Here is a 57,671-nt window from a genome sequence, read left to right as displayed (position 1 = left end):
ATACGATTATTTATCAGCTCAATAGTGATATATTCAGTACCTTTTTCTAACATTATCAAATATCCAACACAGCGTGCTGCGTTTCCACACATTTCAGCTCGACTACCGTCAGCATTGTAGATATGCATAAAGCAGTTTGCAGCATTAGACATTGTTATAATTATCACTTGATCACAACTGCCTTGATCAGCAATTTGTCTATAATTCCAGTCTAAATTATTTGCTGAACGTGAGTCTATGATAACAAAACTATTGCCAGTACCATGCATCTTTACAAACGGGATCTTGTCTGTTAGGTTACTTACCATTATAGCAAAATTATATAAGTGAAAATTTTTCTTCTAATTACAGCTGTTTTGTATTCTACAGTTTTCTGTAATGTGAGTGCTAAGTCAATACCGGAGAACAGCAAAATGCTCTTTTGGCAAACTGGAGTCAGAAAGGGAGCAAATGTTTTCAATAGAAAAGTTGATAGTGACTTAATCAAAGCAGCAAAGGAATACAAAATTGGTTTTATTCGTCTTGCTCCTGACAAATTTGAAACTACGCAACGTGACTTCCTCTTAGGCAATGCAGACAATTATCCGGGCCTGATTTCCAAAGACCTGAAAGTTCTGAAAGATGTTTTAGATGCTTTTCATCAACAAAAAATACCAGTAGTGTTAACGATGCTTAGCTTACCTGGATCTAGATGGAAGCAAAATAATAACGATAAAGATGATTTACGTTTATGGTCAGATCAAGCTTTTCAAAAACAAGCAGCAAAATTTTGGCAAGATCTTGCGAAAGAGCTTAAAGATCATCCTGCTATTGTTGGATATAATATCTTAAATGAACCACATCCAGAAAGGCTTTATAATACTGCAGACTCGGCTATTTATAAAGTAGAACAAAGCAAAGTTCAGAAGAATCTATTTGGCTTTTATAGCAGCGTGGTAAACAGTATCCGCCAAGTTGACTCAGAGACCCCAATAATACTTGATAGCAGCAGTTATGCTGACTCTAATACTTTTAACAAATTTGAACCAGTTAGTGATAAAAATGTTCTTTATTCATTTCATATATATGAGCCCTTTGCTTATACAAACTTAAAATTAAACCAAGGTAACTTCGCCTACCCTGGACATGTTCAATCTTTTGATGCAAAAAAAGTAGAGTATTGGAATAAAGATAAGTTAAAATCATATATAGAACCTGTAAAAATTTTCCAAAAGAGGTATAATATACCAGATTATAAGATCCTTGCTGGAGAGTTTGGCGGGCACCGCTGCTCAAAAGGATTAGAGCACTATTTTCGAGATCTTACTTCTATTTTTAATGAATATAATTGGCATTTTGCTGTTTATGGCTTTCGAGAAGATATATGGGATGGTATGGACTATGAACTTGGAAACGAGAAGCTTTCATGGAAAGACTGGCAAGCAATTGAAGAGGGTAGGATGAAAAAAAATTATTTGCCAAATAATTCAATTTTTAAGATATTAAGAGAAGAATGGTCAAGTCAGCTCGCTGGCCATTCGTCATAAAAGAATATTTCTTTTATTGATCTTCTTTGTTTTTCTTTGACTTCAGCACCCTCTTTTTCGTAACCAACTGCTATCACTGACATTACATTAAAATCATCAGGTATATTGAATCTCTTAACTATTTTATCTCTATCAAATCCACCCATTTGATGAGCCATTAAGTTCATAGCTGCAGCCTGCAGCATAAGTGCATAATTTGCTGCACCAGTATCATGTTTAGCCCAAAGATTTTCTCCTTTACCTTGTTTACGGAAGTTCTTAGCGCTTAGAGATATAATTAGTATTTGTGCATCTTTTGCCCACTTTTGATTAGATTCATCAAGGCAACCGAGCAATTTTTTCCATGCGCTTTGATTGTTCTGTTTGTTGCATATCACATATCGCCAAGGTTCATCACCAAAACACGAGGGTGTTAGCCTTACAGCTTCTATTAAAATATCCATTTCTTTCTGAAATATTGCTCTTGTAGGATCGTATGAACGTCCGCTGTGTCTTTCTTTCATCAACGATAATAGATCTTGTTTACTCATCATTTTTAAATAGTGCATAAATAATTCATTGTAGCGCAATATAAGCAAAATTTAAATTGCAAAACCTCTTATACACATATATTACATTTAGTAAGTTATTTTTATTGGGAAGATATGTTTATAACACAATCAAGCAGTAGGTCAACACTGGCTGAAATATTGTCTTGTGTTTTACTTTTATTCTTGATGGCTCAAATAAGCATACCATTGCAGCCTGTGCCTATCACATTGCAAACTTTAGGATTAATGCTTGTTGGGCTTAAATTTAACCGCAGAACAGCATTCTATTCTGTGCTTACATATCTATCACTTGGTGCAGCAGGATTTCCTGTTTTTGCGAATTTTTCTAGTGGTTATCACATTTTTCTTGGACCAACAGGTGGATATTTAATTGGCTGTTTAGCTGCTGTTATGGTAATGAACAAAGTAAATGAATTACTGAACTCTAAATATAAATCATTTATGTGTAATTCTTTAAGTTGTCTGGCGGGTACAGTCGTAATCTTTATTTGTGGTATTAGTTGGCTTACTATTTACGTGGGTCTGAAACAAGCAATAATGGTAGGTGTTTTACCATTCATCCTTCCTGGTTTGGTAAAAATTTTTCTACTTGTAGCAGCTTTGCAGTATTTGAAAAAGTGATAAGGTTTCGTCCTCATCATTTTATGTGCACTCTTGCATTTCAAGGGTATGGATATTCTCAGAGCTTTGTAGAAAATTACAAAAAGATAGCAAGTAAAGTAATTAGTGATCCTAATACTAAAATCGAAGTAGTTGATAATCTTGACACTATTTGTAGTGTTTGCCCAAACCAGACTAAACAAGGTAAATGTACCACACAAGCTAAAGTTTTAGAGCTAGATAGAAGGCATATGGAAATTTTAGGAATAAAAATTGGCGAGATTTTGACCTGGAGTAAAGCAGTAAAAAGAATTAGAAAGAAAATGTCTTTAGAGAAATTTGACTACGCATGTGAGGAGTGTAATTGGCAACCATATGGAATGTGTAGAAGTGCTCTTTTAACTCATTCTAAATAGTATCTGCCAATTAATAATATCTTTATTATTATATTAGATAAGTAATTTAGCATTTATGAATTTGTAATGTGTTGCGTATAGTTCAAAGAAATAAGATTTACTGGTTACGCGCTGCAGCCAATGCCACAACACTAGGATCTATGTTTGTCTGCATGTTAATTTGCGTTGTGATTTTATGGAGGTCTTCTGTTACTTATGCTAGTGAAAATTTGGAGATACAGAAGGTCTTTGATAGTGTTGTCAAGCATATAAAAGCTGATAAAAAATATAAAGATCTTGATGTTATCGAGAGAAAAAGTGACAAATTTAATATCAAAATTTCGCAGAATTCTGGCAAGAATTTTGACATATACTCTATTTTAAAAAAAGCAAAAGATTCCTTTGAGTTAGGAGATAGTGAAACAGCTACTTCTCTCCTCAATCAGATTATCGCAAAATTTCCTTATCATGAAAGTGCTTTAATTGGACTAGGGAATATCTATTACGCTAACAAAGAATTTAAAAAAGCTGTAGAGATTTACACAAGACTGTTAAAAGAATATCCTAGCAACCCTTATGTATTAAAGAATTTTCTGACGATAATTTCACAATATGATCCTAATTTAGCATTGAGTGAAATGTTGAAATTGTATGATACACTCAGAAATAGCGCCCCTTTATCAGCAAATTTAGGTTTGATCTATATGAAAAAAGGGGATTACATAAAAGCTAAAGAATATATGAAAGCAGCAATTTCTTTAGATCAAAACAATATTTTTTATACCTATAATTTAGCTGTTATTCTAGATAAGCTCTCAGATTTTAAAAATGCCACAGCATGTTATTCAAAGTTGTTGAACATGTCAAAAAATGCAAGTGAAAGAATACCTTTATACAAGGTAGCAGCAAGGCTAAAATTTATACAACTCCATAGTGCGCACTCAGCGATTCCATAAGAGTTGCTTGTATCGCTATTTTTGTTTACAACAACAACATTGAACTATAGAATTATATCTAGAGGGGCAATTAGCTCAGCTGGTAGAGCATCTCGTTTACACCGAGGAGGTCGGCAGTTCAAGTCTGTCATTGCCCATTAGCCTAGTTGAATATTAATATTACAATTATTTCAATCAAAGTATAGAAAATGCAAGACAACATAGTACCAGTTTCAATAGTGAAAGAGCTAGAGGATTCTTATCTCTCCTACGCAATGAGTGTGATCATAAGTCGAGCTATACCTGATGTGCGAGATGGATTTAAACCTGTTCATAGGCGCATATTATACGCAATGTCGAGGGCTGGGTTCGATGCCGGTAAACCGTATAAAAAAGCAGCTCGTATAGTCGGGGATGTAATGGGAAAATATCACCCACATGGTGACATGGCTATCTATGACTCCTTGGTCAGGATGGCTCAAGATTTTTCTCTTCTTTTACCACTGATTGATGGGCAAGGTAACTTTGGTTCGATAGATGGAGATCCGCCAGCTTCAATGCGATATACAGAAGCAAGGCTCCACAGAGTGTCGCATTTTTTACTAAATGATATTGACGAAGATACAGTTGATTTTAGGCCAAACTATGATGGAAATGAAACAGAGCCTGTTGTACTACCTGCAGAATTTCCGAATCTATTGGTAAATGGTGCAAGCGGTGTTGCAGTTGGTATGGCAACCAATATTCCTTCTCACAACCTTGGAGAAATAATAGATGCTTGTATGTTATATATAGATAATCCTGAAGTTACTTTGGATGAGTTACTTGAAGTGATGCCAGGGCCGGATTTCCCAACTGGGGGAATGATTCTTGGAAGGTCTGGAATAAGATCAGCATTTGCAACTGGTCGTGGCTCAATTGTTGTGCAAGGCAAGACTCACATAGAAGACCTGCCACAAGATAGGCAAGCAATAGTGATTAATGAAATACCTTACCAGGTAAATAAAGTAAAATTAATTGAGAAGATAGGTGAGCTTGTAAAAGAAAAAAGAATTGATGGCATAACAGAAATTAGGGATGAGTCTGATAAGTCTGGTATTAGGGTAGTAATTGACCTCAGAAGAAATGCTGAAGCAAGTTTTATACTTAATCAAATATTAGGACTAACTCCACTAAGAAGTAGTTTTAGTGTTAACACTCTAGTCCTCAACAATAACAGGCCTGCTTTGATGTCATTAAAAGAAATCATAGCTGCTTTTGTTGATTTTAGAAAAGAAGTATTAATCAGGAGAACAGAATTTCGTCTAAGAAAAACGAGGGAAAAAGCTCATATATATATAGGGCTCTACATTGCGGTCTTGAGCATAGGTGAAGTGATAAAAATCATCCGTGGTGCAAAAGATCCTGCGGAAGCAAGTAGAGAACTTTTAAATAAAGAATGGAAAACTTCAGCTGAGATAAACACAATTATTGGATTAATCTCAGACAGCATGAGCTTTTTGAAAGACGGAGTGTATAGATTAACTGAGCTGCAAACGAAAGCTATTCTTGACATGAAATTGCAACGTTTAACAGGCCTTGAAAAAGACAAATTAGAAGCTGAGCTAAGTTCAATGATCAACCTGATAAAAGAATATATCGCTTTTCTTGGCTCAGGAGAGAAGTTGATGAAAGAAATAAAAAACAATCTACAAGAAATAAAGAACAGATTTGCTGTGCCGCGAAAAACTTCAATAGAGGAATCAGATACGGACATTGAAGCTGAAGATCTAATTCCACAAGAAGATATGGTAGTGACCGTAACTATGAATGGTTACATCAAACGTGTGAAGCTCTCTCACTATAGAACCCAGCATCGTGGTGGAAAAGGAAAGCTAGGACAGGGGTTAAAAGAGGAGGACGTAATCACAAAATTATTTGTTGGAAATACTCATACTAGCCTTTTATTCTTTTCTAATACTGGTCGAGTTTACAGATTAAAGGTTTATAAACTGCCTCTTGCAGAGCCAACTGCACGTGGAAGAGCGCTTGTTAATATATTCCCGCTTAGCGATGGTGAAACTATAACTAACATCATGCCGCTTCCAAGTGAGAATGACGAAAATCAAAATATAGTTTTTGTTACTGCTCATGGGAACATAAGGCGTAACTCCTTAGCAGATTTTCACTATATTCCAAGCAATGGAAAAATAGCAATAAAGCTCGACGAAGGGGATAGGTTAATATCAGTTAAAGTATGTAGCGAAATTGATCATGTTCTACTTTCAACAACACTTGGAAAAAGCATCAGATTTGTTGTAAGTGATGTGCGTCAATTTAAAAGTCGCAATTCAGATGGCGTAAGAGGTATCAAACTTGCAAAGAATGACAGCGTGATATCTATGACCATATTAAATGGGATAGGTGTAGCAACAGAAACAAAAGAACTTTACTTAAAAGTTCCACTTGCAAAAAGACTGGGGACTGCAATTAATAACTTCATTGATTCTAAATTGGAAAAGACTTTGAATGATTTAGGAATAGATAACAAACTGTTCTTAAAACTTGCAATGAATGAGGAGTTCATATTAACTATTACTGAAAATGGCTTTGGTAAAAGAACTTCTGCGTACGAGTATAGGGTAACAAATAGAGGTGGTGTTGGTATTACAAATATCCTGACTACCGACAGAAACGGTAATGTTGTTGCTAGCTTTCCAGTTGAACAGGGTGATAATATCATGCTTATTACAGATAAAGGAAAGTTAATTCGTATTTCAGTAAATGATATCAGAATTGCAGGACGTAGCACTCAAGGAGTCACTCTGTTTAAAACAGAGAGTAGAGAAAAGGTGGTGTCAGTAGCGAAAATTGAGGATCCCGATTCCACTGAAGATAGTATTTCCGAAATTGACAACTCTGTTTCTTCTTAACTGTATAGCAAAGGTTAAACAAATAGTGCAAATTTCTATTGATTAATCTATAATATTTAAATTAAAATATGTGTCTATGTTCAAGTAGAGATTGATGGATAAGAAGTTAACTAAAAATAAAAAATCATTGACGAATGAGAAGAATAAAAAAACATCTCTTGTTAAAGATTTTGCCAAAAATAAGAGTAGAAGAGATTTTATCACATTAACTACGTGTGCCATGGCAGGTATAGGAGCTGCAAGCGGTCTTTGGCCATTGGTTAAGTCTATGAATCCTTCTGCTGAGGTTTTAGCGATGTCTACGGTTGAAGTTAATCTATCTGATATTCAAGAAGGACAAGGAAAAAAGGTAAAATGGCAAGGTAAGCCAGTATTTATCCGCAAGCGCACAAAACAAGAGATTGAGGCTGCAAGAGCCATAAATGCAGAAAATTTGAGAGATCCTGAATCAGATGAAAAAAGAGTATACAAAGGAAAAGATGAATGGTTAATTATGATTGGAATATGCACCCATCTTGGATGTGTACCAGTTGATCACGCTACAAAAGACGGCAACGGTTGGTTCTGCCCTTGTCACGGTTCATATTATGACACATCAGGCCGAGTAATTGGCGGTCCTGCACCAAAGAACATGGCTATACCTGACTACTTTTTTCCAAGTGAAAATATTGTAGTAATTGGCAAGAAGGCTTAACGGATTTTCATAATTAAAGTAATAAAAGTATATTGCATTTCAAGAAGCACACTGACTTCATAGGCAAAGCTCTTGAAGTCTATCAAGCTAATTTTATACTATGCACATATTCGGGTGATAATTAAGAAACTTGCCTGCCAAATTTTCAGAGTTGACAGCTAAATTTAAAACTTGTTCCTTTGCGTCAGAAAAATTCTGACTAACTTGCTTAAAGTTATTTTCTAACTCTTCGAGGATGGAGCTGAAATTAAAAAAACTTTTCTGCATTTTATCAAGATTTTGAGTTATATAGCTTAATACATAAAGATAGAGACAAGAGGGGAAGAGATATGGTAAAGCAAGAAAAAGCTGAAAGTGAGGGAATAAATGGAGTCACCATATCAATATGAATTAAGGGAAAGAGTGATTTCAGTGGAATTGGGAGTCGCAATAGTAAAAGTGAAAGAAATCTTCAAAGTAGAACTATCCCCCAAAGCTGCACATGGACATAGAATATCCTTTGTCAGGGATGGACGTAAACATTGAAGATCTTCCCCTAGAGCTGGATATAGATATAAAGTCATTTATGCCATTACCTATATTCGAGAAAAATATCACATGCCAAGAACCTTGTCAAAATTATATAATCTATCTCTAGAGCAGGTTATTGAGAATGTCAATCCACATAAAAGAGCCAGGTATTCCTAACACCACTAAACTCACAAATTCATTTGCTAGAGTTTATAAGTTCTTGTTTATAATAATTTTATTATATCGTAAAACCATCTATATCGGCCTATTTAAACAGATTTTACTTTCCTTAAGGATTTTTTAAAGACCACCTATTGAATTCTATGATATTATTTTTTGTGAGATTGTTATACACGTTATGGCAAGGAAGGCAGAGAGATTTGTTAAGTAGTTTTTGCATCTATATGAGCTACTTGAATAATGGTTACAATATTTGTACAATTGTACAGCATGAGCTGAGTTCGCTTAGCCCTTATCTACATATTCAGTTCCACCAACAGTTATTGCATCGACCTTGAGTGTTGGCTGACCAACTCCAACAGGCACATTTTGCCCGTCTTTTGAGCACGTACCAACACCAGGATCTAACTTTAGATCATTACCAATCATTGATACTTTTTTTAGCACTGTTGGCCCATCACCAATTAGTGTTGCTCCTTTCACTGGCTGTGTAATTTTACCATTTTCTATTAGGTAAGCTTCTGAAGATGAGAAAACAAATTTTCCTGATGTTATATCAACTTGTCCACCACCAAAATTTACTGCATATAGGCCTCTTTTTACACTGGATATTATTTCTTCTGGTGCATATTTTCCTGCCAACATATAGGTGTTTGTCATGCGTGGCATAGTAACTTCTTTGTAACTTTCTCTTCTACCATTACCAGTTGGATTTACACCCATAAGTTTAGCGTTCATATGATCTTGCATATATCCTTTTAGAATTCCATCTTCTATAAGCACATTATAGCCAGGTAAAGTACCCTCATCGTCTATGCTAATAGAACCACGCAAATTAGGTAGAGTTCCATCATCAATTACAGTAATGTTACTGGCTGCCACTTGTTTACCCATAGAATTTGAAAATGCCGAGATTCCTTTACGGTTAAAATCACCTTCAAGTCCATGACCTACAGCTTCATGCAATAATATTCCTGGCCAACCTGAACCTAAAACAACTGTCATCTCTCCAGCCGGAGCTGGAATTGCCTCAAGATTTACTAGCGCTTGTTCTAACGCTTGGTTTGCAACTTTTTTCCACTTCTTCTCAGAAACAAATTTACTATAAGAGTCTCTTCCACCGTGCCCTGCAGAACCTCTCTCTGCTCGGCCATTTTTCTCTACGATGACTAGTACATTAAAACGTACCAAAGGCCTGATATCGCTTAACCTGTGATCATCTTTTATTATTTGTACAACTTGCCATTCTCCATTTAGAGTTATTTTTACCTGCTTCACGCAGTTATTCTTCGACCTTACATACTCATTAATCTCATTGAGTAGTTTAATTTTTGAGCTCAGATCCATTTCATTTATGGGATTAATCTTTGAATACAGGCTTTTTGCCTCCTCATTTAAGTTTACTGAATTTGTTTTGCTTAAAGATGCTGAACTTTTTACCATAGAAGCAGCTTTACTAATTTCTTTTTCGCTAATCTCAGAAGAGCAAACAAAAGACGTACTATCTTCACAAAAAGACCTGAGACCAAATCCTCTTCTGATATTTAAATCCATATGTTTTAATATATTATCATCAAAAATCAGGGATTCTGATTGGCAAAACTCTAAAAATAGCTCACCACCATCACTATTGCTCAAAGCGTTGTTGACTATTTTATATACATTATTAATATTAACATTGTTCTGAGCAAAAAATATTTGATCTAGATTTGGCATTACCTTTGAGCTAAAAATTGTTTAAGTATATTATTTAATTTTAACATAGTAAATCACAAAAAGCCCGGGTGGCGGAATTGGTAGACGCGCTAGCTTCAGGTGCTAGTAACTTTTCAAGTTGTGGAAGTTCAAGTCTTCTCCCGGGCACTCTGTATTGATTTTTGAGTCAATTAATGCTATGATATAATGTATTTACTACTAAGTTTATGAGTTATGAAGAAAAAAAGCTTGTTTACAGAAAGAAAATAAGAACTTATTCAAAACGCTTGGTTACTGCACTATCTATTGCTTCTTTGAGTGGGTACATAGCAGCATTAGCCCTAAATATTTCTTCCTTAAGCTTGTATTTTACTATTGTCAGCACTATACTAAGTGCACTTTCGCTTGCTTTAAATATATGGTCATTAACTGATCATTTTAGGCAGTGTGGCCTTAATAAGCAACTCGATACCTCTCGGCAAGAGAAATTAATGAAGATCTGCCTCGACATTGCATCTAACGTTTCATTTTTAATAGGAGGAATTACATCTATATTACCTCTTGAATTTCCTATTATCCCCTTTATTTCCGTTGCTTTTTTTATTCTAGGTTGTACCTTTATGGCAACCAATTTCATTCGAACTATGATTAGTCAGCCGCAAATAGATGAAACCAAAACCTCAAAGTTAGTGATCATTTGAACATTCAATCTGCAATAGCTGCCTAATTATTACATGTTAATAACTTAGCTTATTTAACTTGACAAATTACGCCATCTCCCTTACTATGATAGCAAGAGTATTTACCCTTGTTTTTAATCTCCGCGGATTTAACAGCAAAATTCAGTAAAAAACTCAAATATTTATTGGCAAATTACATAAAAATTATAGCGGCTGCATGTCTTTTTTATTTTTTCTACATTCAGCCAAATCGCGCTTGTTAGTACATTATCAATTTAAATTATTAAAACTCGCTATACGGGGGTTCTTTTGTCTTTTTTTACTTAGTAAATTTCTTAATATTTGTAGCTAAAGTAATTTTAGAGAGCCAGCGTGGGACACACAACCGCACTAACGTTTATTTTTGAAGGTACTATTTATATAGATGAAATGTTCAAAAGTAAAGCATTTAAATATCTAATTCTTACTTCCCAAATTTCAAATTATCTTCCTCCTATTTTATTAATAGCAGGTTTGGTGTTGCAGTACCAATCTAGTTGCGTAGACAGTAAAGTACTCATTGGATTTGCTATAGTACTAGGTTGTACTTTATTATTACAATTAGCAAGTGAGATCTACGAGAGAAAAGTTGTAAATCTTGTAAAAACTGAAGGAAGAGGTGATGAACAAAATGTACCTATAGGAGCATTAACCGAAAAGCCAAGCAGCATTGTAAATCCCGATAGTGTTCACGCTCATGGAAGAGAGCAAGTTGTGTAGTGCATTTATTGTTCTTGGATTAATTGATAGCTATTCTCCATACTCAAATCTCTGGCTAAAAATAGCGAGCCACAGATTAGTATGGTTTTGACGTTTTGTATAGAAGCTTTTAGTATGTGATTTGATATAGCATCTCTGATTGATTCACATTCGATAGCATTGATTCCTATATTATGAGCTCCTTCTCTAATTAAATCTGTACTTGTTGCTTTAGGTTCAGATTTAACACAAACGGCGCATAGTAGTTTGATGTATGGCTTTAAGTGCTCTAAGAACTCTGCGACGTTTCTGTTACGAGTAACACCAAAGATCATATAGATACCTTCAGCAAAATTGTCTCTTACCCACTTAGCTAACACTTTGGCACCATCATTGTTGTGCGCGCCATCTAGAAATAATTGCCAATCTTTTGGTAATAAAGAAATTAAATTACCTTCTTTTATAGACTCTAGCCGCGCAGGCCAATAAGTGCTCTGTAAACCTGAAGCAATGTCCTCTTCTCCAATATTAAATCCATACTTCCCACTCAAAATGCTACATGCTGCAATTGCGTTTCCTGAATTGATTATTTGATGATCTCCTTTTAAAGATGGCAAAGAAAATTCTATTGATTGAATAGTCGATTGAAAGACTATTCTGTTATTCTGTTTTTCGCAATTCCACTCAAATCCTCCTCTATATAAGGGAGATTTTTTGTTTATTGCGTGTTGTTCTAGCGTGTTCATTATAGATTTTTCTTGTGGTGCTATTACGCAAGGAACATTAGGTTTCATTATTCCAGCCTTTTCACCTGCTATGGTTTCTACGGTAGGACCAAGATATTCTGTATGGTCAAGTGCAATGGAAGTGATGATCGTTAGAATCGGATTATCTATAACATTTGTTGCATCAAGCCTTCCACCCAGACCCACTTCAACTAAAGTAATATCAGCTTTATGACGAGAAAAAGCTAAGAAGGCTGCAGTCGTTGCGGCTTCAAATAGAGTGATGGGTTGTTCTGCGACTGCTATACGGCATTCTTCCAGTGAGTTATGTAATTCACTATCATCGATATCATTGCCTGCAACAACTATTCTCTCATTAAAATTCACTAAATGTGGAGAAGTGTACGTATGAACTTTATACCCTGCTGCTTGCATTATATATCTTATAAAGGATAGTGTTGATCCTTTGCCATTAGTGCCAGCTATGTGAATTATTGGCGGTATTTTTTTCTCGGGATTACCCAGTTTATTTAGAAAACTTTTTATGCGATCAAGAGAAAAATCCTTTGGCCTACTGCCAATCGGCTTAGGCCAATGAGGCATGTATATCATAAATTATTGTTACGTTTTAATTCATCTATTACACTTGCCATGCCATTCGTGTCGATCTTTTCACTAAATTGAGAACGTTGATTAATAGAAATACTTATTCCACTCATTACAACATCGTTTATTAAGAAAGAATTGTCACTTTTAGTCACTTTAAAGTCAATGTTTGTAAATTCCTCATCACCATAAGAAAATCTTGTTCCTATCAGACAAGTTTTATCGTCAACTGCTCTTGTACTCATTATGATCATTTCACTACTATTTATGTATTTATACAAAATTTTAGCGCACAAACGCGCGAGATATACTTCATATTCTTTTAGAAACTCTTCTTTTTCTTTCTGAGTAGATAAATTCCAATATTTCCCTATGACAAATCGAGATATTCCTTTGAGGTCAACATTATTCTGAATAATTTTCAGAAGTTCTTCTTGTACATGTTCTAGATTTTTTCTATTCCCTTTCATAGACGTGTTGTCTACTTGCTGCTTCATGGCAAGCACAAAAGTTTTGTGCCCTATACAATTCGCGTAAGCACTTGAGGAGATTACAATAAAAATGGTTAAGAACTTAATAAGATTCATAAGATATATTTATTAGCTATGATACTTAAAATGCAAAATTTAACAAAGGCAAAATAATGATGGCTTTGTTGCATAGCACTGATAGGCATGTAAATCACAGTGAATTTACGCAGCTAATTTAAATTCAGCCATACCTATATCAGTAAATTTGTTCAATAAGTAGCACTTAATTAACAGCTCTTTTTCACGATTTACCTCTGATTTATTTTTCAAGCCAAACCCAAATATTTGCTTCAACCTATAGAAAAAGACTTCAATATAAGACCGTGCTCCATACTTAACTTTTTTCTTCCATTCATTAATACCATCTTCATAATTCTCATATGACCTAATTCTACTAATATACTTGTTTCTTTCTGATAAGTAGTCAGCTAAACAAATTTTAGTATCCTTCCTAGGGCGAATAATAGGCACAATATTGTATTTTCTGCATTCTTTATACACACTTTTCATATCATAAGCCGCATCTGCTCGAATAGAACAAATGTTATATTTATCACTGACTTCTTCTAACATATCGCAGACCGGCAAATAGTCTACAGCAACACCACTAGTGTAGTTCATGCTTATTGCTTTCTTATCATTTATGTTTAAAACAACATGTAATTTTCTTACTTGACCATAACCACTGTATTTTCTTTTTCGAATATTAAGCTTACTATGCCCACCGTTATTATTGTAGATACTAACTCTAGTGCTATCTACGGCAATTTCAACATTTTCCAGATCATCTTTATTGCTTCTATGGTCATCAATCTTCAAATTAAGCTTTTTAAATCTTCTGGAAGCTTGTGTATAGCTGATAATCTTAAGTTTTTTGCCTATTTGTACCATATAACCTTTTACAAAACCTACAGCTTGTCTCAAGCCAATTCTAAAAAGATGAACTATTATGTGTATTAAAATTACAACTTTATCACTATAAGTGTTATTGCCACCTGCAACTTTTGGACTATTTTCATACCAATTTTCTATGGCTTGATTAACAAAATGAAAAACATTTCCTCTTTTTTTGAGAAACTCGTTATATTCTCTTTGGTTACTTACTCTCATTTTTTGTGGCATAAGTTGTACTTGTTTGAAAAATGCCTATTTTACAACAAAATTCGTTAGTAGCCATATATTAAAAAGCTTTTCTTCTTACAATAACCTCAACCAACACTAGCTATGCAACAAAGCCAATAATGATCGCTAGTTTTAATATATCTATAGACATACTCTATATAAATAATCTATAATTAATTTAGGGGTCTGTGCTATGCGTTATGAGTTAAGTTAAATTTCCCGAGCGATAATTTCTGATCAAGGGAATTGCCTCTGTTAATTTCATTGAAATTAGTACGTGATGCCCACCTTAACTTTAGGTCTCAGGAATCTACTAAGACTGACGGTAGATATGGATCCCTTTTCCATTATTTAGGTTTATGTTACACCAATATAAAGAACAAGGTGTTTTTTTCTGTTCATCTCATGAGATATTTCAAGTTGTAATTGACGTTGAGAAGTATCCTGATTTTGTTCCTTGGTGCAAAGCTGTTTATATAAAAGAAAAAACTGATAGCCAAATGATTGTGGACCTCCTTGCAGCTTTTCATGGCATTAAAGGAAGTTACACATCAGAAGTGACCTTTCTTTCTCCAAATGGAGCAAATAAAAGTTGGATAAAAGCTGTGTCGTCAAATGGAATATTTAAACATTTATACAACGAATGGAAATTCACTCCTATAGATGAAAGTAAAACTATGGTAGAGTTCTATATAAAGTTTGAATTTAAATCCAATTTGTTTTCCGCCTTATTAAACTCAGTTTATAAATACACACAAAGTAAAATAATTGCTGCATTTAAAGACAGAGTAGAAAGTGTTGCCGAGAAAAAGTTATCTTGACATCATTTATATAAATGCATAAATTCTTTAATAAGTTAAGTGTTTCCATTGTAATGATTTTTAGATTATTGTTCTTACTTATTTTTATAAGTGTTAGTTCTTATGCAGCTATTGAACAAAACTTACCCAACACTCAAAAAACTGATGAAATAACATCAAAAGAACTACTGTCACTACTGCCTGATGATAAATTATTAGGTGATCCAAAAGCACCAATTTTAATGATAGAATATGCTTCGCTCACTTGTTATCACTGTTCTCTTTTTCATAAGAAAGTTTTTCCTAAAATCAAAGAAAAGTACATAGATACAGGTAAGATGTTATACATATTCCGTCATTTTCCTCTAGATTACAGAGGATTAAAAGCTGCAATGCTAAGTTATTGCTATGAAAAAGAAGAAGACTATTTTAATTTGAACAAAGCTGTGTTTAATGCAATAGACTCGTGGAACTACTCTAATTTTAGTGATTTAACTATACTACAAAAAATTGCTGCACTAAGCAATTTGAAGCAAGATGTATTTAACCAATGCATTAATGATAAAAAGATGATGGACAAAATTATAAATGATAAATCACTTGCAATTAATAAACTTGATATCACAGCTACTCCTGTATTCATCATCAAGATTAACGATGACAAATCATACGTAGAGAATGGTAAAATCAAACATGAAGGATATAGAGAGCTGGAATATTTCACTAATGTAATAGATGAGTTATATGGAAAAGCTATAGTGAAGTAATAACACTTTAGCTTACCATATAAAAACCCTATGCTGAATCAGTATTTTTTGATACTGTTTGTTGCTTTTTACGCTCAAACTCTCTTTTTTTACTGTGCCAAGCATAATAATACATAGCAATTTTATTCTCTATTAATACTATCGTTCCATCATAAAATTGGACCATATCCATAACTTTTTTCTGAGCTTCGTTAAAGCGTTCTTTGTACTTCTCGCGATAAGCTGGATTGTGCAGTAATTTCACTCCTTCATTATTATTAGATTTCTTGCTTAACGTTTCAACTTCGTTAGCAATGTTATAAGACATATAACCCCCTCTAATTGATTATAAAAATTACATTTTAAGAGAGATGTAAAATAAACGATCCCTTAATTCTAGTATAACAATTGGTTATTATACTAGTTAACCATAGTAAAATATATAATAATCTTTGTCACTTAAAATTTTACTTTATAAAATAACAACTTAAAATAAAAATTTTTATTATTCTTAACTCTATTGTTATATCTATAAATCTTATATAGATTAAACCTCCTTAGTTTATATTATAAAACTTAATGCGTCATAACTTTAGCAGAAAATCGTTGTACATAAGAAGCTTATTTGCAAAAGAGTATAAAAAAATAGAAGAACATTGTACTCTTGATAAGAAACAACGTATTCAAATCACTCCTGAAGAAGGAAAATTATTAAATTTATTTATCAAAATCCATAAAGTTAAAAGCATAGTTGAAATTGGCACTTTATATGGTTATTCGTCAATTTGTATGGTAAAAGCTTTACCGAAAGATGGTCATATATATACAATAGAAAATAATCCTCAACACTCAAGAATAGCAAAAAAAAATTTTAGTGCTTTTAATCTAAGTGATAAAATTACTCTAATAGAAGGTGATGCACTGGAAAAAATTAATGAATTATCAGCAAAGGCACCATTTGACATGATATTCATCGATGCTGACAAAAGTAGTTATCCTAAGTATTTAGATTGGGCAGAGTCATACATTAAACAAGATGGGCTAATCGTTGCAGATAATACACCTACGACAATGTTGCAAATTTTTATTTTCCTTTCCATTATGTCCAGAAGAGTTCGGTAGCTCTTTTACGCGAAATACCACATTTACGTCCTCAAGGTTAATTTCAATTCTCTTGACCAATGTTCTGATAATATCACGTTTAGTTAACCAGTCTGCGTTATCAAGGTTTAACGTAATATTGGAAGAAAAGTCTTCTAAATTGGCCACAACCAGAGTTACCTCCTGTTCTAATTCCTTTTGATAAAATATCTTTTTCTTCTCTTCTTTAATTGTTTTTAAGCTTTGTTTCATTGCTTTAATTCGTGGTTCAAATTCCTCTTGATTGATATATTCTTGAGCATAACTATCGATAAGTCTAGCAATACCACGTTTTAATTTATTTTCTTGTTTCTCTAGCAGGTCACTTTTTTGATCCAATGATGATTTTTTTAGTTCTGAAAGCCTACGCTTGTATTCTTCTAAAATCCTGTTTGGATTTTTCAATAACTGCTTAACCTCTTCCCACACAGCTGTTTCTAATGCATCTGAGCGAATGGGTTTATTGTCACAAATCTTATTACCACCAAAACGGTAAGAATCTTTACCACTACAACGGTAATATGCATAATGACCACCTTCTTCTTCTCGTCTACTTCTCATGCAAGTTCCGTAACATCCGTAATTACAACGCTTACATATGACTAAACCTTGTAGTAAGTACTTTGCTCCTCTTTTTCTTGTCCTTGCTACTTTTCTATTTTCAGCTAATTGTTCTTGAACAATATCAAATATATCTTCATCTACTATATTTGGCACTTTAATATAAATCCAATTTGCTTTTTCAACAGGATAGACAGAGTGGTTACTTTTTGGCTGCTCACAAGAGCCTTTCTGTGGTCTTACTTGCTTTAATCTTACTCCTAACCTTCTTCTACCAAAAGCTGCTTGTCCTTTGTAAGCAGGGTTTTTCAACATACTCCAAATTGTACCTTTATTCCAGCGTTCTTTTCCTTTTTGTGTCTTAATGGACATAGTATTTAGCCGACGACATACTTCCCCAATACTTGTTCTTTCTCTGCCTATCCACAAAAATACTTTACGAACGACATCAGCTTCTTTTTCGTTAATCTCAAATAAAGCTTGTCCTCCTCCCATATGCTTATCTATATAACGATAACCATAAGGAGCTCCTCCCATTACATTTACATAGCCTTTGTTAGCTGCATAGATTTTACCACGACGACTTCGTTCCATAATTTTCGCACGTTCATATTCTGCTATCATACCTTGCATTTGTAACAGTAATTGAGATTCTGGGTTACCGTTAATCTCATAATTTAAAAAAACCACTTTTGCTCCTGCTTTTTCAAATTCTTCAATCAGCACCATTTGATATGCATATTTTCTAGATAAACGATCAGGAGAATGAATGTAAATCTTATCAATTTTACCTTCTGTTACTTTATCACGTAATTTTTCTAAATCAGGGCGGACTAAATGAGATCCACTGTAGCCGTTATCAATAAATTTATACTCACTTAACAATCTGTATCCGTCCAGATTAATTTGCTTCTCTAAAGCTGCAATTTGACTTTCTATCGTATTTCCTTCTACTTGTTTCCCCGAAGAAACTCTCGCATATAAACATACTGTTACCATTTGACCCTCCTTGAATCCCATTTTTATGTTTTAAGTTTTTTTGACTTATTTCCTTTGACACTACCTTTTCATAAGCATCTGATAAGCATTGTTCTGCTAACCGATTAGGTTCATAGCTACAGCTAATTTGGATAGCTAATCTCTTGTTTCTCATGACTTTTCCTTGAAATAATATGTTCATATCATTCCTTAAAGCCGATGGTTAATTGATTATTAGCGCTATAAGTAAATCGGACTCTTGGTTCTGGACACAGAAGTTTTCGAGAAATGGTTTTCTCTAGTTTTATTTTTATGTTTTTTGCAACATTGTCGGTAGTGTAAACACTCTATTATTTGATACAGTATTTTTAGAATCTCCTCCAAAAGAAGTATCAGAAAAGTCATGGCATGCTATGAGAGAGTTTAACGATAGATTGTCAGATGAAAAAAAATATTTCTCCATATTGATTCCTACTGACGAAGGAATGACTGTAGCTTTAAAACTAACGCAAGTTAAAAATCAAGGTCAGCGTAATGTCTAGGGGGAGTTAAGCCAAAAACTCTCTCTAATAATATTTCGCGAAAACAAGGCCTTGATTTAACAATGGAGTACCATTCTTTTAAAATCTTACTTTTTTCCCAGGGAAAACTATTTACGTAGTCTATTATAGAAATATGTGATGCTAAAGTAATATCGGCTAAAGTGAACTTATCGGTTGCAAGCCAAACGTTCTTGTTAATTAAGTGTTCGATGTATTCCATATGGTAAGGCAGGTTATGCTGAGCTGCATGAAGAAATCTAGAGTCAGGGCTGCGGTTAGTAATTACTTTTTCATTCATAATATACTTAGTAACTTCATTGTAAAATTTGCTATCGAACCAATTGATTAAAGCGCGTATTTTAGACTTAATAATAGTTGATGAACCAAGTAATTTGACGTCACTATTGTAAATCTCTTCTATATATTCACAAATGGCATTACTATCCGCTATTACAAAGTTATTATCTATTAATACTGGTACTTGTCCGATTGGATTGATCTCCATGAATTCATTCCGCTTTTCCCATGGATTTTCATATACCAAATCACAACTCAGCTTTTTTTCCTTGAGAAGAGCTCTAACTTTTCGTGAAAATGGACAAAGAGGAAAATGATATAAAATCATAATATTCCTCTTTTGTTATTCCAATACCTATATGTTGTCATTCCAGTACGTGACATTGGAATCCAGCTTATTTCATTATGGACATTACTTTTAACATATATTCCTAGAATCCATTGTCCATTGTATAATTTCCAAATATTTTTATACTTGAATCCCAGTACAACTGTACGAACATTGTAGTTTGAGAGCAATCCCCACCGGAAGGGTGTCATTTCAGTGATTGACACTGGAATCCAGTTCTTATTATACAACAGCCTAATGTATTCATTTAAAATTAAGTTTTCTGGATCCCAGTGTCTGGGCACTGGGATGACAGAAGAAGAGTATTTTAGGTAACAGCTGTTTACTCCAAAGTAATGTTGCAAAAGGTCTAACATATAAATTATAAGGCTAATATAGAATATACCTTGCTAAAAAAAAAAAAGAGTATAACCTTTTATAAGGTATGCAGGCAAAAATTCTGTAACTTGGTCAGGTCAGAAATGAAGCAACCATATCAGAATCTTTTTGGGTTGCATACCTATTTGTACTATTTGTTTTATTCTAGGCTATGAACATAGCATTAAAATATCGTCCTAGTAGCTTTAAAGATTTAGTAGGTCAAGATATATTGGTGCGTATACTAGAAAATGCTTTTACTCTCAACAAAATTCCACAATCTATACTGCTTTCTGGTAGCAGTGGAATTGGTAAAACCACCACTGCAAGAATAATAGCTTTATGTTTGAATTGCTCATTGGGGCCAACTTTTGAACCTTGTGGATCATGTACAAGTTGTCTGGCAATAAAAAATTCAAGCCATCCAGATGTAGTTGAAATCGATGCGGCAAGTCACACTAGTGTTGAGGATGTTAGAGCGATCTTGGGAGATATTTGCTATTTACCAATAAGTTCTAAATTTAAAGTTTACATTATAGATGAAGTACACATGTTATCCAGTAATGCATTTAATGCATTACTTAAAACTCTAGAAGAACCACCATCTAGCGTAAAGTTTATTCTAGCAACTACAGAAATAAAAAAGATACCAATAACTGTTATTGCGCGTTGTCAAAGGTTTGACTTACATAACATTCCTTCAGCTAAGATAATGGAGCGTTTAAATGATATTGCACAAAAAGAAAATTATTTTATTGAAAAAGAAGCATCGGAATTAATTGCGCACCACTGTAGCAATTCAATGCGTAACGCTTTATTTTTGATGAATCAAGCATTGCTATATAGCAAAGATGGTACAATATCCACTCAAAGTGTTAAAGACATACTTGGTCTAGTAGATAGAAACGTTATATTTGATCTGCTGGAAGCAGTATTAGATAGTGATTTACAGAAGGCTTTGTTAGTATTCGACAATGTGGTAAAAACAGCAAATCCGCTCAATATTTTTGAAGATCTGCTGCAAACAATCCAGTTAATATGCCGTTTTTTAATTACAAAAGAGATTGATACAGAATATGAGAAGAGCAGAGTAAAAGATTTGAGTGCAAAAAAGTCTTTAATATTTTTTTCGAGATTGTGGAAGGTGCTGCTTAAGGGTATTCAAGATATAAAAATTTCAACATGCAATGAGGTTGCTGCTGAAATGATGTTAATTAGCCTTTGTTATCTTTCTGATTTGCCTTCTCCGGAACAGGTGATCAAAAAAATTCTTTCACAGAATGTAGAGCAAGGAAATAGACAGGGCAGACCTGTTGCACCTTCCCCCTCTGTCATCCAAGTAACTGACTACTCGGATCCAAAAAAATATGTGGAAAAACCCCACTCTGTCATCCCAGTGCGTGACACTGGGATCCATGTGAAAAATAAACAACAAAATTACGATTTTGATAAGATTTTGCAACTATTAAGGCGGAGTAACCAAATTTATCTTTACAAACAACTGTGTAGTAATCTAAAATTAATAGATTGTAAATTTGGGTATTTAAAATTAAAAGCTGTATCTAACTTGAACAGTAATTTTTGTAATGACTTGAAAAGTTACTTAAATCAAGCTACTAATCAGGAGTGGGTTATTATAGTTGATACGAGTTATATGAATAGGGAAGTGAGTAATTTAAATTATGCACCTGTAGTTAAGGATATATTAAATACGTTTAAAGGTGCAAAGGTAGTTAATATAGAAAATAAGGAGTAGGTTGTGGATTTCAGTCAAATAATGAAGCAAGCGCAAGAAATGCAAAAAAAGCTTGCGGAAGCCCAAGAAAAATATATTGGAAAAGAGTTTCAAGGTATTTCTGGTGGTGGCAAAGTTTCTGTATTAGTGGAAGTTATAAAAATAGGTGGCTATAAAGCTAAAAAGGTAAACATAGACTTAGAGCTTATGAGAAATGAAGAAAAAGACATAGTAGAAGATTTAGTGACAGCAGCGTTTAATGATGCAATTAAAAAAGCAGAAGAAGATATGGCAAATGCAACCTCTGATCTTGCAGGTATGATGGGGTTACCACCTGGATTTAAACTTCCTTTTTAAATTTACTACTGAAGTTTGCCTTAATGCAGTAACTAAGTGTTTTCCTTTTATACTAGTACTTCCATGAAGTACATTCATATTACTGCATGAATATGCAGCAATTCACAATGATGAATGCAGATCAGAAGATAAAAAGACATTAGTGAAATAGGTGTCAGAAGATCAAGAGTAAAAAAAGTAGAGTAACTCTATTTATTAATTAATAAAATCTTTGTATTTTCCTAAAAGTTAGTTAAGATACAGAAGGTTTTGTGTTATTAAGTTAGCACTTGACTTAACTTTAGTTATTATTTAGACTGCTAAAGTGGAATTTTAATTTTTTTAACGAGGGCAATTATGCATTATAAAAAGTTTTTTTCGGCAGCTGCTTTAGTGACGTTGCTAAGCCTATCAAACTCTGCTTTTTCATCAGACCCTATTGGTCCAATAAGTGATGAAGAAACTAGCTACTACGTTCGTTTACAATACAACGGTGAAATTTTACCTTTTTATACAAAAGTTGATGGTATTACAAATGCAAAAGATAAAGAAAAGGATAGTCCCTTAACAAGATCTTTTATAGCTGGTGGTGGTGCATTTGGTTATAAAATGGATGATATTAGAGTTGATGTTGAAGGGCTTTACTCACAATTGGCTAAAGATACAGCTGTAGTAAATACTTCTGAAACAAATGTTGCAGACAGTTTAACAGCATTTTCAGGATTGGTTAACGTTTATTACGATATAGCGATTGAAGATATGCCTATCACTCCATACGTTGGTGTTGGTGTTGGTGCAGCATATATCAGCAATCCTTCAAAAGCTGATGCAGTTAAAGATCAAAAAGGATTTGGTTTTGCTTATCAAGCAAAAGCTGGTGTTAGTTATGATGTAACCCCAGAAATCAAACTCTTTGCTGGAGCTCGTTACTTCGGTTCTTATGGTGCTAGTTTTGATAAGGCAGCTAAGGATGATACTGGTATCAAAAATGTTGTTTACAGCACTGTTGGTGCAGAAGCTGGAGTAGCGTTTAATTTCTAGTCTATCTTTGTCTTATTATCCCAGTGGGTTTTTCTTATCATTCAAGTAGCATGACACTGGGATCTAGAAAAAAGAAATGTGAATTCCAGTGTTTGAGCACTGGAATAACACATTATTTATTTAATGTAGTTTTTATCGTTACACGCTGGCAATTTTAATTCTACATTTAGGTAGCTGTTGTTAAGATCTCAACTAGATATAAAGTTATGCTTTTTTAATTAAAGCTTGAATTTTTCACTGAAAATCAATATATTATATGTATAGAGTTTTAATTTAAGTTATTATGTTGACCCCAGTAGCAAATTTATGTGTTAATAGTAGCACTAATCTCATGCAATATATTGCTGAAGTGCGAAAATTTCCTATGCTTTCCCAAGAAGAGGAAGTGCGATTAGCAAAAAATTGGCAAGAATACCAGGATATTTCTTCTGCTCACAGGTTGATTACTAGCCATTTGAATTTGGTAGTAAAAATTGCAATGAAATTTAAGAATTACGGTCTATTGTTGATGGACCTGGTCATGGAAGGAAATATGGGTTTAATGCATGCAGTGAAAAAGTTCAATCCTGACTTGGGATTTCGTTTTTCAACTTATGCAGTATGGTGGATTGAAGCTTCAATGAAAGACTTTATATTAAAATCTTGGTCACTTGTAAAAATAGGTACAACGCAAGCACAAAGGAGATTGTTTTTTAGTTTACGTAAAATAAAAAAAAGAATTTTACAATACACAAACAGAGAAACTTTGAGTAAAGAAGAAATAAAAGCAATATCAAATGAGCTTTCTGTATCTGAAGAAGATGTTGTACAGATGAGCTATCGTCTGGCTTGTAAGGATCAGTCGTTAAATAATTGTATAAAAATAGGTGATGACTCTAAAAAGGAGTTACAAGATATGATTCCGTGTAATTTAGTTAGTCAAGAAGTAGCTTACCAGAATCATGAAGAAAAGGCATTAAAAGAAACAATTTTAAGCAATGCGCTGGCAAGTCTTAATGAAAGATCAAGAGACATTTTCATTAGCAGATATTTATCTGAGAATACTCAGACTTTGGATGAGCTTAGCAAAAAATATTGTGTTTCAAGAGAAAGAATAAGACAGCTGGCTGAGCAAGCGATGAGTAAGGTAAAACAACATATAAAATCAGAGAGTTTGAAATTCGGTTTACATGCGTAGTCTTTTCGTATTTCTAATATTTCTTTCAATAGACACTCTTGCATCGGTTAGTAATGTACAACTGAGCGAAAAATATAAAGACTGGTTTGTGTATACTGCATTGGAAGATGGTGAAAAAGTGTGTTATATTGTATCTCATCCTAAGAAAAAAAGTGAACATTATACAGCCGATCGCAAGCCGTATGTAATGGTCAGTTACGTTGATAAAAAAGCAGATGAGGTGAGCGTCACTTCTGGCTTTCAGTATAATAATGAGCCTGTAGTTCTCAATATCGATAAAAAAATTAAATATCAATTGCCAATAATACAGGGAAGTCTTGCGTGGACAGATGATACAAAAATGGACCAAGATTTGATTCTAAAAATGAAGCAGGGATTATCAATGGTAGTTAATGGAAAAGTAAAAACAGCAAATGTTGATGATACTTATTCCTTGCTTGGCTTTCAAAAAGCGTACCAAAAAATGCATGACTTATGCCATACAAAGTAAATTATTGATCACTAAAGTATAAGATAGGCTGTTTTGTCTCTCAGACAAAAATATGGATATCACTTTACATAGAATATGAATATCATTTAAAATATATTTTTGAGAATTAATATGTCAAAAATTGTAGATATAGGAATCAAAGAACAAAGTTCTGTGTGTGAACAAATGCGTTTTAGTGTAAGTCGTGCAAGCCTTTTAAATACGCTATCCAGGGTAAGTGGAGTGGTTGAAAGGCGCAACTCGATAGATGTTTTAGCGTGTATAAATATCAAAGCACAATATGGTAGCATAAAATTGAAGGCTACTGATCTTGACATTTCAATATTTGCCTCACTTACTGCAAATGTATCAGCAGAAGGAGAAGTGAAAATCTCAGCACATACTTTACATGATATAGTGAAAAAATTGCCAACTAATTTGGATGTCAATTTCGAAATGAATAATCAAGGAAAATTATTGATATCCTGTGGAAATGCAAATTTTTCTTTACCGAACGTAGTTTCAAATAACTTCCCTGTTCTTGAAGAAGGTGATCATCAATACGATTTCACTCTACTAAGTGCAGATTTGGTAGACTTGTTGACTAAAACGAAGTTTGCTGTGTCGCTAGATGATACAAGGTATAATTTGAATGGGATATATCTGCATACAGATGAGCAATTTCTGTACTGCGTTGCAACTGATGGCCACCGTTTATCATGTATAAAAAGGCCTAAACCTGAAGATATCAACGGAGAATTTGGGGTGATCATTCCACGTAAAACTATCATGGAACTGTTGAAAGTATTGGATGATTGTAATGAGATAAATATAAAACTTTCAGATAGAAAAATCAAATTTACATGTGGTGAGTATATTCTAATATCAAAATTGATAGATGGAACTTTTCCAGATTACAAAGCCGTTATTCCAACGTCTCAAGATAAACAAATGATTGTTGAGAGTAGCAAACTTGCTAGTGTTATAGACCGAGTTTCCGTTGTTGTGTCCGATAAAATAAAATCAATTAAATTTTCATTGCAAGAGAATTTATTAACTCTACATTCAAATTCCCAAGAGTGTAGTGATGCAACTGAGTCTATAGAAGTGGATTACGATGGAGCTCTTATGGAAGTAGGATTTAATTCTCGTTATTTGCTTGATGTTTTATCCTGTATAGAAAACAAGTGTAAATTTAGCTTATCAGATGGTAATAGCGCTACAATTATCACTGATGAAGATGATCCAAGTGCACTATATATAGTAATGCCAATGAGGACTTAAGCTAGTAATCTATCTTTACTAAGTATAAGCCGTGAGGCGGTGCAGTGATTCCAGCAGCGTTTCTTTTACATTGACTTAATATGTTTAGCATTTCTTGTGGATTAGTTCTATTTTTTCCAAATTCAACTAAAGTACCAACAATAATCCTCACCTGGTTATGTAAAAAGGAAATCGCAGATATTTTGATGTATATGTGACTTCCGTTTTGTACTATATCAATATCATCGATTGTTCTGACCGGATTTGTAGCTTGACAATCTTTTGAGCGAAAGCTTGAAAGATTATGTTTTCCAAGCAGGTGTCTAGCAGCTTCACGCATGATGTTTACGTCAAGTGGGTTAAATACTTGCCACACATAACCGATTTCCAGAGCTGCAGGAGCGTAGCGATTAATTATTCTATATTCATAATATCTTTTTTTTGCTGAAAATCGCGCATGAAATGCATCATCTACGGCTTCTGCACTAAGCACAACTATAGGAATCGCTTTTAAGTGATAGTTTATTCCATTTCTTATTCTGTAAAGCTCAAATTGCCTTTCCATATTGAAATGAGCAACTTGCCCTAAAGCATGAACCCCTGTGTCAGTTCTGCCACCACAATGCAAAGAGACTCTCTCGCCACTGAAATTAAATATAGCGTTTTCTATGGTTTCCTGAATTGAGTTAGCAGAGTGTTGTTGCTTTTGCCAGCCAGAGAAACTACTACCATTGTATTCTATCGTTATTTTGTATCGCACTACAAAGTCTATCTATCTAATTTTAGGTAACTAACGTTCTTCGTTATTAAAAAACCCTTGGCAGATTGGTTGCGTTCAATTACCATGGAGACTATACAAGTTAATAAATGATCCATGGCACATAATCCAGAAGAAAGAAATAATGATAAGCAAAAAGCACTAGATAATGCAATAAGTCAAATTGAAAAAGCATTCGGTAAAGGTGCAATAATGAAACTAAAGCAAAATCCTGTAGAAAAAATAGACACGATATCTACAGGGTCGATTGCACTTGATTCAGCTCTGGGTGTTGGGGGATTGCCAAAAGGACGTATAATTGAGATATTTGGCCCTGAGAGTTCTGGTAAAACTACCCTTGCTTTGCATGTAATTGCTGAAGCACAGAAAAAAGGAGGTTTATGTGCATTTATCGATGCGGAACACGCACTGGATGTTATATATGCTCGTAAACTTGGAGTGAAAACTGATGATTTGGTAATTTCACAACCAGACACTGGAGAGCAGGCGTTGCATATTGTTGAGTATTTAGTGTGTTCTAGTGCAGTTGATGTAATAGTTATTGATTCTGTTGCAGCACTAACTCCAAGAGCTGAAATTGAAGGGGATATGGGCGATCAGCACATGGGACTACAAGCAAGACTTCTAAGCCATGGACTCAGGAAACTAACTTCTGTAGTTTCAAAAGCAAACTGTATATTGATATTTATCAACCAAATTCGTATGAAAATAGGAGTAGTATATGGAAATCCTGAAACTACCACTGGTGGAAATGCGTTAAAATTCTATACTTCTATAAGACTTGATATAAGAAAAGTTGGTGCGATAAAGGATAAGGAGAATATTACGGGTAATGAAACGAGAGTTAAAGTTGTAAAAAATAAAGTTGCTCCTCCGTTTAGAGAGGCAAAATTTGATATAATGTACAATGAAGGCATATCAAAACTTGGAGAAATAATAGATATAGGAGCAAAACTTGGTGTACTTGAAAAGGCAGGTGCTTATTATTCATATAACAATACGCGTCTTGGCCAAGGAAGAGAAAATGTAAAAAGTTACCTCAAGGCAAACAAAGAAATTGCAAGTGAAATAGAAACAAAAATCAGAGATTTATTTAAAAATCATGATAATTCCATTGCAATAGAAGAGGAACGCGAACAACTTCTAGAAGAATCAGTATTCTAATCTAAATTAGTTTGTATTGGGCAGTATTCGTTTGCTATACTAAAGTTTCACTCTCAACCGAGTTGATAAAAGCTGTGGTATCTCCTTGCAGCATTAGGTGTATATTTTTTGCTATTTTTTCCACTAAGAGGATAACGTTATCAAAATTTTCAAATTTTGATAACACATAGTCTGCTAAGCTTTTCTGACCTTCAGGCCTGCCTACTCCAAATCTTAAACGCCAATAATCATTACCAATAAAGCTATCTATAGACTTAAGTCCATTATGTCCAGCAGAACTACCACCTTTTTTTACTTTTATTCTTCCAAATTTCAAGTCAGCATCATCATGTATGACAACAATATTGTCTAGCGATAATTTGTAAAAATTTTTTATTTTTGCAACAGGAATACCTGAATTATTCATAAACGAATAAGGCTTTATTAGCATAACTTTATTATTGTTAATTATGCCAGAGGTTATCAAGTAATCGGCTTTCTTAGAAAATGACTGAAAATTCCAATATTTGTAGATTGCGTCAATAACGATAAAACCAATATTATGATGAGTTAACTCATATTGACTACCAGGATTACCAAGCCCAGCTATTAAATGCACTACTCCTCTGTTTTTGTTTGAGTCTCTTCAACATCACTATCGGCAGCAGAGATTGTTACAATGGTGAAATTTTCTTCCTCATGAGCTACAAATTTAACACCTTCTGGCAATTTTACATCATTGATATGTATAGACTGACCAATCATTTTGCCAGACAAATCAATTTCTATGACTTGAGGTATTTTCTCAGGAGAGCATTTGACAGTAATAGAACGACACAGAACATTAAGCACTCCACCTAATTTGATTCCTGGTGATTTACTTTCATTGATGAATGATAAAGGTATATCTATTTTAATTTCACTACCTTTATCAACAAACTGAAAATCAACATGTTGCACAGTATCCTTTACTACATGCCATTGAATATCACGAACAAGAGCATATTCTTTTTTCCCTGAAATATCTAGTTCTATTAAATGTGCAGAAAGAGCACCTGATTTATATTGTTTAGTAAATTCCTTTGCAGACAATGTCAAATTTACGTTATCATGCCCTTTACCATATATAACTGCAGGTATACTTCCCTTCTCCCTCAGAGCCTGCATCGCTTTCTTTTTTTTTACATCACGTAACTCTGCATTAATTGTTACCATTTCTTGCTGTGCCATCGATTACTCCTATTCAGCTAATCCTTTTTATATAATTTAATAATATAACATAAAAATATTTATTTCAAACTTCATTCTTTCACACTAATTCTTTGTGGAAAAATTTATTTAGATATATACTTAAGATTACGTAGTAAGAGCTATGAGTATTAACGATCAAGTAGTTTTTAAGATTTATAAGCCAACAAAAACTGCAACACAATCTGGCTTAGGTAATACAAAATTCTGGTACCTAAAAATTGAGCCTTGTTCTTACTATATTGAACCTTTGATGGGATGGGTTGGCTCAAAAGATCCCCAAAAACAGATTGTATTAAAGTTTGATTCTCTTGAAAAAGCAATATCTTACGCAAAGAAACACAACACAAATTACACAATTGAAATGCCAAAAGATGTTAAAAGACTGCCAAAATCTTATGCAAATAACTTTATACTAAAGTAAATTTTATTGTAGTGTGTTTATCTAAAAACCTAAACCTAATCGTTACTATGATTTTGCTAACGCACTGCGGCTATTTAGAAAGTTGAACCTGGCTAGCTAGTATCAAAGAGTTATTTTTTAGGTATTTCTCCGTAAGACTGCAAGTTTTTTTGGATTACTCAAATAACTTCATTCTGCTTGAAGAACTTTTATGTTGCTTTGCACTAAATTAATTTCACGCTTTATTTGTGTTAGCTATTTATTTAGTGATTGGACATATAATTTTACCTTAAATAATCCTACAATGCTGAAGAAAAACATAATTATTGAAATGGCACGAAAGGTCCTCATGATAACCTCTGTATAGCTCTTAATTTTGCTGAACGCGCACGCGGATTTGCATTTATTTCTTCCGCACTTGCTTTAATCACTTTTTTGTTTAAAAGGGAGAATGTCTTGGTAGGTCCTGGTTCACACAAATCTTTAAAAAGGGTTTTAACTATACGATCTTCTAGAGAATGAAAGGTAACTACAATTAATTTGCCGTTTTCACTTAAAATCTCAGATGCAGCTTTAATACCCTTTTCAAGCTCTCCTAGCTCATCATTTACCCATATTCTGATTGCCTGAAATGTCCTAGTTGCAGGGTCAATCTTGCTTTTTCCACGAAACACTACAGAACGTACAATATCCGCAAGTTCAAATGTAGTTTTGATAATTTTCTTCTTCCGCGCATTTACTATCGCTCTTGCGATTCTGCGGGAATGACGCTCACCCCCATAATTATATATAGTGTTCGCAATCTCTTCTTCACGTAAAGCGTTAACAAATGTCGAAGCATTCATATGAGAATAGTTATCCATGCTCATGTTAAGTGGGCCATCACGTAGAAATGAGAATCCTCTATCTCCATTATCAAGCTGCATAGATGAAACTCCAACGTCGAAAACTATTCCATTGATACCTTTAATATTATTACTATCTAATAAATCTTTGATATTACTAAACTTTTCAATAAATAACTTTATTCTATTAGGGTATTTAACATTTAGATCATCATAAAATTTGGTAACTGTTTCATCCCTATCAATTGCATACACTTTGCAATCAGCGGATTCCAATATTGCTTTGCTATATCCTCCAGCCCCAAATGTAGCATCTACATATATGCCACCACTTTGTGGTGCTAATTGAAATAGCATCTCTTTTAACAAAACTGGAGTATGTGTCATATCAAGAGACTTTGTGCACTTAAATTAAAATAACTTTCTCGCCAAAAAATATATGGAAATATATAGGTATAGTATAAGAATATTTAAATATAATCAACGATATAAAAATTTAATAAGATAATATTATTAATATAACATTTACATAATTCACGTTTGAAAAAGTAAGTAATATTACTATAATATCAAACAAATTACGGAAGATTTCGTGCAACAAATAACAAAAGTAATACTATCAAGTTTAATTTGTAACACTTTGTTGTGGTATGATCACATGCTTTTCAGCCATCTAATAAGCATAATCGGAGATGTGTTTTTTCCATCAGACGACAAATTAGTCAGCATACTTAAAGCTTTTGGAGTGTTTGCAGTGGGTTTCTTAATAAGACCAATTGGTGCTGCTATATTTGGCCACATTGGCGATAAATATGGAAGAAGGATTGCTCTATTTCTCTCTATCATATTGATGACTCTATCAACCGTACTTATTGCATTTGTTCCAGGGTATCAGAACATTGGGGTACTCGCATCAGTACTGGTGGTATGTTTAAGATTATTGCAGGGTATATCTCTTGGAGGAGAGGCAGGAAATGCCCCATTTTTAATAGAGCATGCTCCTAAAAATAAAAGAGGATTCTTTGGCAGTATTGAAGTATTGAGCGCAATTCTTGGCTCAATATTAAGTCTTATAGTGGTGCTTATATGCAAAAAAGTATCCGATTTTGAATCTTGGGGATGGAGATTGCCTTTTATTTTCAGTTTTGTAATAGGATTAATCAGTATATATATGAGATATATACTCGATGAAAGCCCAGAATATAAAAAGCAGGAAAAGCCACATGAATTACCGTTAAAAGAACTGTTAAATGGCTATAAAAAACCTTTTCTAATATCAATTGGAGTTGACATAGTTGAGAATGCATCTCTTTACATATATTTAGTGTTTTTTAATCTACTTGCATCAACAATAAACACTCACTTTAATCACGCAGTAGAAATATTGAACCAAATTGCACTTGGAGGACTGACTATACTATTTGCAATACTGTCTGATAAGATAGGAAGAGAGAAAGTCATGAAATTTGCATTTGTGACTTTTATAGTAGTAAGTTATCCAGTTTTTTCAATGATACTAAGTGGTAATAATTTGCTCACCATAATGGCGCACGTTCTTTTTATAATCCCAATAGCTGCTTCTCTTGGTCCTGTTAGCGCGTTTATGTGCGAATTATTCCCAATAAAGGTACGATACAGTGGATTTGGTTTATCAAGAAATATAGCTTCGGGATTTTTTGGTGGTCTTGCACCATTTATATGCACAACTATTATCAAAGTTACAGGACAAGGAACTTTAGCAAGTTTTTACATGATTTTCTGTGCACTAATTGGGTTAGTTGCTATATCACAAGTTAAGAGTTAGATTTTTTCAAAAACCAAGTGTTTAAAAAATCTAATCATAAGGTGGAAAATGCCAATTTTTAGGTGATAGTGTAAATATTTCAACTCCATCTTTTGTGACTCCAAGCGTATGCTCAAACTGTGCAGAAAGTGAAAGATCACGTGTTGTCACTGTCCAGCCATCTAGCTTGCTGAGCAGAGTTTCATGTTTTCCAGCATTGATCATTGGTTCTACCGTAAAAAACATGCCTTCTTTTAAGATAAGATCCTCACCTTCATCATAAAAATGTACAACATTTGGTGGAGCATGAAAAACCTTTCCTATGCCATGTCCACAATAATTGCGTACGATAGAATATCCAAAATCTTCAATATATTTTTCTATAGCAAATCCTATTTCATTTAACTTATTGCCGGGCTTAACTTGTTTTATCGCTTCCATTAGCGCATTGTAGGCAGCATTACACAAACGCTTTGCTTTTATTGAGGGTTTACCAGTCCAAAACATGCGACTTGTATCACCATACCAGCCATTTAAAATCACTGTAACGTCAATATTTAAAATATCTCCATCTTTAAGAGGTTTATCATCAGGAATACCATGACATACAACAGCATTTTTCGAAGTACAAATTGATTTCGGATATCCCTTATAATTCAGTGGTGCTGGAATTGCACCTGCATTGATTATAAAATCATGACATAGATCATTTAATTCATTAGTTGTTACGCCTACTTTGACGTGTGGTGCAATAAAATCAAGGGTTTCAGCTGCAAGCCTGCCAGCTTTACGCATAAAGTCAAAATCTTCTTGTGAATGTATAGTTATGTTCATGTTTCTTACGTTTTATTGTAATTTTCTGCTTCTCTTACGGATACATCAGTGTAATAATACTATAAAAATAAGCTCCTAGATCAAGCCATTTGTATATTAAGAGATAAAGACAAAAATCTAGACTGTGACTTTTGATTTAACCCAATGGTATAACTTACTTATTTTGCCATCGTGACCAAGCATTCCAGAATTATTTCTATAAAAGGTGTCAACTATTAGCTTTATAGAGCCTAAAGCAGCAGAAAATACAGGATTTTTGTCGTATTCGCCATCAAGACCGCTACAAGATTCAGGGCATCCGATACGGACTTGTTTATTGAATATATAGCTTGCAATTTCTTTCATGCTTGTGAGTTGACTGGTTCCACCTGTGATCACTACTTTATTAATTGGATCTTTCTGTTCTTGAAATTGTTCTCTTATCAGCTCAAGTATTTCCTCAACCCTTGGTCTTATGATGTTAACAAGTTCAGACTTAAACACTTGAGTTGGTTCATCGCTTTCATTACTTTGCACTGCAATACATTCATTCTCATCTATTGAAGTTACAATAGTGCTACCGTATAGTATTTTTATGCGTTCAGCATGCTCTATACTTGTGCATAGTCCATAAGCTATATCTCGGGTAATGTGAATGCCACCAATTGGAATGCTGCTTGTGTACACAAGTTTTCCTCTCTTAAAAATTCCAATTGCAGTGCATCCACCTCCTATGTCAACAACGGCAGTTCCTAGCTCTTTTTCATCTTTACTTAGACAGGCAAGGCCTGCAGAATATGCAGAAGCAACACAACCAGACATACTTATCCCACTATTATTAGTTATACAATTTTCGATATTGGTAAGCGCTGGACGCGAAGCAGTGACAACATTAACATCAGCAGATAATCTTTTTCCATATAATCCACTGACTTCCTTTATGTCAGTCATATCATCTAAGTGATATTTCAGTGGTATATTGTGAATGATGACATTTTCTTCGATATATTTCTCAAATGTCTGAAAGACTACACGTTTTATGTCTCGGTCTGAAATTTCGTGATTAGCTGCAATAATTTCGTTATATACGTTAAAAGATGAGACTCCACATCCGGCTACATTCACATATATCTGGTCTATAGTCTCTTCTGATACTTGCTCAGCTAAACCTATAGTTGATGAAATAGAGTAACTTGCATGCTTTGCATCAGTTATTGATCCACCGCTTATACCTTCTGCACTTTTATAACCCGTTCCTATTATTTTATAGCTGAAGTTGCTATTGATCTTAACAATGAGACAGATAATTTTTGTTGTACCTACGTCTAAAACGGCAAAAACATTTCGCTTTGGTTTTATTATTACTGCAGAGTACATTAGTTGACCTTATGACACAATTCCATTCAAATTGTAGCTTCCTTTAATAATTTATATTTCTATTAAAAATACAGCAACATTTTAATATACCCAAAATACTGTACAAAGGAAAAAATAAAACATAAAATTTTAATTTTATGTCTAAATTGCCAATTGTAATTGCCCCTGATGAAAGGTTAACTACACGTGCCAGTGAAGTAATAGATATAACCGATAAAATTAAAGAATTAGTAAACGACATGTTCGAAACTATGTACTATGCAGAAGGTCTTGGTCTTGCTGCAGTACAAGTTGGAGTGCTGAAGAGAATTTTTATCATGGACGTTCAGCCAGAGAAGGCTGAAGATGGGCCAGCAGGATATGAATCAACTGGCAAATTTTGCATGATTAACCCTGAAATTACAGAATTATCGGGTGAACAAGTAATTCTCAAAGAAGGGTGCCTTTCAATTCCAGAGCAAAGCCATGAAATTAAGCGTCCAAAATATTTAACTGTGAAATATAAAAATTTAAATAACGAAGAACAGACGCTAAAAGCTAGTGGTTGGCTTGCAAGGTGTATTCAGCATGAGTTAGATCATTTAAATGGTATATTATACGTTAGACATTTGTCTAAATTGAAGTACGATATGGCTATGAAAAAAGCTCAAAAGGTTAAGAGGCACTATGAACAATGAAGATCTAGAATTGTTGAAGTTCTATCATGAAGTGGGTGTTGACTGCACGCTAACTGAAGGTGAAGAGGAAAAAAAAGTGGAAAATGAGAGAGCTGCACAGTCTTCTGTCATCGAGCAGAAAAAAGCCATGTTCCCAAGTGATTGGATCATTGAAGCAAGGAAGCTTGCAAGTGAATGTGGTAGTGTAGATGAACTAAGAAGTGCAGTTAAGTCATTTGAGGGTTGTGAAATAAAAAAAACTGCAACTAATACTGTTTTTTCCGATGGTAATCCAAATGCAAAAATCATGCTTGTTGGTGAAGCACCAGGAGCAAATGAAGACCTGAAAGGCATACCATTTTGTGGTGCAAGCGGAATGCTGCTCGATAAGATGCTCGGTGCAATTAATCTGGACCGCACTAAGGTATATATAAGCAACACCGTGTTTTGGCGTCCACCAGGTAATAGAAAACCAACTGATCTAGAGCTTGATATGTGCAGACCATTTGTTGAGAAGCATATTGCTCTTGTTTTACCGCAGATTCTGATTTTTGTTGGAGGAATCGCATGTTATAGCCTTCTTGATAACACAAAGACTATATCGAACTTGCGTGGCAAATTTCATACTTATACTAACCAATATTTATCTCATGCAATTACCACAGCCGCTATATTTCATCCAGCCTATCTACTTCGTCAACCAGCACAAAAACGCTTAGCTTGGGAAGATTTAAAGAAGATTAGAGAATATCTTGATAATACCAATAACCACACGGATGTTTAGCTCACTACTCGTTGTCATCCCAGTGCCGGCTAATTGCATTAAATATTGAAAAATTTACTAAACAGAGAAAAAGGCAAAAGAAAATCTATCAGCTACTACCTTTTTTTTAATTGGCGTTTTTCATTGCATTAAATGCTTTGATAAGCGTATTTTAGCTTATGTGGGTAAAAGTTTTATAAAGACATAGAGTGCACATAGTGCAAAAAATTAAACATCAAGTATATCGAGCTTTTTGTCCTTTTATCTGCACAGACTGAAGATAAATAATATATCTTCACCCTTATTTTAAGGAGAATGGCGGAGTCCGTCAAGTAACTCTTGCCGTTGCTATAGCTGCTTGAGTTCCTGTAATCACAATGTTGGTGCAATGCACGCATGGAATTTTATTTACTCTATAATATATTGGTTTATAGTAGTACTAATGCAGAAATAAAGGGAGGAGACATTGGAAAGCAATATAAAAAAATTGAAAGGAAATTTTTTAGAACAAGCAATTAGAGTAAATCATGCTGGCGAATATGGAGCCATTTGCATTTATTCCGGTCAAAAATTTATTCTTAAAAAATCTTCCATAATTGACAAAATAATTGAAATGGAGGAGCAGGAAAAAAAACATTTCCACTATTTTAATGAGAAAATCAAGGAGCAAAGAGTTCGTCCTACTGTTTTGTTGCCAGTTTGGGGTGCTTTAGGGGTATCACTTGGTGTTGTAACTGCCATGATGGGTAAAAAAGCCGCTATGGCTTGCACTGCTGCAGTTGAAGAAGTGATCGGAGAGCACTACAAGGAGCAAGTCTTACATTTAGAAGATGGGGAATTAAGAGAAACTATAAGTAAATTTCGCGATGAGGAATTAGAGCACAGAGATATTGCAATTCAGCACAATGCCGAAAGCGCACTTGGCTACAACGTTTTATCTTTGTTCATAAAAACAAGCTGCAAAGCTGCTATTTACCTCTCTAAATTGATTTAATCAATCACTATTTGACAACCAACCACATTTGCCTTTAGTTCTTGTGCTAATTGCTGCCTCATATCCTCTACTACAATCGAATGCGTATGAATGTTTATAATTAATTTCTTAATTATTATCCTAAAAATACATTAATTTAATTCCCTATTAGAGTTTTCTTGTTGTTGTAAACATGTTTGCATAAGACTAGTAGATGGAACGTTTTTAATAGTCTGAGTTAACTCCTCAGGAATATTTTCAAAACTCTTGCCCATAACTTCTAAAACACTTTTTCCCTGTATAAGACAATTCCCTCCAAAGCTTGATTTGTTTTCTAACTTGCTAAACCTTATTTTGCTTTTCTCATCAATTTCTACTACCATTTTGTTACCATCTTTCCGTAGATAAATACTAATCTCTCCTATTTTAGTAGTAAAAAATATTTCAATACCACCTTTTAAGATATCTGTGTAATTTCTTTTTCCATCTTCTGTAATTTCAACTTTTACTATATTTTCCTCAATCTGAAATATGCCAACTTCTAAATCCTTAGCTTTTTCATTATTTAAAGTTCTCGCAATTTCAACAATACTACCTTGTGGATACTTAATATAAAAATATTTATTATCTACTTCTACTTCAAGATCATATTTATCAATTTGCTTGTTATTTTCTTTCACAATACCTTCATATGCTAGACCCTCTAGCATTTTTTTCTTACTCTTACATTGTTCGTTAAGATCATTTAAATAATTAGAGCCGTAATATCCGCCTTCAATATCGCTATAAAAAGATAATCCTTTTTCTACCCCACCTTTTAACACTAAATTACGAGTGATCTTTTGTATGATATTTTTTGTAGTTGAATTGTGTGGATTTGCATGAAAGCGATTAATTAATTCTTCCATTTTTTCAAATATAAAATTTGTTACAGTCTTATTATCCTTACCGTAATATGAGTTTAATCTTATTCCTTGATTTAAATAACCCTCTATTATGCGTTCCATGTACTTTAAAACGCTTTCTTGCTCATCGTGTTCTGTTATACCTTTTATCATCTCATCACAAAATTTTTTAACTAGAATTTGTTCATCTGTAGTCAATGGTATTTGCAATTTCGTAGAAGATGAGTCTCGCTCAAAAAGATAAATTATTGACAATTCTTCTGCTCTTTTAATAAAGTCATAACTTCTTAGATATTCTGCAACATCTTTGTTTTTTGCGTACCTTTTCTTGATTAAATCCATATGCCTATCTTTACGACTTATAGTCGGTAATTTTGGATTTGATGAACTACTCTGTTGACTATTGAAGAAGCTGTTAGAGAACTGTTCAGGCTCTAAAATAAGATTACTTTCACCTTGTTTACCTACTTGCTTAGACATATTATATACCATAACCAATAAAACTTTTTAGTGATTACTTCAATACATAGATAAGTCAATAAAAATATCTTTTTCTCTTCAGTGCTAAAAAATTGTCAAAAATCTCAAAATTGGTTAATTGCATATAATCTACTTTCTGGTATACATCAAAACTACCGTAGAAAGCTTCAACTTTGAAAGGGATTAACAAATAAAATTCTTGTACTTTACCTCTACTAAAGTACAATCAGGCTTTATTTAATATTTTTCATGCTTGATGAAGTACATGAGGAGTGTGGGGTATTTGGCATAAGTTGCAACCAAAGTGCTGCTTTTAACTCTATACTTGCTCTCCACGCTTTGCAGCATAGAGGTCAAGAGTCTTTTGGTGTAGTAACCAGTAACAACGATAAGCTGCTCTCTTATCACTTTCAAGGTCAAGTGAGCAGCGTATTTGATGATATAGATGAAATAAAGAAATCCTTACCTGGAGATTGTGCAATAGGTCATGTTCGATACTCAACCAGTGGTAGTAAATTTGGAGTGCAGCCCATGTTTGGCAAAAGTGGCAAATTTGGAGATTTCGCCATAGCACATAATGGTAATTTAATTAATATTTCTCCGATACGCGAACAATTAATTAAACAAGAGTGTGTTTTTCAGTCAGATATTGATACAGAAGTAGTAGTGCATCTGACAGCAAGCGGTGAAAAAGATAGCTTTTTAGAGAGTTTTATATATGCATTAAAGCAAATACAAGGTGCTTATTCTTTTGTGGCAATCAATCAAGAAGTAGTTATTGGAGTACGTGATCCATCTGGAATCAGGCCTCTTGTTTTAGGAAAGTTAAACGGTTCTTACGTTCTTGCATCTGAAACTTGTGCTCTTGATATAATAAATGCAGAGTTTATTAGAGAAATAGAACCAGGCGAATTAGTTACCATCAGTTCGGATAGTAAGCTAGCCTCAATGTTTCCTTTCCCAAAGCAAAAATCAAGTTTTTGTATTTTTGAATACGTTTATTTTTCAAGACCAGACAGCATAATGGAGAATAGGTCTATATACGATACAAGAAAAGAAATAGGAAGAATACTTGCAAAGGAAAGTCCACCAAAGAACAATGTAGATATGATTGTACCAATACCTGATTCTGGAATACCTGCAGCTATTGGATATGCAAAGCATTCAGGATTACCTATGGAACTGGGGATAATTCGTAATCATTATATAGGAAGAACATTTATACAGCCAATCCCTGAAATACGTAAGGTTAGAATAAAATTAAAGTTCAATGCTAATAAGCATATTTTAAAGGGTAAAAACATAATTTTAATAGACGATAGTATAGTGCGTGGTAGCACGCTCAGAAGTATAATAGTTATGTTAAAAGATGCAGGAGTAAAAGAAATTCACCTAAAGATTTCATGTCCACCAATTAAGCACTCTTGTTTTTATGGAATAGATACGCCAGAGTGCAAAGATTTAATTGCTGCAAATAAATCTGTAGAGGAAATTAAGGAAGTTATAGGAATAGATAGCCTAGCCTTCTTGAGTATTGATGGCCTATACAGGGCTGTTAAAGAAGAAAAACGTAACAACGCTACACCGCAATATTGTGATGCTTGTTTCACTGGTGACTACCCAATTGGTAAGTAATCTATTATTAATAAAGGTGAGGTTTTTTCTATGTTATATTAACAGTTTTAAAAATAGATTTTTTGCATAACCATATAGTTTTTGCCTGGGCGTCATTTGAGTGAAAACTACTTTACAAATTTCGTCATTCCCTTTACTATGATACCAAGAATATTTATCCTTATTTTTGACCTGCAGGCTCAATTACAAAATCAGTAAAAAACTCAAATATTTATTGGCAAATTACACAAAAATTATAGCGGCTTTTTTTATTTTTTCTACATTCAGCCAAAACGCGCTTGTTAGCACATTATTATAGCGCCAATTTACATTATAAAACTTGTCACACGGGGATTCTTTTGCCTTTTTTCTTCATTTGGTAAATTTCTTAATATTTGCAACTAAAGTAATTTTCGAGAGGTGTTATGTAAGTAGCTGACACACAGCTGTACGAGCATTCATTTTTGAAAGTAAATTGCGTAGCAAATGGTGTCATCCGAGTAGCTGACACTGGGATCCATCTCTTAATACAGCCTCATCAAAAATGTTGTGTTTTAACATAAAATTAACTGCTTTTATGCTCATAAACTTAATATCCAATCAAATTTCCTGGATCCCAGTGTCAAGCACTGGGATGACACCGTCATAAAGTAAACCAGTACTTGGATGAACTGGCAAAAATTGCTCTTAAATCACAAGTTCGTGCAATGATGGTGCTCCTTAAAGAAGCACCATTTGCTAATGTTTTGAAGCTTTAATGCTTATTATACGCATGTATTTTTTGTTGCATCCCATCTTTTACCATCAGGGCAAGCAGTTGCACCATCTTTACAAATCACACCACCTGGTACTATTTTTGAAACAACTACAGGTGCACCAAAAAACACAGCAGTAAATGCACCAAGTGCAAAAAGCGCTGGCCATGGCATTCTGCCAAATATTGCCAGCAATGCTGCACCTATTATCACTATTGTAATCATAGGCCCGCCTATACCGTGAGTATAGCCTACTATTTTGCATATTGTATTGGTTGTTGCATCATCAGTAACAGCAGCAGCAAAAGCATTATCAAATGCAAAGGAAAGAATTAAAGCTACAAGTAGAAGAAAATTTTTCATTATGCCTCCAGTAATTTCTATTACTTATCCGCTACTGCACCGTTTTTACAAATCACACCTTCTGGTGTTATTTTTGAAACGACTACAGGAGCGCCAAAAAACACAGCAGTGAACGCACCGAGTGCAAAAAGCGCTGGCCATGGCATTCTGCCGAATATCGCAAGCAAAGCTGCACCAATTATCACTATTGTGATCATCGGTCCACCTATGCCGTGAGTATAGCCTATTATCTTGCATATCACTGATGATGTTGTATCATTTTTATCAACAAAAGTATTTTTAGCATTTGCATCAAATGCAAAGGAAAGAATTAAAGCTACAAGTAGAAGAAAATTTTTCATTATGCCTCCGTATTTAACGCTGGATTATCTATCATTTTGATTAAATTTAAGTAAACGGTGAGGATTTTTTGCTTAAAAGTATGCTTTATTTCATTTAGAATACTTTTCTTAGTTTATTTATATTACAAGTGCTACAGAAATTTTATAGTATCGTTTATTGCCTTTATCGTGCTTTAATTGACACAATTTATAATGATGGAGTGGAGCACGCAGGATATCTATCATTTTTAATCCTGTTATCAATATTTCCTTTTCTTATTGTTTTAATGGCCATGGCATCAACGTTCGCAAATTTCTTAGATCAATACAATGTCGGCTGGGCATTTATTATTGATAACATGCCACAGGATATTTTATCATCTTTGATGCCACGTATTAGGGAGATAATATCAGGCCCTCCGCAAAGCTTATTAACCTTGGCAATTGTAGGCGCTGTTTGGACTGCCTCATCGACAATTGAAGGATTCAGAACGATATTGAATAAGGCCTATAAAGTCCCGGTTTCATCGCCTTATATATGGAGAAGGGTGCTCAGTATATTACAATTTTTAGCAATTACGCTTGTTACAACTCTGACTATAGTATTTTTTACATTAGTGCCAATGTTAATTGATTTTTCTTACCAAGGGCTAAGTTATACTAGATATTTACTTATTGAGTTTTTGCTTTTTACTATAGTATCTTGGCTATATTTTACATTGCCAAACATAAAACAAAACTTATCAGACGTATTTCCCGGATCTTGTGTAGCTGTTATTCTTTGGACGATCTCTGCTTCAGCTTTCAAGCAATACTTAAAAGCTTCCTTTGACCAACTGAATTTGATATATGGAAGTTTAGGTGGTGTGATAGTATCGTTACTATTTTTTTATGTGCTAAGTTTGATTTTTATATATGGAGCAAAATTTAATTTTCAGCTAAAATATTTCAATGGATCTTGCTAAGGAGAAAGAAATGGGTGACTTAGAAGGTAAAATAGCTTTAATTACCGGAGCTTCAGGTGGAATAGGCTCTTCTGTTGCAAAAAGATTTGTAAAAGAAGGTGCATGTGTAATTCTGATTTCCAGATCTCTTGATAATCTCAAGCCATTGTATAACGAAATTGAAGAGCTGAAAGAAGGCTCTGTGAAACTAATTCAGCTTGACCTTTTAGACTTTGAAAACGTAGAAAAACTGGCAAATATGATAGAAAGCCCAAAATTATCAGAATCTGGAACACTTGATATACTGATTGCATGCACTGAAATTTTAGGTAAGTTGAGCTCTGTTCATGATTGTGAGCTTGAAGATCTACAGAACGTAATGAATACAAATTTTACTGCCAGTTGGTACTTGCTAAAAAATTTGGGTCCAATACTAAAAAAGTCTAATGCTGGAAGAGCGATATTCATGACCTCAGAGATAACACTTTCTCCTTCCTCTTATCCATATTGGGTACCATATGCTGCAAGTAAGGCTGCACTAGAAGCAATGGTGAAGATATATGCATCTGAGACAAAACATACGAACTTATGCATAAATGCCGTGTATTCGGAAGGGCCTATCGATAGTGAAATGTATAAGCAAGCATTTTCGGGAAAAGATATATCTGAATTGGTGCCACCTGATAAACTGACAGACAAATTTGTAGAACTTGCTTCTGAAGATTGTAGCATATCAGGACAAATCTTACCACTTAGCAAATCTCCCGAGTAAATTACCATAGTATCTGCAAAGATACTGTTAAGCCTAAAGGTAGTTAGGTTTAATAAAAATTCACATACACAGGAAAGATTGGTAACATTATTTGAGTCGAGACTATTATTGTAATTATGCCAAAACGCACAGATATAGAATCTATATTAGTAATAGGAGCAGGCCCAATAGTTATAGGTCAGGCATGCGAGTTTGATTATTCTGGAACGCAAAGCTGTAAAGTATTAAAAAGTGAAGGTTATAAAGTCATTTTAGTTAACTCCAACCCCGCAACTATAATGACAGATCCTGAATTCTCTGATGCAACTTATATTGAGCCGGTGCTACCTGAAATCATAGAGAAAATTATAATTAAGGAGATGCCAGATGCAATATTGCCAACAATGGGCGGGCAAACAGCACTCAATTGCGCAATAAAACTTGCAGATGATGGAGTGTTAGACAAATACAACGTAGAATTAATAGGAGTAAATAGAGAAGCAATAAAAAAAGCGGAAGATAGAGAATTATTTCGCCAATCCATGGATAAAATAGGTCTAAAATACCCCAAAAGTATCATTATAAAAAATCAAGAACAAATAAAAAAGGCTTTGGATTACATTGGATTACCAGCAATCATCCGTTCATCATTCACTCTTGGTGGCGCAGGTAGCGGCATAGCATACAATAAAGAGGAGTTTTTCAATATTGCAGAAAGTGCTCTAAAAATTTCACCAATAAATGAAGTTCAGATAGATGAATCAATTATGGGCTGGAAGGAATATGAAATGGAAGTTATCCGTGACTGCAAGGATAACTGTATAATAGTGTGTTCAATAGAAAATATTGATCCAATGGGAGTGCACACCGGAGATAGTATCACAGTTGCTCCTGCTTTGACTCTGCGTGATGCTGAATATCAACAAATGAGAAATGCATCTATAGCAGTGTTGAGAGAAATTGATGTTAGCGCCGGTGGTGCAAATGTTCAGTTTGCAGTGAATCCTAAAGAAGATGGAAGCCTCGTTGTAATTGAAATGAATCCAAGGGTTTCTCGCTCCTCTGCACTTGCTTCGAAAGCAACAGGCTATCCTATTGCAAAAGTTGTAACTAAACTTGCTATTGGCTATTCGCTCGATGAAATATGTAACGACTGTGCTCCAGTTATACCTGCTGCATTCGAACCAGTGATTGATTATATCGTCACTAAAATTCCTCGATTTGAGTTTGAGAAATTTAAGGGGACGAATTGTGAACTATCAACCTCCATGAAATCAGTGGGAGAAGTAATGTCTATAGGCCGCACTTTTAATGAGTCACTACAGAAAGCTTTTCGCTCACTTGAAACAGGGCTCACGGGACTTGATGAAGTGTTTTCTGAAGACACAGATGTTAAATCTCAATTAGCAAAATTGCTGCCAAACAGATTACTGATTGCTGCTGACGCAATGCGTCACGGAATTAGCATAGAAGAAATAAATTCGATTACAGGATATGACTTATGGTTTCTGCAAAATATACAGCAAATCATCTTGGCTGAACAAAAAATCAAGGAAAACGGCCTTCCTGGAACTGCATATGAAATGTTAGAGCTGAAAAAAATGGGATTTTCAGATGCAAGGTTGGCAAAGTTAAGCAATAAGAAAGTAGAGCAAATTGAAGCAATAAGGAAAAGGTTTGGTACTAAACAAGTTTATAAACGTGTAGACACCTGTGCAGCTGAATTTGAATCGAGCACTGCTTATATGTATGGCTGCTATGAGGGTGATGTTGAAAATAAAACGGAATGTGAGGCGAATATTTCGGATCGAAAAAAAGTTGTCATTTTAGGAAGTGGTCCAAACCGCATTGGTCAGGGTATTGAGTTTGATTATGCATGCGTACATGCAGCTTCTGCCGCCAAAGAAATGGGATATGAAACAATAATGATTAACTGTAATCCAGAAACCGTCTCAACTGACTACGATACCGCTGATCGTTTATATTTCGCCCCACTGATTGCAGAGGATGTGCTTGAAATACTAAGCAAAGAGCAAGAAAATGGCACACTGGTTGGTGTAATAGTTCAAATCGGCGGGCAAACGCCTTTAAAGTTAGCCAAAGTGCTTAACGAGAGAGGTTTCAAAATTCTGGGAACTTCGTTTGATTCTATTGACCTTGCAGAAGATCGCATGAGATTTAAAAATCTTGCTTTGCAACTTAATTTAAAACAACCTGAAAATTCTATCTGCCATTCAGTAGAAGAAGCGTTAACCAACGCAGAAAAGGTGGGGTTTCCACTAGTAGTCAGGCCATCATATGTCCTCGGCGGTCAGTCTATGTCGATTAGACACGATACTCAGAGCTTTAAAGAGTATGTCTTGAATCAAACCAAAATTTTTGAACACGGATCGCTGCTTCTTGATAAATTTTTAGTCAATGCAGTTGAGGTTGACGTTGATGCTGTATGTGATGGGAAAAAAGTTTTCATTGCAGCGGTCATGGAGCACATTGAAGAAGCTGGTATCCACTCTGGCGATTCAACATGCTCAATACCGACAAATACATTGAGTGACGAAGTAATAAAAGAGATCGAGCTCCAAACTGAAAGAATAGCATTAGCATTAAAAGTGAAAGGTCTGATAAACATTCAGTTTGCTGTTCAAGAGAGTGATGTATACATACTTGAAGTGAATTTAAGGGCTAGCCGTACAGTTCCTTTCATTTCCAAGGTAATCAACATTCCTGTTGCAAAGCTTGCCACTCAGGTTATTTTGGGTAAAAATTTGAATCAGGAAAACAAGCCTTTCAATCATTTTGCAGTTAAAGCTGCTGTTTTTCCATTTACCCGCTTTGCAGGAGTTGATACTTTACTTGGTCCTGAAATGAAATCAACAGGAGAAGTGATGGGAATTGACTCATCTTTCGAAGCTGCACTTGCAAAAGTGCACATGGCTGCAGGATACAAGTTACCAACAGAAGGAGCAGCTCTGGTTTCAGTAAAAGATGATGATAAAGAGTGTATATTGCCTGTTGCACGAATGTTGAAAGAACTGAGTTTTGAAATATATGCCACCAAAGGCACAGCTTCGTATCTGAACAATAACGGCATTGCTGCAAAAGCTGTAAATAAAGTGAGAGAAGGCAGACCCCACATAGTTGATATGCTCAAAGATGGAAAAATAAATCTAGTGATCAATACCTCAAAAGGTGTGAAATCAGTTTCAGATAGCAAAGATATCAGGAGAACTGCTATTTTGCAAAATATAGCTTATAGCACCACAGCTTCTGGGAGTAAAGCGTTAGCGCTTGCAATTCAATATGTAAAGAATAGCAAATTGGAAGTGAAATCATTACAGCAGATACAAAATGTTTAAATATCAAGACTATAATAAATTATTACTTATTTCAAAATGAGGATCGTGTAAGCTAAGGCGAGAGAAATTTAATTAAAGGATTTTTGTGTCAGTATCAATATATATAGCACTTCTCATAATAGTCCAAAAAAGGTAAGATATGGATTTATAGTAGTGATGGTAAGCATGCCAGCAGCATATAGTTATGACTTAAGAAAAAAGGTAATGGAAGCATTGGATGAAGGAGAGAGTGGAGAAACTGTTGCCAAGAGATTTAAGATTGGAGAAACAACTTTATATGAGTGGAAGAAAAGACGTGAGAAAACGGGAGATTTTCAATCAAAAAAGCTTGGAAGCGTGGCATAAAATTACCGACTGGAATGCATTTGCCGAATTTGCAAATGAGCAAGGTGGCAAAACTCAGTCAGAGATGCTGGGGCAATATTAGTAGACAAACAATTCATCGAGCACTTAAAAATATAGGATTCACAAGAAAAAAAAGACCTACGGATATAAAGAAAGAAATGAAGAAAAGCGAGCTCAATTTTCAAAGGTTATAGCAACAAAAGAACCTAAAGAATTAGTGTATATAGATGAGTCTGGCATTGATAACACTGAACCTATGGGTATTGCCAGAAAGGACAGCGGTTTTATGCCCTAAAATCTGGAAAGAAAACTCAACGAATTAGCATGGTTGCAGCCTTAAGTGGAAGAAAAATAATTGCTCCGTTAACCTTTAAAGGCCACTGCAATATGGATATCTTTAATAAATGGTTTGAGCAGTTTCTGACACCGATTTTGGAACCTGGACAAACTGTTATCCTTGATAATGCTACTTTTCATAAGTCTAATAAGATTTGCTAAAGGAGTTGGTGCAGAAATTTTATATCTTCCTCCATATTCTCCAGATTTCAACAAAATTGAGCATTATTGGTTTGCTATAAAAAACAGAGCCAGGAAAAACATTCCTCTATTCGAATCCTTTCGTCGTGCTGTTGATTCTGCCTTCCTATGACCTGTTCGGACTATTATGAGAAATGCTATAACTGCCTTGAGCGTTTGTTGAAAGGCTTTGTACTAATTTTCTTGATTCAAACAATATGCTAGACTTTAACTTAAAAATCTTTGTAAGTGATCACGACTGAAAGGTATTTTCATGCATTTTTTACCTGAGTGCAATAAGTGTAATTCATTGAGTTTCCAAAATTGATAATGAAGAAAAGCATTACTCGTCTAATAAAAGCAATTCAATACTCCTGTGAAGGAATAAAATCAGCTTTTGTATCAGAAGTTGCGTTTAGACAGGAGTTACTGCTTTTTATAATATGTGTTTCAACTTTGTTTGTTTTAGATGTAAGTAATTTAGAACGTGCAGTAATGGTAAGTAGCCTATTTTTGGTGTTAATTGTAGAAATTATTAACACTGCTTTTGAAACAACAATTGAGCGTATTTCCAGTGAACAACATATACTTTCAAAAAAAGTGAAAGATCTAGGTAGTGCAGCAGTTTTTCTCTCATTAATTAATTTCTTGATAACATGGATGATAATATTGATATGAATGTTGTTAAGATATATTTTCAAATTCACCGATTAAGACTTGCATGTCTTGTGGTAAATCAGAAACAAATTCTATATATTCTTTACTTTTTGGATGATATAAGCCTAGCGTGTGAGCATGTAGTGCCTGTCTATTGAAATTACGGATAAAGTCAGAGTTTTTAGCATGTTTTTCACTTTTACTACTATTTTTTCCGTAAACTTGATCACCAACTACAGAATGTCCTATGTGGCTCATGTGTACTCGAATTTGGTGTGTTCTGCCTGTCTCTAAAGTACATTTAACCAGGCTTGCTTGCCCTATAATTTTCTTCACTGAATAATGAGTGATTGCTAATTTACCTGCTGTTTTTGTGACACACATCATTTCTTTATTACTGCGTTTTGGAGCAATATGGGTTTTTACTGTTCCTTGCAGATTAGGTAATGCTCCCCAAATTACTGCTAAGTATTCCCGTTTTATTTTACGATTTGATAGCAGTTCAGACAAGAAGCTGTGGGATTGTTCATTTTTTGCAATTACCATGAGTCCACTAGTATCTTTATCAAGCCTGTGAACAATTCCTGGTCTTGTATTTGTATATGGAATTTTGCCAAGGTGAGCGATCACTGCATTCAGGAGTGTATCATTGTTTGTTCCAGCACCTGGGTGTACTGTTAATCTACTTTGTTTACTCAGAACTATAATGTCATCATCGTCATAGACGATATCAAGTTTTATGTCATAATTAGGCTCAATTGATGTGGATATGTCAGGTTGAATGAGATGCACCACATACTCTTCACCTGGTTTTACTATGTGATCATTATTAATTATCGGTATACCAAGTAATTTCACCTGCTCATTCTGTATCAATCTTTGCGCTTTACTGCGAGATATGTTGCATTTTTTAGCTACATAAGTATCTAATCTTAATTTTTTCTCTTCACTACTAATATTTAAAGTCCTGAACATGCTACTTCAAATGCTGCATGAACATCTGGATTCACAAAATCAACTTTTGTACTAGGTTGAATTTGAAGGCCGTCTTGTTTTTTAATGTGGCAAATTGTTTGAGAGCCATCTTTCCAGTAAATTATTATTTTATTATCAAAATTCCGTAGCGTTAACTCCCTCTTTTCTTCTTTTTTATCTTTTTCTTCTAGCTTAATAGACTCTAATAAATAATATAGAAAGCCACTTGCTTTACCGTTAACTTTTTTTCTCCATTCATCCATTTTTTCTTGTTCAGATAATTCTTTTTCCAATTTTGCATTTTCTTGCTCCAGCTCTTTCATCCTTTTTTTTGATTTTAATAATCTATTTTTTTCTATTGCTTTTTTCTCTTCATCTCGCTGTTTTTCAAGAGAAGTAGCAGTAATACTGCCTTCACTGCTATTAGGTTCGGTTGATTGAGTTTGTTTATTCTTTAATTCTTCTAGTTCATCTTTTACTTTTTTTAGCTCTTCCTCTAATTTCTTCCTTATCTTTTCCGCCTCTTTTTTTTGCTTTTCCAACATATCTATAAACAAAGGATCATCACTAACTGTGCTTTCCCCAGATTTAAAAAAGCCAACAAATCTGCTTGGTTCAAATCGCTCAACCTTATCTTCAGCGATTTTAATAGCATTATCTAAACTAGAAAAAATACTTTCAATGTTTAGTGAACTTGCTCTTTTTACCAGCCCTTTAGCTTCACTTAAAATGGGCGAGATTTCCTTGTGCAACTCATCCAAATCTTCTTTGATGTCTTCTCTGACTCTTCGTAGATGAACAAGTGTTTCTTTAATTTCATCATTTGCAGGCTTTAGAAGCTTATTATCGAGTAGACCTTTAACTTCATCTAACTGCTTATCAAGTGAGTCAACAATTTTATCTGTAAAATCAGTCAAGTGCTTATCAAGTAATTTTATCAATCGAGATGTAGAATCATTTTCTTCTTCATCTTTTGTCTTTTTTTCCATTACTGATACAACCCCACCTCTTCTGAATGGAAAGAGAATATCCAAATTGTTAAACTTTTTAACAATATTATGATTATTGTTTATCTCATTGTTTTTTAGCTTGCTGAATGTTATACATATCCCAACAATAGCAATGATACTAGCCAGTGCAACTATGGCCCATTCCAAATCCTGAATATTGGCAAAGCTCAGTCTATTTTGTATTAACGCACCAACTATAATTACAGCACTAATTACATATGGTATGGTAAGAAAAATTGCCTTATTCTTATTCTCTTGTCTTTGATCATCTAATATTTTTTTTTGATTTTCAGAGATTGGCAAAATTATTGAAAAGCTTGCTTTTTTGTGACTTGTAAAACTTAAATTTGGTTTTATCTCTATTTTTAGAGCATTTTCAGCAAGTTCACTTATCTCGTTGTCTTTGCCACCTCTAATTTTATCATTTATTAATTCCTCTATCGGCTTTTTTCCTTCTTTTATCTTCTGCTTATGCATATATCTCATAGCAGAAGAGGCTGCAAAAGTTGTTAAAAGAATAATAGAAACCAAAGTGTAAATTGGCATGAATGTTGGGTTAAAAATATCTGTAATAAAGCTTAAATTATTACTAGTTATTATTATTGCAGCTACATAAGCCAAAGAAAATTGAAGCCAAGTATTTACAGCTGCTATAGGTAGAGTGTTACTTACGGAATATTTCTTTGCTGCATGCCATAATCTAGGGAAAAAACCAATAGCATCATCTATTTTGGCAAAATTATGATCTACTTTAACACTTAAAGGATTTATTATATCTAAAGGCATAAACTTCCTAGCACCTAATTAATTATATACTAATAACACTTTTAAAACAAGTTTTTTGGCTTATGCCAAGGACGATTAGAACGGACTTTGCTAACCTTTATGCCACTATTTGCTAGCCAAACAGAGTGTGTGCCATATGCCTCTAAGTCAGAGTATTTGATGATTTTAGTATTGCAAGCTGGATAGTTAAACTTGCTTAACTGAATTACTAGATCGACATTGTTACAATTTTCTAAAATATCTTCTCTTTTATGAGCTAGCAACACTGACTTATTATTTCCTTTATTATATGTACAGTCATAATCATTACATTTTAGCCTTTTGTTTGAATTACTGAATTTAGTGTGATTCAAAATTTGATTCTGCCCGTTTTGTTTAGCCCATGTTTTGACAACAAAGTTCCTATTTTTCCTAGTAAGAGAATATAGTAAACTGTCATCTTCTTTTACAGCAAGATTATCAATACTGACCAGGATGTCAGGGGTTCTATACATAGCGCTAGAGAAAATACCCAGCACAATAAAGAAAATTCCAAAAAAACGCCAATTCCTTTCCCACAAGCATAGCCACAATAACCCAAGTGTTATTATAATAATTGATGAGCCAGGAAAAGTGCGAGTGGGAATAACCAAATACTGAAGACTAGCGATTGCATTTGTTATACACAAGATACTGTCAATTGGGCGCTCTATAAATGGCGCTATAATCCATTCAATACCTAAAGGAATCAATAAAACATAAATTATTCCAAGTGGAATAATAATGAGTGTAACTATTGGTATAGCAATCAAATTTGTGATAATGCCACTGATTGAAAAATAGTTAAAATTGTATATTGTGTACGGAACAGTTGCTAAACTTGCTATGACTGAGCTGATCATTATCGACACAAAATATTTTATTATTTTTATTTTGAATAACTTATTATCATTGATCTGATAGCTGGCAACTAGTGCCAAAACAGCAGAAAATGACATTTGAAAACCTGGCTTTAAGATTGCTTCTGGCTCCACTATGAGTATCACCGAAGCAGCAAACGCAATTGCTATTAATCCTCGATATTTCCTTTCTATGATTATTGCAACAAGTACCAAGATCACCATGATGTAGGCACGCTGAGCAGAAATTTGCATACCGGTAATCAACAAATAAAAGGTAGTTGGCAAGATAGTAAAGAATGCAGATATTTTTTTAGTGTTATATTTAAGAGTCAAAGTTTCAGATATTGCAAATAAATTACGGAATACTATAAAAAATAGACCAGCAACAAACGATAAATGTAAACCAGATATAGCGAATAAATGTGCTATACCTGAATCTCGTATCGCATTCATAGTTTTTTGATCTATCCCGTCTTTTTTGCCAATTAATAATGCAGAGATTATGTCCGCGTGTGGCTTTTTGGTATTTTGCTGTAGGTTTTCATAGATATATTGACGGAAAGATTCTATATACTCTTGAAATTTTCTTGCTTCAGCCTTTTTGTACAGGACTATTTTGCTTGTTGCAAAGCCTGTTGCACTTATTTTCTGATAATATGCTATTCTTGCAAAATCATATGCATATTCCGAAGGCGCAATTTTTGGAGGAAAGAGTTTTGCTGATAATTTTACTTGATCCCCTATTTTAATGCCTTCTTCCGCTTTTGTTTTAACTGATATTCTGATGTTATCCAGCTTGAACTTCGTGTTTTTTATTTCATAAAGCAAAAATTGTTTATATGAGCCCCTATCGTTAATATCCTTCACTGTAGCAACAATATCTTTCACATACCTTTCCTTATCAAGAATGGCTTTGTTGCATAGCTAGTGTTGGTTGAGGTTATTGTAAGAAGAAAAGCTTTTTAATATATGGCTACTAACGAATTTTGTTGTAAAATAGGCATTTTTCAAACAAGTACAACTTATGCCACAAAAAATGAGAGTAAGTAACCAAAGAGAATATAACGAGTTTCTCAAAAAAAGAGGAAATGTTTTTCATTTTGTTAATCAAGCCATAGAAAATTGGTATGAAAATAGTCCAAAAGTTGCAGGTGGCAATAACACTTATAGTGATAAAGTTGTAATTTTAATACACATAATAGTTCATCTTTTTAGAATTGGCTTGAGACAAGCTGTAGGTTTTGTAAAAGGTTATATGGTACAAATAGGCAAAAAACTTAAGATTATCAGCTATACACAAGCTTCCAGAAGATTTAAAAAGCTTAATTTGAAGATTGATGACCATAGAAGCAATAAAGATGATCTGGAAAATGTTGAAATTGCCGTAGATAGCACTAGAGTTAGTATCTACAATAATAACGGTGGGCATAGTAAGCTTAATATTCGAAAAAGAAAATACAGTGGTTATGGTCAAGTAAGAAAATTACATGTTGTTTTAAACATAAATGATAAGAAAGCAATAAGCATGAACTACACTAGTGGTGTTGCTGTAGACTATTTGCCGGTCTGCGATATGTTAGAAGAAGTCAGTGATAAATATAACATTTGTTCTATTCGAGCAGATGCGGCTTATGATATAAAAAGTGTGTATAAAGAATGCAGAAAATACAATATTGTGCCTATTATTCGCCCTAGGAAGGATACTAAAATTTGTTTAGCTGACTACTTATCAGAAAGAAACAAGTATATTAGTAGAATTAGGTCATATGAGAATTATGAAGATGGTATTAATGAATGGAAGAAAAAAGTTAAGTATGGAGCACGGTCTTATATTGAAGTCTTTTTCTATAGGTTGAAGCAAATATTTGGGTTTGGCTTGAAAAATAAATCAGAGGTAAATCGTGAAAAAGAGCTGTTAATTAAGTGCTACTTATTGAACAAATTTACTGATATAGGTATGGCTGAATTTAAATTAGCTGCGTAAATTCACTGTGATTTACATGCCTATCAGTGCTATGCAACAAAGCCATCAAGAATATGAGTATTAACTGAATCTGTTCTGAATTTGCTGGCTGTAAATCCTATGAGCACTGCAATTAAAGAAATGCATAATATTGCGTATTTCCTGTATAATATTGCGTATTTCCTGTATAATATTGCAATCAGAATTAGTATAGGTGAAAGCAAGAGAAAAATAGATATAGTGAAAGCACAGCTTGGTTCAAAATTTAATGAGAAATAGGTTAAAATTCCTGCACACTGAAAAATAGGGAACCACAATATCAAGTTATATTTTTCATTGCACAGATTGTTATGTATATAATTTACTATCATGTTAAGAAAGGTTAATAGATATATAAATATATGTAATAGTGTGATTTTATTCTTTTATTTATTATTATTACGCATATAATAATAAATAAGCAACGACGCGGGATGGAGCAGCTCGGTAGCTCGTCAGGCTCATAACCTGAAGGTCGTAGGTTCAAATCCTACTCCCGCAACCATCTTTCAATTGTACAAATATTGCGATTTCTTTTATTATAATAGCAATGTTATTTCTAACTCAAAGCTTGTTTTTGACCTGTAGGCTCAATCGCAGCATTCAGTAAAAAACTTAAGGTATTTATTGGTGAATTACATTAAATTATAGTGGCTGCATGTCTTTTTTATTTTTTCTACATTTAGCCAAATCACGCTTATTAGTACATTATCAATTTAAATTATTAAAACTCGCTATTCGGGACTTCTTTTGCCTTTTTTCTATTTGGTTGGATGATTTTATAAATTAATTAAAATATTCATAATATTGATTTCTTATCACAACAATGCTATTATTAAGCTAATATTACTTTTAGTGAGGTGTGAGCAATGGTTGATGTAGCTTTTATTGGTGTAAATACAGTTATTGATAACGGATACAGAAGAAAAATAAAACTCGTTATGTCAGGGTTATTTTTAGCTGTATCAGCAGCAACTGCTGTTTGGTTTATCTTTCCTGGATCGCAAAATGTACTTGCTCCTTTCTTGCTTCCAGCTATATTCCTTCTTTTGACCCTATCTATGGGATATTATACGTTTCTTTTTGGTTGTGAGAAAAAGTCTGTAGTAGAGAATGTTCTTGGTATGGTTGAACCTGCTGAATCAGTTAAGAGGGTGCGTTGCCAAGACGAGATCGAATCTTTGCTAGCAGAAACAAGAGATATTACAAAAAGTAAGTTTTGTAACGTACTGATTAATCTTTGTTTTGAGGATCGTAGCAAAGCGCACAAACTTGCTTTATATGTAAGAGACATTGATAGCGTTGCATCCTCGATAAAAGACGAGGATCTGTTAAATCACTTTGATCAATTTTTTACCATAACTGAAGCAAGCAATAAGAATATTAGAAATGAGCTAATTAATCGCGCAAGAATATATAGAACAATAAGTGAAAAACCTAAAAATGAAATACAAAGTTTTTTAGATAATCAAAAAGAGAGTCTTTCATATGAAATAATGTCACCTAAAATTGACAATTTTTTGCTACAGGCTGGTATGGTAACTGTTTAAACTAGCAAAAGTTCAATGCGTGTAGCTAAGTTTTTGCAATATCAATAATTTCATTTTGTACGTGATTATCACTTTTTGTTTCAATTTTAGTAATAACACTGCACCTTTTGGGTTCTTTTTTAGCTATTTCTTGAAATCCTTCTCGAACTTTATTATAAAAATCAACGTTCATCTCTTCATATTTATTTTTGTCTTTTGCTCTGCTGAGTCCAACTTGAACATCAATATCTAAAATAAATGTGATATCTGGATATTTAATTTCCACTAATTTGTGTAAGTCTCTTATTAGACTCAAGTCAACACCTAGTCCATACCCTTGATACGCAATAGTTGAATCGATAAATCGATCACAAATAACTGTCTTTCCCTCTTTAAGAGCTGGTAGTATTAATTCTTTCATATGTTCATATCTCATTGAGGTAAATAATAAAAGTTCAGAGATGGGATCAATATTATCCTTAAGTAGTGATCCTCTTATTTTTTCTGCAAAATCAGTACCACCTGGTTCTCTAGTCAATACGACATTATTTTCACCGTGAATTTGCTTGAAATAATTTGCAAGTAACTCAGACTGTGTTGTTTTACCAGAACCATCTATTCCTTCGAAGGTTATGAACATAAATTTTATAATTACAATGCTAAATGCAAATAGTGTACATAGAAACCATTTGACATTTAAGCAATAAGATCGTACATTATATACGGTATACAATTCTCTATGAGCTATGGTTACGCTAGACACTCCTAAGATAGATTTAGACTTTACTGCAAAGAATTTCAATCTCTTGGGAGTGGATAACAAATATTATACATTAAGTGACTGCTATGGGGAAAATGGTCTTATTGTAATGTTTATATGCAATCACTGTCCTTACGTTCAATCAATTATTAGCAATCTAGTAAGCGATGTTAATTTGTTGAAAAAAGATTATCAGGTAAACACCATTGCAATCATGCCAAATGATGTGAATAAGTACCCAGAAGACTCCTTTGAAAACATGATTAATTTTGCAGAGAAAAATAAGTTTACATTTCCATATTTAATTGACAGTAACCAAGAAGTAGCTAAAGAGTATGGTGCTGTTTGTACCCCTGATTTCTTTGGGTTTAACGCTGATTTAAAACTTCGTTATCGTGGACGTTTTAACAATGCAAAAAAAGAGAAAGTTCAAAATTATGAAATAGGAAGTAGTGATTTATTTCAAGCGATGAAATTTATTGCAAAAACTAGCAATCCTCCAATTGACCAAAAATCAAGTATTGGTTGTTCAATAAAATGGTCTAATTCTACAGGTTAAATATTATGCACAGCGGCTCTCAGCATTTGTTTGATATTATAATCTTACTTTCCGCTGCTGTGTTTATAGTCATAGCGTTTTGGAAAATGAATATTAGTCCAGTGCTTGGTTACTTTGTTGCAGGTGCATTGATTGGTTCTCATGGATTTAATCTGATACATTCAGTTGAAGTAATGGATAACTTTGCAGAGTTTGGCGTAGTTTTCCTATTGTTCATTATAGGTCTTGAATTGACATTTGAACGCCTTATCGCTATGCGTAGGCATGTGTTTGGGTTTGGTTCCCTTCAAGTTATAGTTACCATGATAGCAATATGGTGCATTGCTCTTGCCTTTGGAGTAAATACAAACATGGCAGCAGTTATTGGTGGTGGACTTGCACTATCCTCAACAGCAATAGTGTTGCAGGTTCTGCAAGAAAAGGGTTCTCAAGCAAGCCAAGTTGGTAGATTGTCAATAGCAGTGCTACTAATGCAGGACTTTGCAGTGGTACCTCTAATAGTACTAGTGCCCCTGCTTACTGGCAATTCTGAACACAGCTTAATAAGCTCGTTGGCAGGCTCATTAGTGCAAGCAGCTATTGCATTGGTGTTGATATTTGTAACTGGTAGGTTATTACTGAGGCCATTGTTTTCGGTTATTGCCAAAATGGAGAGTAATGAAATCTTTATATCAACAACACTTCTGATAATATTAGGATCAGCATTTATTACTGAACAATTTCATTTATCAATGGCATTAGGCGCATTTGTTGCTGGGTTACTAGTTGCAGAAACAGAACACAGGAATTCGGTAGAACATGCAGTATTGCCATTTAAAGACTTATTTCTTGGTTTATTCTTTATGACTGTTGGCATGTCTATTGATATTGACCTTTTACTCAATAAGTTACCACTCGTTACTTTATTATCAATTATCCTTATCGTTTTAAAGACGTCCATTATATATACATTGTGTAGATTTTTTGGATTTAGAAGTGCACCTGCAATACAAGCTGGATTACTGCTTGCACAAGGCGGTGAATTTGCATTTATTTTATTCCGTTTAGCAGATGAATTAGATGTACTATCAAGTGAAATCGCTCAAGTGCTTATGATGGTAACTACAGTAACTATGGCTTTTACTCCTCTTTTATCGGGAATTGGAGACTGGATAGCAAATTCATTTAGCACTGAAAAAATAATACTAGACG

General features: G+C 34.0%; 55 protein-coding genes, 3 tRNA genes, 2 other RNA genes and 4 pseudogenes (2 of these 64 cut by a window edge). 41 read left to right on the top strand and 23 right to left on the bottom strand.

Annotated features, from left to right (window positions below; translation table 11 throughout):
• A protein-coding gene (dapF, locus tag AAGE00_RS07555; protein ID WP_012481958.1) for a diaminopimelate epimerase crosses the window boundary here: on the bottom strand, nucleotides 1-308 show its 5' end (the start). 487 nt of this gene lie to the left of the window's left edge; 308 of the gene's 795 nt are visible here — the first part of the coding sequence; the start codon lies at nucleotides 306-308; its stop codon lies beyond the left edge, outside the window.
• A 72-nt stretch (nucleotides 309-380) separates the two neighbouring features.
• On the opposite strand from dapF, the gene AAGE00_RS07550 reads away from it, so the two are divergent.
• Nucleotides 381-1,526, top strand: a complete 1,146-nt coding sequence (locus AAGE00_RS07550) for a glycoside hydrolase family 5 protein (RefSeq protein WP_230609270.1) — start codon at nucleotides 381-383, stop codon at nucleotides 1,524-1,526.
• Here AAGE00_RS07550 and AAGE00_RS07545 read toward each other — a convergent pair.
• Entirely contained in the window at nucleotides 1,502-2,074 is a 573-nt protein-coding gene (locus AAGE00_RS07545) for a nitroreductase family protein (protein WP_052264977.1), read from the bottom strand. The genes AAGE00_RS07550 and AAGE00_RS07545 overlap by 25 nt on opposite strands.
• Nucleotides 2,075-2,170: 96 nt before the next feature.
• On the opposite strand from AAGE00_RS07545, the gene AAGE00_RS07540 reads away from it, so the two are divergent.
• The 7 genes from AAGE00_RS07540 to AAGE00_RS07510 all read left to right on the top strand — a co-directional run bounded on the left by AAGE00_RS07540 (nucleotide 2,171) and on the right by AAGE00_RS07510 (nucleotide 8,138).
• A complete protein-coding gene (locus tag AAGE00_RS07540) occupies nucleotides 2,171-2,698 on the top strand; it encodes a biotin transporter BioY (protein ID WP_214303151.1) in 528 nt (175 codons plus the stop codon).
• Nucleotides 2,695-3,093 (top strand): DUF1284 domain-containing protein, encoded by a 399-nt coding sequence (locus tag AAGE00_RS07535; RefSeq protein ID WP_029237639.1) that lies wholly within the window; start codon nucleotides 2,695-2,697, stop codon nucleotides 3,091-3,093. Before AAGE00_RS07540 ends, AAGE00_RS07535 begins: the two co-directional genes overlap by 4 nt.
• 68 nt (nucleotides 3,094-3,161) lie before the next feature.
• Nucleotides 3,162-4,028: a tetratricopeptide repeat protein gene (locus tag AAGE00_RS07530; protein WP_012481956.1), complete on the top strand. Its 867-nt coding sequence runs from the start codon at nucleotides 3,162-3,164 to the stop codon at nucleotides 4,026-4,028.
• Between the two features lie 64 nt (nucleotides 4,029-4,092).
• Nucleotides 4,093-4,165 (top strand) — tRNA-Val (locus AAGE00_RS07525).
• 51 nt (nucleotides 4,166-4,216) lie between these two features.
• Entirely contained in the window at nucleotides 4,217-6,919 is a 2,703-nt protein-coding gene (gyrA, locus tag AAGE00_RS07520; protein ID WP_007302341.1) for a DNA topoisomerase (ATP-hydrolyzing) subunit A, read from the top strand.
• 94 nt (nucleotides 6,920-7,013) lie between these two features.
• The gene (petA, locus tag AAGE00_RS07515; protein WP_006014178.1) at nucleotides 7,014-7,613 is read left to right on the top strand and encodes a ubiquinol-cytochrome c reductase iron-sulfur subunit; all 600 of its coding nucleotides are present in this window, start codon (nucleotides 7,014-7,016) and stop codon (nucleotides 7,611-7,613) included.
• Nucleotides 7,614-7,979: 366 nt separating this feature from the next.
• Nucleotides 7,980-8,138, top strand: coding sequence for a hypothetical protein (locus AAGE00_RS07510; RefSeq protein ID WP_019078626.1), 159 nt, complete (start codon nucleotides 7,980-7,982; stop codon nucleotides 8,136-8,138).
• 450 nt (nucleotides 8,139-8,588) lie between these two features.
• Here AAGE00_RS07510 and tldD read toward each other — a convergent pair whose 3' ends face one another.
• Nucleotides 8,589-10,019 carry a metalloprotease TldD gene (gene tldD / locus AAGE00_RS07505; protein WP_007302340.1) on the bottom strand — a complete coding sequence of 477 codons (1,431 nt, stop codon included), beginning with the start codon at nucleotides 10,017-10,019 and terminating at the stop codon, nucleotides 8,589-8,591.
• A gap of 62 nt (nucleotides 10,020-10,081) precedes the next feature.
• On the opposite strand from tldD, the gene AAGE00_RS07500 reads away from it, so the two are divergent.
• The 3 genes from AAGE00_RS07500 to AAGE00_RS07490 all read left to right on the top strand — a co-directional run bounded on the left by AAGE00_RS07500 (nucleotide 10,082) and on the right by AAGE00_RS07490 (nucleotide 11,437).
• A tRNA-Leu gene (locus AAGE00_RS07500) sits at nucleotides 10,082-10,166 on the top strand.
• A 59-nt stretch (nucleotides 10,167-10,225) separates the two neighbouring features.
• Nucleotides 10,226-10,699: a hypothetical protein gene (locus tag AAGE00_RS07495; protein ID WP_007302339.1), complete on the top strand. Its 474-nt coding sequence runs from the start codon at nucleotides 10,226-10,228 to the stop codon at nucleotides 10,697-10,699.
• Nucleotides 10,700-11,107: 408 nt separating this feature from the next.
• The gene (locus tag AAGE00_RS07490) at nucleotides 11,108-11,437 is read left to right on the top strand and encodes a hypothetical protein (RefSeq protein ID WP_246111613.1); all 330 of its coding nucleotides are present in this window, start codon (nucleotides 11,108-11,110) and stop codon (nucleotides 11,435-11,437) included.
• Between the two features lie 5 nt (nucleotides 11,438-11,442).
• Here AAGE00_RS07490 and AAGE00_RS07485 read toward each other — a convergent pair whose 3' ends face one another.
• The 3 genes from AAGE00_RS07485 to AAGE00_RS07475 form a co-directional block, all read right to left on the bottom strand.
• Nucleotides 11,443-12,753, bottom strand: coding sequence for a bifunctional folylpolyglutamate synthase/dihydrofolate synthase (locus AAGE00_RS07485; RefSeq protein ID WP_063630904.1), 1,311 nt, complete (start codon nucleotides 12,751-12,753; stop codon nucleotides 11,443-11,445).
• On the bottom strand, nucleotides 12,750-13,334 hold the full coding sequence (locus AAGE00_RS07480; RefSeq protein WP_341815244.1) for an ABC transporter substrate-binding protein: 585 nt from the start codon (nucleotides 13,332-13,334) through the stop codon (nucleotides 12,750-12,752). Before AAGE00_RS07480 ends, AAGE00_RS07485 begins: the two co-directional genes overlap by 4 nt.
• Nucleotides 13,335-13,439: 105 nt before the next feature.
• A complete protein-coding gene (locus tag AAGE00_RS07475; protein ID WP_341815243.1) occupies nucleotides 13,440-14,399 on the bottom strand; it encodes an IS5 family transposase in 960 nt (319 codons plus the stop codon).
• A 180-nt stretch (nucleotides 14,400-14,579) separates the two neighbouring features.
• Here AAGE00_RS07475 and ssrS point away from each other — a divergent pair.
• The 3 genes from ssrS to AAGE00_RS07460 all read left to right on the top strand — a co-directional run bounded on the left by ssrS (nucleotide 14,580) and on the right by AAGE00_RS07460 (nucleotide 15,966).
• Nucleotides 14,580-14,741, top strand: a non-coding RNA gene (gene ssrS / locus AAGE00_RS07470) — 6S RNA.
• Between the two features lie 17 nt (nucleotides 14,742-14,758).
• Nucleotides 14,759-15,220, top strand: coding sequence for a type II toxin-antitoxin system RatA family toxin (locus tag AAGE00_RS07465; RefSeq protein ID WP_006013504.1), 462 nt, complete (start codon nucleotides 14,759-14,761; stop codon nucleotides 15,218-15,220).
• Between the two features lie 53 nt (nucleotides 15,221-15,273).
• Entirely contained in the window at nucleotides 15,274-15,966 is a 693-nt protein-coding gene (locus tag AAGE00_RS07460) for a thioredoxin domain-containing protein (protein WP_172793460.1), read from the top strand.
• A gap of 28 nt (nucleotides 15,967-15,994) precedes the next feature.
• On the opposite strand, the gene AAGE00_RS07455 is transcribed toward AAGE00_RS07460, so the two are convergent.
• On the bottom strand, nucleotides 15,995-16,273 hold the full coding sequence (locus AAGE00_RS07455; protein ID WP_010403908.1) for a DUF2671 domain-containing protein: 279 nt from the start codon (nucleotides 16,271-16,273) through the stop codon (nucleotides 15,995-15,997).
• A 251-nt stretch (nucleotides 16,274-16,524) separates the two neighbouring features.
• On the opposite strand from AAGE00_RS07455, the pseudogene AAGE00_RS07450 reads away from it, so the two are divergent.
• A pseudogene (locus AAGE00_RS07450) lies at nucleotides 16,525-17,007 on the top strand (O-methyltransferase); the annotation flags it as partial.
• On the opposite strand, the gene AAGE00_RS07445 reads toward AAGE00_RS07450, so the two are convergent.
• Entirely contained in the window at nucleotides 16,987-18,666 is a 1,680-nt protein-coding gene (locus AAGE00_RS07445; protein ID WP_149168752.1) for a recombinase family protein, read from the bottom strand. The pseudogene AAGE00_RS07450 and the gene AAGE00_RS07445 overlap by 21 nt on opposite strands.
• A gap of 299 nt (nucleotides 18,667-18,965) precedes the next feature.
• Here AAGE00_RS07445 and AAGE00_RS07440 point away from each other — a divergent pair.
• Nucleotides 18,966-19,166: pseudogene (locus AAGE00_RS07440) on the top strand (O-methyltransferase); the annotation flags it as partial.
• Here AAGE00_RS07440 and AAGE00_RS07435 read toward each other — a convergent pair.
• Nucleotides 19,138-19,791 (bottom strand): glutathione S-transferase family protein, encoded by a 654-nt coding sequence (locus AAGE00_RS07435; RefSeq protein WP_019236837.1) that lies wholly within the window; start codon nucleotides 19,789-19,791, stop codon nucleotides 19,138-19,140. The pseudogene AAGE00_RS07440 and the gene AAGE00_RS07435 overlap by 29 nt on opposite strands.
• 203 nt (nucleotides 19,792-19,994) lie before the next feature.
• Nucleotides 19,995-20,108 (bottom strand): annotated as a pseudogene (locus AAGE00_RS08000) (WPE palindromic element domain-containing protein); the annotation flags it as partial.
• Between the two features lie 118 nt (nucleotides 20,109-20,226).
• On the opposite strand from AAGE00_RS08000, the gene ffs reads away from it, so the two are divergent.
• From ffs to dnaN, 7 genes are all read left to right on the top strand, one after another.
• Nucleotides 20,227-20,325: signal recognition particle sRNA small type (ffs, locus tag AAGE00_RS07425), an RNA gene on the top strand.
• A 16-nt stretch (nucleotides 20,326-20,341) separates the two neighbouring features.
• On the top strand, nucleotides 20,342-21,925 hold the full coding sequence (gene dnaX, locus AAGE00_RS07420; RefSeq protein ID WP_264684883.1) for a DNA polymerase III subunit gamma/tau: 1,584 nt from the start codon (nucleotides 20,342-20,344) through the stop codon (nucleotides 21,923-21,925).
• A 21-nt stretch (nucleotides 21,926-21,946) separates the two neighbouring features.
• Nucleotides 21,947-22,261 carry a YbaB/EbfC family nucleoid-associated protein gene (locus tag AAGE00_RS07415; protein WP_006013488.1) on the top strand — a complete coding sequence of 105 codons (315 nt, stop codon included), beginning with the start codon at nucleotides 21,947-21,949 and terminating at the stop codon, nucleotides 22,259-22,261.
• A gap of 336 nt (nucleotides 22,262-22,597) precedes the next feature.
• Nucleotides 22,598-23,281, top strand: a complete 684-nt coding sequence (locus AAGE00_RS07410; RefSeq protein ID WP_264684882.1) for a P44/Msp2 family outer membrane protein — start codon at nucleotides 22,598-22,600, stop codon at nucleotides 23,279-23,281.
• Between the two features lie 283 nt (nucleotides 23,282-23,564).
• A complete protein-coding gene (locus AAGE00_RS07405; RefSeq protein ID WP_012481951.1) occupies nucleotides 23,565-24,458 on the top strand; it encodes an RNA polymerase factor sigma-32 in 894 nt (297 codons plus the stop codon).
• Nucleotides 24,451-24,948 (top strand): invasion associated locus B family protein, encoded by a 498-nt coding sequence (locus AAGE00_RS07400; protein WP_019078627.1) that lies wholly within the window; start codon nucleotides 24,451-24,453, stop codon nucleotides 24,946-24,948. The genes AAGE00_RS07405 and AAGE00_RS07400 overlap by 8 nt, the downstream gene beginning before the upstream one ends.
• Before the next feature lie 111 nt (nucleotides 24,949-25,059).
• Nucleotides 25,060-26,211, top strand: a complete 1,152-nt coding sequence (gene dnaN / locus AAGE00_RS07395) for a DNA polymerase III subunit beta (RefSeq protein ID WP_341815242.1) — start codon at nucleotides 25,060-25,062, stop codon at nucleotides 26,209-26,211.
• 1 nt (nucleotide 26,212) lies between these two features.
• Here dnaN and truA read toward each other — a convergent pair whose 3' ends face one another.
• Nucleotides 26,213-26,950, bottom strand: coding sequence for a tRNA pseudouridine(38-40) synthase TruA (truA, locus tag AAGE00_RS07390; RefSeq protein ID WP_007302324.1), 738 nt, complete (start codon nucleotides 26,948-26,950; stop codon nucleotides 26,213-26,215).
• A 114-nt stretch (nucleotides 26,951-27,064) separates the two neighbouring features.
• Here truA and recA point away from each other — a divergent pair, with 114 nt between their 5' ends.
• The gene (gene recA / locus AAGE00_RS07385; RefSeq protein WP_007302323.1) at nucleotides 27,065-28,132 is read left to right on the top strand and encodes a recombinase RecA; all 1,068 of its coding nucleotides are present in this window, start codon (nucleotides 27,065-27,067) and stop codon (nucleotides 28,130-28,132) included.
• Nucleotides 28,133-28,166: 34 nt separating this feature from the next.
• Here the strand turns inward: recA and pth are convergent, their stop codons facing one another.
• On the bottom strand, nucleotides 28,167-28,730 hold the full coding sequence (gene pth / locus AAGE00_RS07380) for an aminoacyl-tRNA hydrolase (RefSeq protein ID WP_007302322.1): 564 nt from the start codon (nucleotides 28,728-28,730) through the stop codon (nucleotides 28,167-28,169).
• On the bottom strand, nucleotides 28,730-29,341 hold the full coding sequence (locus AAGE00_RS07375) for a 50S ribosomal protein L25/general stress protein Ctc (RefSeq protein ID WP_007302321.1): 612 nt from the start codon (nucleotides 29,339-29,341) through the stop codon (nucleotides 28,730-28,732). The genes pth and AAGE00_RS07375 overlap by 1 nt, the downstream gene beginning before the upstream one ends.
• A gap of 142 nt (nucleotides 29,342-29,483) precedes the next feature.
• On the opposite strand from AAGE00_RS07375, the gene AAGE00_RS07370 reads away from it, so the two are divergent.
• The gene (locus AAGE00_RS07370) at nucleotides 29,484-29,783 is read left to right on the top strand and encodes an ETC complex I subunit (protein ID WP_213863861.1); all 300 of its coding nucleotides are present in this window, start codon (nucleotides 29,484-29,486) and stop codon (nucleotides 29,781-29,783) included.
• 326 nt (nucleotides 29,784-30,109) lie between these two features.
• Here AAGE00_RS07370 and rsmH read toward each other — a convergent pair whose 3' ends face one another.
• On the bottom strand, nucleotides 30,110-30,994 hold the full coding sequence (gene rsmH / locus AAGE00_RS07365; RefSeq protein WP_213863862.1) for a 16S rRNA (cytosine(1402)-N(4))-methyltransferase RsmH: 885 nt from the start codon (nucleotides 30,992-30,994) through the stop codon (nucleotides 30,110-30,112).
• Between the two features lie 205 nt (nucleotides 30,995-31,199).
• On the opposite strand from rsmH, the gene AAGE00_RS07360 reads away from it, so the two are divergent.
• Complete coding sequence (locus AAGE00_RS07360) at nucleotides 31,200-32,411, top strand: MFS transporter (RefSeq protein WP_213863863.1); 1,212 nt, start codon at nucleotides 31,200-31,202, stop codon at nucleotides 32,409-32,411.
• A 30-nt stretch (nucleotides 32,412-32,441) separates the two neighbouring features.
• Here AAGE00_RS07360 and map read toward each other — a convergent pair whose 3' ends face one another.
• Both map and ftsA read right to left on the bottom strand, forming a co-directional pair.
• A complete protein-coding gene (map, locus tag AAGE00_RS07355) occupies nucleotides 32,442-33,224 on the bottom strand; it encodes a type I methionyl aminopeptidase (protein ID WP_213863864.1) in 783 nt (260 codons plus the stop codon).
• 117 nt (nucleotides 33,225-33,341) lie between these two features.
• Nucleotides 33,342-34,580 (bottom strand): cell division protein FtsA, encoded by a 1,239-nt coding sequence (gene ftsA / locus AAGE00_RS07350; RefSeq protein ID WP_007302316.1) that lies wholly within the window; start codon nucleotides 34,578-34,580, stop codon nucleotides 33,342-33,344.
• Between the two features lie 137 nt (nucleotides 34,581-34,717).
• On the opposite strand from ftsA, the gene def reads away from it, so the two are divergent.
• The 3 genes from def to AAGE00_RS07335 all read left to right on the top strand — a co-directional run bounded on the left by def (nucleotide 34,718) and on the right by AAGE00_RS07335 (nucleotide 36,993).
• Nucleotides 34,718-35,257, top strand: coding sequence for a peptide deformylase (def, locus tag AAGE00_RS07345; protein ID WP_007302315.1), 540 nt, complete (start codon nucleotides 34,718-34,720; stop codon nucleotides 35,255-35,257).
• Nucleotides 35,247-36,020: a uracil-DNA glycosylase family protein gene (locus AAGE00_RS07340; protein WP_010403847.1), complete on the top strand. Its 774-nt coding sequence runs from the start codon at nucleotides 35,247-35,249 to the stop codon at nucleotides 36,018-36,020. The genes def and AAGE00_RS07340 overlap by 11 nt, the downstream gene beginning before the upstream one ends.
• A gap of 445 nt (nucleotides 36,021-36,465) precedes the next feature.
• Complete coding sequence (locus AAGE00_RS07335; RefSeq protein WP_007302313.1) at nucleotides 36,466-36,993, top strand: demethoxyubiquinone hydroxylase family protein; 528 nt, start codon at nucleotides 36,466-36,468, stop codon at nucleotides 36,991-36,993.
• A 131-nt stretch (nucleotides 36,994-37,124) separates the two neighbouring features.
• On the opposite strand, the gene AAGE00_RS07330 is transcribed toward AAGE00_RS07335, so the two are convergent.
• Nucleotides 37,125-38,357, bottom strand: coding sequence for a hypothetical protein (locus tag AAGE00_RS07330; RefSeq protein WP_007302312.1), 1,233 nt, complete (start codon nucleotides 38,355-38,357; stop codon nucleotides 37,125-37,127).
• A gap of 249 nt (nucleotides 38,358-38,606) precedes the next feature.
• Here AAGE00_RS07330 and purF point away from each other — a divergent pair, with 249 nt between their 5' ends.
• Nucleotides 38,607-39,992 carry an amidophosphoribosyltransferase gene (purF, locus tag AAGE00_RS07325; RefSeq protein ID WP_052265009.1) on the top strand — a complete coding sequence of 462 codons (1,386 nt, stop codon included), beginning with the start codon at nucleotides 38,607-38,609 and terminating at the stop codon, nucleotides 39,990-39,992.
• 743 nt (nucleotides 39,993-40,735) lie between these two features.
• Here purF and AAGE00_RS07320 read toward each other — a convergent pair.
• Together AAGE00_RS07320 and AAGE00_RS07315 are read right to left on the bottom strand one after the other, a co-directional pair.
• Nucleotides 40,736-41,089: a TrbC/VirB2 family protein gene (locus AAGE00_RS07320; protein WP_214303143.1), complete on the bottom strand. Its 354-nt coding sequence runs from the start codon at nucleotides 41,087-41,089 to the stop codon at nucleotides 40,736-40,738.
• Nucleotides 41,090-41,109: 20 nt separating this feature from the next.
• Nucleotides 41,110-41,430 (bottom strand): TrbC/VirB2 family protein, encoded by a 321-nt coding sequence (locus tag AAGE00_RS07315; protein ID WP_264684879.1) that lies wholly within the window; start codon nucleotides 41,428-41,430, stop codon nucleotides 41,110-41,112.
• A gap of 128 nt (nucleotides 41,431-41,558) precedes the next feature.
• Here AAGE00_RS07315 and AAGE00_RS07310 point away from each other — a divergent pair, with 128 nt between their 5' ends.
• The 5 genes and pseudogenes from AAGE00_RS07310 (at nucleotide 41,559) to AAGE00_RS07290 (ending at nucleotide 47,999) form a co-directional block, all read left to right on the top strand.
• Nucleotides 41,559-42,374: a YihY/virulence factor BrkB family protein gene (locus AAGE00_RS07310; protein WP_265025189.1), complete on the top strand. Its 816-nt coding sequence runs from the start codon at nucleotides 41,559-41,561 to the stop codon at nucleotides 42,372-42,374.
• Nucleotides 42,361-43,125, top strand: coding sequence for an SDR family oxidoreductase (locus tag AAGE00_RS07305; RefSeq protein WP_006013430.1), 765 nt, complete (start codon nucleotides 42,361-42,363; stop codon nucleotides 43,123-43,125). Before AAGE00_RS07310 ends, AAGE00_RS07305 begins: the two co-directional genes overlap by 14 nt.
• A gap of 116 nt (nucleotides 43,126-43,241) precedes the next feature.
• Nucleotides 43,242-46,460, top strand: a complete 3,219-nt coding sequence (gene carB / locus AAGE00_RS07300; RefSeq protein WP_341815240.1) for a carbamoyl-phosphate synthase large subunit — start codon at nucleotides 43,242-43,244, stop codon at nucleotides 46,458-46,460.
• A 165-nt stretch (nucleotides 46,461-46,625) separates the two neighbouring features.
• A pseudogene (locus tag AAGE00_RS07295) lies at nucleotides 46,626-47,454 on the top strand (IS630 family transposase).
• A gap of 197 nt (nucleotides 47,455-47,651) precedes the next feature.
• Nucleotides 47,652-47,999 (top strand): diacylglycerol kinase, encoded by a 348-nt coding sequence (locus tag AAGE00_RS07290; RefSeq protein WP_007302306.1) that lies wholly within the window; start codon nucleotides 47,652-47,654, stop codon nucleotides 47,997-47,999.
• Nucleotides 48,000-48,005: 6 nt separating this feature from the next.
• Here the strand turns inward: AAGE00_RS07290 and AAGE00_RS07285 are convergent, their stop codons facing one another.
• The 3 genes from AAGE00_RS07285 to AAGE00_RS07275 are packed head-to-tail and all read right to left on the bottom strand — an operon-like array spanning nucleotide 48,006 to nucleotide 52,518.
• Nucleotides 48,006-48,953, bottom strand: a complete 948-nt coding sequence (locus AAGE00_RS07285) for an RluA family pseudouridine synthase (RefSeq protein WP_341815239.1) — start codon at nucleotides 48,951-48,953, stop codon at nucleotides 48,006-48,008.
• Nucleotides 48,938-50,749 carry a coiled-coil domain-containing protein gene (locus AAGE00_RS07280; RefSeq protein WP_052264881.1) on the bottom strand — a complete coding sequence of 604 codons (1,812 nt, stop codon included), beginning with the start codon at nucleotides 50,747-50,749 and terminating at the stop codon, nucleotides 48,938-48,940. Before AAGE00_RS07280 ends, AAGE00_RS07285 begins: the two co-directional genes overlap by 16 nt.
• Nucleotides 50,750-50,790: 41 nt before the next feature.
• On the bottom strand, nucleotides 50,791-52,518 hold the full coding sequence (locus AAGE00_RS07275) for a ComEC/Rec2 family competence protein (protein ID WP_341815238.1): 1,728 nt from the start codon (nucleotides 52,516-52,518) through the stop codon (nucleotides 50,791-50,793).
• A gap of 136 nt (nucleotides 52,519-52,654) precedes the next feature.
• Here AAGE00_RS07275 and AAGE00_RS07270 point away from each other — a divergent pair, with 136 nt between their 5' ends.
• The 4 genes from AAGE00_RS07270 to AAGE00_RS07255 all read left to right on the top strand — a co-directional run bounded on the left by AAGE00_RS07270 (nucleotide 52,655) and on the right by AAGE00_RS07255 (nucleotide 55,182).
• A complete protein-coding gene (locus AAGE00_RS07270; protein WP_341815149.1) occupies nucleotides 52,655-53,614 on the top strand; it encodes an IS5 family transposase in 960 nt (319 codons plus the stop codon).
• A gap of 99 nt (nucleotides 53,615-53,713) precedes the next feature.
• Complete coding sequence (locus tag AAGE00_RS07265) at nucleotides 53,714-53,872, top strand: hypothetical protein (RefSeq protein WP_341815237.1); 159 nt, start codon at nucleotides 53,714-53,716, stop codon at nucleotides 53,870-53,872.
• Nucleotides 53,873-54,060: 188 nt separating this feature from the next.
• Nucleotides 54,061-54,137 (top strand) — tRNA-Met (locus tag AAGE00_RS07260).
• A gap of 364 nt (nucleotides 54,138-54,501) precedes the next feature.
• On the top strand, nucleotides 54,502-55,182 hold the full coding sequence (locus AAGE00_RS07255) for a hypothetical protein (protein ID WP_213863870.1): 681 nt from the start codon (nucleotides 54,502-54,504) through the stop codon (nucleotides 55,180-55,182).
• A gap of 25 nt (nucleotides 55,183-55,207) precedes the next feature.
• On the opposite strand, the gene tmk is transcribed toward AAGE00_RS07255, so the two are convergent.
• Complete coding sequence (tmk, locus tag AAGE00_RS07250) at nucleotides 55,208-55,801, bottom strand: dTMP kinase (RefSeq protein WP_213863871.1); 594 nt, start codon at nucleotides 55,799-55,801, stop codon at nucleotides 55,208-55,210.
• Nucleotides 55,802-55,907: 106 nt separating this feature from the next.
• Here tmk and AAGE00_RS07245 point away from each other — a divergent pair, with 106 nt between their 5' ends.
• Entirely contained in the window at nucleotides 55,908-56,480 is a 573-nt protein-coding gene (locus AAGE00_RS07245; RefSeq protein WP_213863872.1) for a thioredoxin family protein, read from the top strand.
• Nucleotides 56,481-56,485: 5 nt separating this feature from the next.
• Nucleotides 56,486-57,671, top strand: the 5' portion of a protein-coding gene (locus AAGE00_RS07240; RefSeq protein WP_007302300.1) for a monovalent cation:proton antiporter-2 (CPA2) family protein. It continues 533 nt past the right edge of the window; 1,186 of the gene's 1,719 nt are visible here — the first part of the coding sequence; its start codon is at nucleotides 56,486-56,488; the stop codon falls past the right edge of the window.

The sequence above is a fragment of the Wolbachia endosymbiont (group B) of Aricia artaxerxes genome, from assembly GCF_964026975.1.
Taxonomy (GTDB): Bacteria; Pseudomonadota; Alphaproteobacteria; order Rickettsiales; family Anaplasmataceae; genus Wolbachia.
This window is presented reverse-complemented; position numbering and strand designations above follow the sequence as displayed.

Bases quoted from the DNA above. Each gene is read 5' to 3' on its own strand.
- AAGE00_RS07510 (WP_019078626.1), top strand. From the start codon at position 7,980: ATGGAGTCACCATATCAATATGAATTAAGGGAAAGAGTGATTTCAGTG.
- AAGE00_RS07545 (WP_052264977.1), bottom strand. From the start codon at position 2,074: ATGCACTATTTAAAAATGATGAGTAAACAAGATCTATTATCGTTGATG.
- AAGE00_RS07410 (WP_264684882.1), top strand. From the start codon at position 22,598: ATGCATTATAAAAAGTTTTTTTCGGCAGCTGCTTTAGTGACGTTGCTA.
- AAGE00_RS07435 (WP_019236837.1), bottom strand. From the start codon at position 19,791: ATGATTTTATATCATTTTCCTCTTTGTCCATTTTCACGAAAAGTTAGA.
- dnaN (WP_341815242.1), top strand. From the start codon at position 25,060: ATGTCAAAAATTGTAGATATAGGAATCAAAGAACAAAGTTCTGTGTGT.
- AAGE00_RS07370 (WP_213863861.1), top strand. From the start codon at position 29,484: ATGAGTATTAACGATCAAGTAGTTTTTAAGATTTATAAGCCAACAAAA.
- AAGE00_RS07465 (WP_006013504.1), top strand. From the start codon at position 14,759: ATGTTACACCAATATAAAGAACAAGGTGTTTTTTTCTGTTCATCTCAT.
- dnaX (WP_264684883.1), top strand. From the start codon at position 20,342: ATGAACATAGCATTAAAATATCGTCCTAGTAGCTTTAAAGATTTAGTA.
- AAGE00_RS07330 (WP_007302312.1), bottom strand. From the start codon at position 38,357: ATGTCTAAGCAAGTAGGTAAACAAGGTGAAAGTAATCTTATTTTAGAG.
- AAGE00_RS07255 (WP_213863870.1), top strand. From the start codon at position 54,502: ATGGTTGATGTAGCTTTTATTGGTGTAAATACAGTTATTGATAACGGA.
- map (WP_213863864.1), bottom strand. From the start codon at position 33,224: ATGAACATAACTATACATTCACAAGAAGATTTTGACTTTATGCGTAAA.
- AAGE00_RS07280 (WP_052264881.1), bottom strand. From the start codon at position 50,749: ATGCCTTTAGATATAATAAATCCTTTAAGTGTTAAAGTAGATCATAAT.
- AAGE00_RS07415 (WP_006013488.1), top strand. From the start codon at position 21,947: ATGAAGCAAGCGCAAGAAATGCAAAAAAAGCTTGCGGAAGCCCAAGAA.
- AAGE00_RS07400 (WP_019078627.1), top strand. From the start codon at position 24,451: ATGCGTAGTCTTTTCGTATTTCTAATATTTCTTTCAATAGACACTCTT.
- AAGE00_RS07270 (WP_341815149.1), top strand. From the start codon at position 52,655: ATGCCACAAAAAATGAGAGTAAGTAACCAAAGAGAATATAACGAGTTT.
- AAGE00_RS07480 (WP_341815244.1), bottom strand. From the start codon at position 13,334: ATGAATCTTATTAAGTTCTTAACCATTTTTATTGTAATCTCCTCAAGT.
- ftsA (WP_007302316.1), bottom strand. From the start codon at position 34,580: ATGTACTCTGCAGTAATAATAAAACCAAAGCGAAATGTTTTTGCCGTT.
- petA (WP_006014178.1), top strand. From the start codon at position 7,014: ATGGATAAGAAGTTAACTAAAAATAAAAAATCATTGACGAATGAGAAG.
- AAGE00_RS07475 (WP_341815243.1), bottom strand. From the start codon at position 14,399: ATGCCACAAAAAATGAGAGTAAGTAACCAAAGAGAATATAACGAGTTT.
- AAGE00_RS07265 (WP_341815237.1), top strand. From the start codon at position 53,714: ATGAGCACTGCAATTAAAGAAATGCATAATATTGCGTATTTCCTGTAT.
- AAGE00_RS07290 (WP_007302306.1), top strand. From the start codon at position 47,652: ATGAAGAAAAGCATTACTCGTCTAATAAAAGCAATTCAATACTCCTGT.
- gyrA (WP_007302341.1), top strand. From the start codon at position 4,217: ATGCAAGACAACATAGTACCAGTTTCAATAGTGAAAGAGCTAGAGGAT.
- recA (WP_007302323.1), top strand. From the start codon at position 27,065: ATGGCACATAATCCAGAAGAAAGAAATAATGATAAGCAAAAAGCACTA.
- AAGE00_RS07305 (WP_006013430.1), top strand. From the start codon at position 42,361: ATGGATCTTGCTAAGGAGAAAGAAATGGGTGACTTAGAAGGTAAAATA.
- tmk (WP_213863871.1), bottom strand. From the start codon at position 55,801: ATGTTCATAACCTTCGAAGGAATAGATGGTTCTGGTAAAACAACACAG.
- AAGE00_RS07405 (WP_012481951.1), top strand. From the start codon at position 23,565: ATGTTGACCCCAGTAGCAAATTTATGTGTTAATAGTAGCACTAATCTC.
- AAGE00_RS07340 (WP_010403847.1), top strand. From the start codon at position 35,247: ATGAACAATGAAGATCTAGAATTGTTGAAGTTCTATCATGAAGTGGGT.
- AAGE00_RS07455 (WP_010403908.1), bottom strand. From the start codon at position 16,273: ATGTCTTATAACATTGCTAACGAAGTTGAAACGTTAAGCAAGAAATCT.
- AAGE00_RS07320 (WP_214303143.1), bottom strand. From the start codon at position 41,089: ATGAAAAATTTTCTTCTACTTGTAGCTTTAATTCTTTCCTTTGCATTT.
- AAGE00_RS07490 (WP_246111613.1), top strand. From the start codon at position 11,108: ATGTTCAAAAGTAAAGCATTTAAATATCTAATTCTTACTTCCCAAATT.
- AAGE00_RS07460 (WP_172793460.1), top strand. From the start codon at position 15,274: ATGATTTTTAGATTATTGTTCTTACTTATTTTTATAAGTGTTAGTTCT.
- AAGE00_RS07445 (WP_149168752.1), bottom strand. From the start codon at position 18,666: ATGGGATTCAAGGAGGGTCAAATGGTAACAGTATGTTTATATGCGAGA.
- rsmH (WP_213863862.1), bottom strand. From the start codon at position 30,994: ATGACACATACTCCAGTTTTGTTAAAAGAGATGCTATTTCAATTAGCA.
- AAGE00_RS07285 (WP_341815239.1), bottom strand. From the start codon at position 48,953: ATGTTCAGGACTTTAAATATTAGTAGTGAAGAGAAAAAATTAAGATTA.
- tldD (WP_007302340.1), bottom strand. From the start codon at position 10,019: ATGCCAAATCTAGATCAAATATTTTTTGCTCAGAACAATGTTAATATT.
- AAGE00_RS07375 (WP_007302321.1), bottom strand. From the start codon at position 29,341: ATGGCACAGCAAGAAATGGTAACAATTAATGCAGAGTTACGTGATGTA.
- purF (WP_052265009.1), top strand. From the start codon at position 38,607: ATGCTTGATGAAGTACATGAGGAGTGTGGGGTATTTGGCATAAGTTGC.
- def (WP_007302315.1), top strand. From the start codon at position 34,718: ATGTCTAAATTGCCAATTGTAATTGCCCCTGATGAAAGGTTAACTACA.
- AAGE00_RS07495 (WP_007302339.1), top strand. From the start codon at position 10,226: ATGAGTTATGAAGAAAAAAAGCTTGTTTACAGAAAGAAAATAAGAACT.
- AAGE00_RS07540 (WP_214303151.1), top strand. From the start codon at position 2,171: ATGTTTATAACACAATCAAGCAGTAGGTCAACACTGGCTGAAATATTG.
- AAGE00_RS07485 (WP_063630904.1), bottom strand. From the start codon at position 12,753: ATGATATACATGCCTCATTGGCCTAAGCCGATTGGCAGTAGGCCAAAG.
- carB (WP_341815240.1), top strand. From the start codon at position 43,242: ATGCCAAAACGCACAGATATAGAATCTATATTAGTAATAGGAGCAGGC.
- AAGE00_RS07245 (WP_213863872.1), top strand. From the start codon at position 55,908: ATGGTTACGCTAGACACTCCTAAGATAGATTTAGACTTTACTGCAAAG.
- AAGE00_RS07315 (WP_264684879.1), bottom strand. From the start codon at position 41,430: ATGAAAAATTTTCTTCTACTTGTAGCTTTAATTCTTTCCTTTGCATTT.